Here is a 57125-nt window from a genome sequence, read left to right as displayed (position 1 = left end):
CACGACCGACACAAGCGGATGAGCGACCCGTTGTATCGACTTCAGTGGGACAAACAAGCGCAGGACGTTGCGCGCGTTCACCGCAGGACGCGCGGTGAAGGGACGCGCGTTTCGGTCATCGACTCGGGTGCGTTCGAAGACCATCCGGACCTGCAATCCGCGCTCAACACCGACCTCTCGAAGAACTTCACCGATGACGGCGGTGACTTCAATCCGGTCGAGAGCGACCACGGAACGCACTGCTCGGGTATCATCGCCGCCGACGACCGGAACGGCAAGGGTGTCACCGGAACCGCGCCTGGCACCGACCTCGTCGCCCTTCGCGTGTTCTCCGGGCCGACCGCCACCTTCGGCGATATCATCGCGGCGATGGTGTACAGCGGGGATATCGGATCGGATGCGGCGAACATGAGTCTCGGCGCGTATCCGATGCCGAAGGATTCCGACACCGCGGTCGTCCGCGATGCCATCGAGCGCGCGGCCTCGTACGCGAACGAACAGGGAACGCTCGTGGTCGCGGCAGCGGGGAACGATTCGGCCAACCTCGACGCCGACGGCGACGTGATCAGCCTCCCGAACGAGGCCGACAACGTGATGAGCATCAGCGCCACCGGTCCCATCGGCTATCGGTGGGACGACGAGGGGAGCGGAAGGGAAAAGCGCAACTACCACGCCGCGCTTCACCACCTTCGAAAACCGACGTACGAACCCGCCTTCTACACCAACTACGGCGCGGAAGCGGTGGACATCAGTGCTCCCGGCGGCAACGCGGATCAGGACGCCATCGGCACCGATTCCAAATGGTACTACGACCTCGTTCTGAGCACCGTCTTCACCGAATCGGACGGCGAGCGCGTCGCCGACTACGGTTGGAAGGCGGGGACGAGCATGGCGTCGCCGCAAGTGGCGGCGGTCGCCGCGCTCGTCAAGAGCGTCAACCCGGACGCGACGCCCGGCGAAGTGCGCGAACACCTCGAAGCCACGGCCCGCGACCTCGACGACCCGACCTACCACGGCGAGGGACACCTCGATACCGCCCGAGCGGTTTGGGAGGAAATAGGGGACGACGACCACGACCACGGTCGTGGCCACGGTCACGGTCACGATGATGACCACGACCGAGGTCACGGCGGCCACCGAGGTCACGATGATGACGACCACGACGGCACCCGCGGTCACGGCCACGACGACTGAACTCGTTGTCTCTGGCTTCACTCGTTTAAATGACATTAAATAAAAACACATCTTTAAAATTTTTAAACAATAATGGAGTATTAAGATTAATATATTTGTAATGGGATGTGCAACCGAATGTCACGAAAACCGACGCGCCGTTCTTTCCTGAAGGGCGCAGGGGCTGCACTTGGCGGACTGACACTGACGATGCCGACCGTTTCGGCGGAATCGCGCGAAGACAGATATGTCGTCGATTTGCGAGATGCCCCGTCGGACGTCCTCGACGGACTCGAAGTCGTTCATCATCTCGACCAGATAGACATCGCCGTGGTCAAGGCAGAGAAGAGCGACGTCAGCGGAACGCGCTACTCGAAAGACGTCGAGATGGAGCTCAACCAAGCCGAGACCGAACACCACGAACATCCGGATCACCATCCCCACGATACGCGCTACGACCTTCAATGGGACAAACAGGCACAAGACGTCCTACAGGTCCACCGCATGACGCGCGGCGAAGGGACGCGCGTCTCGGTTATCGACTCGGGTGCGCTCGAAACCCACCCGGACCTCCAACACGCGCTCAACACCGACCTCTCGAAGAACTTCACCGGCGACGGCGGCGATTTCAACCCGATACTCAGCGACCACGGAACGCACTGCTCGGGTATCATTGCCGCTGACGGGTCGAACGAGGATGGCGTTATCGGCACCGCGCCGGACACCGACCTCGTTGCCCTTCGCGTGTTCACGGGACCGTTCGCCACCTTTGGCGACATCGTTGCCGCGATGGTGTACAGTGCGGACATCGAGTCCGACGTGGCGAACATGAGCCTCGGCGCGTACCCGCTCCCGAACGATTCCGATACGGCACTGCTACAGGAGACTATCGAGCGTGCGTCGGGATACGCAAACGAGAACGGGACGCTCCTCGTCGCGGCGGCGGGGAACGATTCGGCCAACCTCGACGCCGACGGCGACGTGATCAGCCTCCCGAACGAGGCCGACAACGTGATGAGCATCAGCGCCACCGGTCCCATCGGCTTCCTCTGGGACGACGAACAGCGGAAGGAGAAACACGAGGAGAAACGCGGCCACGGCGGTTGGCACCACGACCGTCACCACTACAAGCGGGCGCTGCATCACCTCCGTAAACCGACGTACGAACCCGCCTTCTACACCAACTACGGCGCGGAAGCCATCGACATCAGCGCCCCGGGCGGAAACTTCGACCAGGACGCACCCGAGGACGCCAACGCTCAGTACGACTTGGTACTGAGCACGGTCTTCGAGTGGGGCGACGAGGACGACGACGCGGACATGGTCCCCGCGTACGGTTGGAAGGGAGGAACGAGCATGGCGTCACCGCAAGTGGCGGCGGTCGCCGCGCTCGTCAAGAGCGTCAACCCGGACGCGACGCCCGGCGAAGTGCGCGAACACCTCGAAGCCACGGCCCGCGACCTCGGCGACCCGACCTACCACGGCGAGGGACACCTCGATACGAAACACGCCGTGTGGCGGCGAATCCGTGACCACGATCACGGTCACGGCCATGGCGGCCACGGTCACGACCACGGACATGACCACGGCCACGGTCACGATGATGACGACCACGACGGCGACCACGGACACGGCCACGACGACTGATAGTTCGGACTCGCAGTGAACGCGACGGAACGACGGCAACCACGTTTTCTCTCCGCTTCAGATACGAGCACAAGCGACCGCCGCATCGGAAGTGTTCTCCGCTCTCTCGAAGCGTTCTCCGCTCACTCCGATTCGTACTCGGCCCAGATGTATCGGGTCGCAACCGAGCGGTAGGGCCGCCACCGCTCGCCGATTTCGCGCATCTCCTCGCGCGTCAGTTCCTCGCCGTCGCCGTACAACTGCTGAATTCCGCGCCGAACCGCGAGGTCTCCGAGCGGAAGGATGTCCTCCCGTTCCAGCACGAACAACAGGTACATCCGCGCGGTCCAGTCGCCGACGCCTTTGATTTCGGTCAGCGCGTCCACGACCTCCTCGTTCGAGTGCGCGGCCAGCCCTTCCGCGGTAAAATCGTTCCGCCGGAACGCGCGCGCCGCGTTCTTCAGGTACTCGACTTTCGTGCGCGAAAGCCCGGCGTCCCGAAGGTCTGCCTCGCCCGCGTCCAGCACCGTCTCCGGCGTCACCTCGCCGAGCAGGGCGAAGACGCGCTCTTTCACCGCCGCGGCGCTCGCCGTCGATAACTGCTGGTTGATGATGGAGATACAGAGCCGTTCGTACTCCGTCCAGTTCGATTCCGTGTACGGGTCGTGCTTGTCGAGCAGTTCCGCCATCACGGGGTCCTCGCGGAGGACGCGCTCGGCGCTCTCGGCATCCGCTTTTGCCCCGTCACGGGAAGGTTCCATACTGCCCAGCGGTACGAATCCGAGCGTAAAAAACGGCGTGCTTGGCGGCGTCGGGCCGACATCGCGTTCACATCGTCCTCGAACGCGGTCGATTACCCTTCCTGTTCCTCCTCTTCTTCCATCTCGGCCTCCTCCTCGCCGTCGACGCGCCGCCGAACGTCCACCTGATAGTGTTCGAGGATGTCGCGGCCGAGGAGGACCGGGTAGTCCATGTGACTTCGGTCCTCGATGCTCGCGGTGACGGTGTGGCGGTTGCCGCCGACGCCGATAACCACGTCGACGACGGGACGCGACTTGCTCGCCTTTCGGCTCCCGGATTTGACGCGCGTCATGCTCTTGATTGGACCGGCACCGATTTGCGCCGCGAGTTTGGTGTCGATGCTCGACCGGGTGGCCCCCGTGTCGGATTTGGCGACGACAGTCTCCGACCCGCTCGTTCCGCTCACCAGCACTTCCTCGGTGTAGCCGATGACGACGGGTTCGGTCGGCTCCGGGCTGCTGCTAACGGGTTTGCACGATGGAACCGAATCGTCGAGCGTGGCGGTCAGTTCCTCGACGCGGGTGTCGTCCACTTCGCCGCCGCCCGCTTCGATAGCGGCCTTTGCGATGTACGGTGCCGCGCTCCGCCCGGTCGCCTTGTACAGCCCTTTGAACCCGGCCGTCGGGTTCACTTCGAGGACGTACCAGCCGTCGTGTCCCTCGATGAGGTCGACACCGGCGTAGTCGAGACCGATGACGTCCGTCGCTCGACGAGCGATGTCCACCACGTCGTCGGGGAGGGCGTCGGTCATGTCCTCCACGTCGCCGCCGAGCGCGACGTTCGTTCGCCAGTCGTTCTCCGGCGCGTAGCGGTTCATCGCGCCGACGATTCGGTCGCCGACGACGTAGACGCGGAGGTCCCGGTGTCGTCCCTCGTCGCGTTCGATGAGTTCCTGGAGGAACGCCTGCCGCTCGCCGACGCGCGGATTGACCAACTCTTCCGCGCCGACCTTCCACGTCCCGCCGCCGTGGGTTCCGATAGCGGTCTTGTAGACCGCTTCCTCGCCGTACTTCGCCCGCCCGTCGTTCAGGCGGTCGGTGTCGAGCGCGAGCAGTGCATCCGGGACTTGGATGCCAGCGTCCGCGAGACTCGACGCGGTGGAGAACTTGTGAATCGCCGTCATCACCGCGTGTGGACGGTTGAGAATCGGAACGAGAGAGTCGTATATGTTCGCAAGTCCGAGGGCTTCGGAGGGTTGTTCCGTATTGGACAGCAACAGCCGGTTCGCAACGACGTCGATGTCGGGTTCGAGCGTGACGTCTCCGTCCTCGATTTCGACCGCCGTGTTCTCGTGGCGAAGCCACTCCGGTTCGTGACCGAGGTCTTCGATGGCGTTGCAGATCGCTTTCGTTTCTTTGCTGTTGTGTAGACTGAGTACTCCTACGCGAACGGGCGAACCGTCAGAATCCATGTAGGGTACATTTCGTCCGTTCGGCCTTAAATCGTTCTCACTCGTTTTGAAGCGTCAACGGCTCTCACAGAATGGTTTCGGAATCAGACAAGTGTAGTAGTATGTTTTTATGTAGTGGTCCCCGAGTGACGTACATGACCGGGGACGAGGCGGAGCCGTTCACGTATAATGGCGGTATCGTGAAGCCGGGCGAGACGCAGAACATCCGGTACGGAATCAGCGAGACGTATCTCGGTGATCCGGTACGGATACCCGTCACTATCATCAACGGCGAGCATCCGGGGCCGACCATCTTCCTTTCCGCGGCGGCCCACGGGGACGAACTCAACGGTATCGAGGTCGTGCGCGAAGTCGCCTACGATTGGAACCACGAGGAACTCCACGGAACCATCGTCTGCATGCCCGTGCTGAACGTTCCGGGCTTTCTCGCCCAACAGCGATACCTCCCCATCTACGACCGCGACCTGAACCGCTCGTTCCCCGGCCGCGAGGATTCCACGAGCGCGAAGCGGATGGCCGACCAGATATATCGCAACTTCCTCGAACCGTGCGACCTCGGCATCGACTTCCACACGTCAACCCGCGGTCGAACCAACATGCTCCACGTTCGGGCGGATATGCAAGACCCCGACGTCGCTCGACTCGCACGAGCGTTCGGGTCGAACGTCATCATCTCCTCCTCCGGCCCGTCCGGGGCGCTCCGACGCGAGGCGTCCGAGGGCGGTGCGCCGACGATAACCATCGAGATGGGCGAGGCCCACCGGTTCCAGCGCAACTTCATCGACCAAGCGCTCGAAGGCGTGATGAGCGTCTTCGCGGAGTACGACCTCCATCCGGACGACCCGGTGAAGTGGCCCGGTTGGCGGACCGTCATCGACGACGAGAAGGAAAAAACGTGGCTCCGCGCGGACGCCGGTGGCCTCGTGGAGATGCACTACGACCGTGGCTCGCTCGTCTACGAAGGGACGCCTATCTGCTCCATCACGAACCCGTTCAAGACGGAACGCGAAATCGTCGAGGCTCCCTTCACCGGCCTCCTCGTCGGTGTTCTGGAGAATCCCGTGGTGTATCCGGGGAACCCGCTCTGCCACATCGTCGAACTGAACGCGGACACCCGCCGGGCGCTGAAACGCGACCGGGCACACGCCGAAGCCGAGGGCGACGTCCAACCGCCGGGATACGTGGGGGCACCCGAACTCGGCGAGCAGTGACGAGGCGGTGTCGTCGGCTCGAAAAAAGCGGCAATCTGTGAGTCGGCGAATCGTTGACAGCTATTTTTGCCGCCGAACGCGAGCCGACCACGATGCGGGTCGAAATTTCGCACGTTAGAGAGTCTCTCACGCAGGGATGCGAAATCACCGCTCGCCTCCGCGAGAGCTATCAGCGCGGACGCAACTTCCCGGAAAGAACGCGGACAGGTAGTAACTTCTATTTGCTCCCAGTACCGACCATCCGATTGGAATGAGTCAATCGTACAACCGGGGCCTCATCGAGGACTTCGGCCGATGGCGCGAGTTTTCGGCCGGGATGTGGGCCTGGATTTTCCACAAATTTACTGGGTGGGTACTCATCGGCTACCTGTTCACGCACATCGCCGTGTTGAGTACCGCCACGGCGAATCCGGGTACCTACACCGCAACGATTCAAGGTCTCGAAGAACTGACCATCGTCCGAATCGGTGAAGTGGGCCTGCTCGCCGTGGCCGTTTTCCACATTCTCAACGGCGTCAGACTCCTCTTCGTCGATTTGGGTGTCGGATTGGAATCGCAGGACAAGAGCTTCTACGCCTCGCTCATCGTGACGGCAGTCATCGTGTTGGCGAGCGTTCCGACGTTCATGCAGGGGGCGTTCTAAATGGCGGAGCGCTACTCCTCCTTCCAGAGCGGAAGCATGTCGTGGTTCCTCCAGCGCGTCACGGCGGCGTTCCTCGTCGTGGTGCTGGCGTTCCACTTCTTCATGCTCCACTTCGTCCACCACGCGCCCGAAGTGACATTCGCGGGCACACAGGCCCGGATGTCCCAAATCGGGTACTTCCTCACGATGACGCTGTTCCTCATCACGGCGGCGTTCCACGGCGTCAACGGCGTCTACGCTGCCCTGATAAATCAGGGTCTCACGGGGAGTCGAAAGACCGCGGTCAAATGGGTTCTCGTCGTGGCTGGCGTCCTGCTTTCCGCGCAGGGAATCTACGTCGCACTCGTCATGAACGGGTTGATGTAAATGAGCACGCAACTAACCGAAGAATCAGAGAGCGAGACCGAAACCGAGCGCACCGAAACCCCCGGCGACCGCCGACGGGCGGAAAAGAAGGCCCGTCAAGGGCGGTCGTCAGAGGTGCAAGAGCCGACCGAGGCGGACGAGGAGACGGTTCATCTCAAGGTCTTCCGCTACGACCCCGAAGTCGAGGGCAAGATGGACCCCCGCTTCGACGACTTCTACGTCCCCTTCGAGAAGGGGATGACCGTCCTCGACGCGCTGATGTACGCACGTGATCGGTTCGACACGACGCTCACGTTCCGTCACTCCTGCCGACAGGCCATCTGTGGCAGCGACGCGCTGTTCATCAACGGCACGCAGCGACTCGGGTGCAAGACGCAAATTTCGGACTTGGACGGGCCGATTCGCGTCGAACCCCTCCCGCACGCAGAGGTCGTCAAGGACCTCGTTGTCGACATGGAGCACTTCTACGACCAGATGCACTCGGTCGAACCCTACTTCCAGACCAACGACGAGCCGAGCGACGAACTGGAAGAACAGCGCCAAACCCGCGAAAACCGCGAGAAAATCAAGATGTCCACGCGCTGTATCTGGTGCGGTGCGTGTATGTCCTCGTGCAACATCGCGGCGGGCGACAACCAGTATCTCGGCCCGGCGGCGCTGAACAAGGCGTTCCGGTTCGCCATGGACAAACGCGAAGGCGAGGACATGAAGGAACACCGTTTCGAAATCCTCGACCAGGAACACGGCGTCTGGCGCTGTCAGACCCAGTTCTCCTGTACGAACGTCTGTCCGAAAGATATCCCGCTGACCGAGCACATCCAGGAGCTCAAACGAGAAGCGGTGAAGAACAACCTCAAGTTCTGGTAAGGCTAATTCAGACACAATGTACGAACACGACGTAATCGTCGTCGGTGCTGGCGGTGCGGGGCTTCGTGCGGCCATCGCGGCCCACGAGGAGGGCGCAGATGTCGCCCTCGTCACGAAGCTTCACCCCGTGCGAAGTCACACCGGCGCGGCGGAAGGCGGTATCAACGCGGCACTGAGAGAGGGCGACGACTGGGAACTCCACGCCTACGACACGATGAAGGGGTCGGACTACCTCGGCGACGCCCCGGCAATCGAGACGCTCTGTCAGGACAGCCCGAAAGAGACCATCCAACTCGAACACTGGGGGATGGCGTTCTCCCGCGAGGACGACGGTCGCGTCTCCCAGCGCCCGTTCGGTGGACTCTCGTTCGCCCGAACGACCTACGCGGGTGCCGAGACGGGTCACCACCTGCTCCACACAATGTACGAGCAGGTCGTCAAACGCGGTATTCAGGTGTACGACGAGTGGTACGTGAGCCAACTCGCCGTCACGAACGAAGACGACCCCGAGGAACGCGACTGTCACGGCGTCATCGGCTACGACATCCAGACGGGCAACGTCGAGGGCTTCGTCGCCCGAGATGGCGTCATCCTGACCACCGGCGGTCTCGGACAGGTCTTCGACCACACGACGAACGCGGTTGCCAACACCGGCGACGGTGCGGCGATGGCGTACCGTGCGGGCGTCCCGTTGGAGGACATGGAGTTCATCCAGTTCCACCCGACGACGCTCCCCTCGACCGGGGTTCTCATCTCCGAGGGTGTGCGCGGTGAGGGTGGTATCCTCTACAACAGCGAGGGCGAACGGTTCATGTTCGAACACGGCTACGCGAACAACGAGGGCGAACTCGCGTCCCGTGACGTGGTTGCCCGCGCCGAACTGACCGAAGTGAACAACGGACGGGGAATCAACGACGAGTACGTCCACCTCGACATGCGCCACCTCGGCGAGGAGCGCATCATGGACCGTCTCGAAAACATCCTCCACCTCGCGGAGGACTTCGAGGGCGTCAACGCGCTCGAAGAACCGATGCCCGTCAAGCCCGGCCAGCACTACGCGATGGGCGGCATCGAAACCGACGAGAACGGCGAGACCTGCATCTCGGGACTGTACGCCGCGGGCGAGTGTGCCTGCGTGTCCGTCCACGGGTCGAACCGCCTCGGCGGCAACGCCCTGCCCGAACTCATCGTCTTCGGTGCCCGCGCGGGCCGCCACGCCGCTGGCAAGGACCTCGGCGAGGCCGAAATCTCCACCGGCAAGACCGACGACGCCGAGATGGGCGAGGTCGACACGCCCGTCGAACCAGGTGCGGTCGCGTCGGACGACGACAGCGCGGTCGCCGACGGCGGCGCGACGTTCGCCGACCCGACCCAGACCGTCGAAGCCACGCTGGAAGCAGAACGCAACCGCGTCGAATCCCTGCTCGAAAAGGACGACGGCATCCAGCAGGCCGAACTCCGTTCCAAGCTCCAGAAGTCGATGACGGCGAACGTCAACGTCTTCCGAAACGAGGACGGTCTGAAGCAGGCGCTCCGCGACATCCGCGAAGTCCGCGAGGAGTATCAGGACGTGTACGTCAACGACCCGTCGCGCACGTTCAACACCGACCTCATCCACACCATCGAGATGCAGAACCTCATCGACCTCGCGGAGGCCATCACGCTCGGTGCGCTGGCCCGCGACGAGTTCCGCGGTGCCCACTGGCGACAGGAGAACCAGGAGCGCCGTGACGACGTGTGGCTGAAGCACACGCTCCTCTCGTGGGAGGACGGCACGCCGCAACTCTGGTACAAGCCGACCATCCTCGAAGGGGAGAACAAGACGTACGAGCCGAAAGAGCGGTCGTACTAATTCACCTTTTACGACGGTCGCAAGCCAGCGGTCGGGTCGCTTCGACCCGACCGCTGGCAGTCTTCTTCACGGCGAAGCCGTGAAGGAACGAGGGAGCTTCGCTCCCTCGCATTTCCTGTGAAAGCTGGATCAAAAGCAGCAGAAGACGTTCCTGCTCGCTTCGCTCCGCGGGCTGCGACTTCCTGGCCTTCGTTCGCTCCGCTCACGAAGACACTCCTCCTTTATTTTCCCGAACGACTCGCCCAGCGAGTCGTTCGGCTCCATTCAGTCGGTAGCCCGGAAAATCTCCTATTTTCCGGTGTCTCACAATCGCGCCGCGGTCGTGATGACTCGAAAGACCGGGGGCCTTTCGGCGAATGATGGACTCCGCGGTTGCGTCTTCTGCTGATATCTGTTGATCGTGTCACCTGCCGATGTCCGGTGGTTGCGTCGCTCGTCGGTTTCGGCGTCGTCGAGTCGCGTAGGAGGAGTCGGTTCGTGCGCTTTCGTCGGTACGTTCGTCGGCCCGTCCAGTGCGTCAAGTCGTTCGTCTCATCCGGCGAATCCGAGCGTCGTGAGGAGCACGTTGACGCTCCATCCGGTCGCATCGACGAGTTTGTAGCCGAGGTAGATTCCGACGATTCCCATGATGCCCGGCAGTTCGGGCGGGGCGGGAATCGGCGCGCCGACGAACTTGAACAGTGCGCCGGTCAGCAGTCCGGTCAGTAGCGCGAGCGCGGTCAGTGTGTATTCCATCGGATGTGGACTGCGGAGACTGCAGTGAAAAGTAGTTCGGAGTTAGCGACACTGAGAGAGTGTTTGTGCCCCCGCCAGGGGCATAGAAATCCACGCCTCGTCCCGTGTAATGTCCGCGATGATGGCCAACTGGTTACCGTCGTCGTCCTCGTCGACGGCGAACATCACGTCGCCGTCGGGAGCCTGTTCGTCCGAGTCGTCGGTTGCGCGTGTCCAATTCAGAGTCGATCACCGTGGTTCGCCCGCCGTTACTGAGCGAGCACAGGGGGTACATCTCATTTCTCCTCCTTTGTTATGGACTTCCTTCGGCGTTACAAGAACCCCTTACCGGGCCGAAAACGTCAGTTTCGCCCGTTCGGACGGTTCGTAGGCGAGGCGAACCACGCCGGGTGGAGGGTACGCGCTGGATAACAAAGTACCAGCCGAGAATACGACCTTCACGGACTGATTTCCATGTCTCCCGGAGAACAACGGACGGACCAGCACCGCACGAAGACAACCCGTGGATTTCCACCGACATGAGCCACGAAACGAACGACTCGTTGTGGACCCGTCTCACGCGCCCGGTGTTGGAGTTCCCCGTCGATTTGGCCGTGCTCGGTATCGTCGTGATACTCCTGTCGCTTGCGCTCGTCCAACCGGTCGTGTACGGGACGCCGCTCGCCGTCGCGCTGGGCCTCCCGCTCGTGTTCTTCGCGCCGGGGTACGCTCTCGTCGCGTTGTTGTTCCCGCAAGCGGGGGCGTCGAAGTCGTCGAAGTGGGCGAGTCCGGGTCGGGTTCGCCAACACGGCGTCACGGCGGGCGAACGCTGTGCGCTCTCGTTCGGGGTCAGCGTCGCCTTGCTCACGCCACTCGGCGTGCTGTTCTCGCTCGCCCGCCTTCCCTTCATCCCGATGTACGTCATCGGCGCAATCGCTGGTTTCACGCTCCTCGTCTCGCTCTTCGCCGTGATTCGCCGGTTCAACGTTCCGAAGAAGGACCGGCTATCGGTGTCCGTTCGCGGCGGTGCGGCGCACCTGTACCGCACCATCTTTCACGAGGACTCGGCGGCCGACGTGGCGCTCAACCTCGCGCTCGTCCTGTCGGTCGTGGTCGCGCTGACGACCGTCGGCTTCGCCGTCGCCGCCCCGCAGGACGGCGAGCACTTCTCCGACCTGTCGCTGTACACGAAAGGGGAGAACGGAAACTACGTCACCGAGGGCTATCCCACGAACATCACCGCGGGCGACTCGAAACCCGTGTTCGTCGGCGTCCAGAACCACGAAGACCGGTCGGTCGAGTACACGGTCGTCGTCCAACTACAACGCGTGGAACAGCGTCCGAACGGGGGTGCCCGCGTCATCGAGCGGACGGAGTTGGGTCGCCTCGACCATCGAATCGATGCGGGCGACTCGTGGCGAACCCGGTACGACATCGAACCGAGCATGGCGGGTGAGGACCTCCGTCTCGTGTTCCTGTTGTACAAGGGCGACCCGCCGAGCGACCCCGCGACGAACAACGCCGCACAACGAACCCAGATTTGGATAAACGTATCCGGATAATGTGGCCGTGGGAACATCTCGCGTTCGGGTATCTCGCCTACTCCGGCTACACCCGGCTCCGAACGGGCCGCGCGCCGCGGAGCGATGCGGTGGTCGTCCTCGGCGTGGCGACCCAACTTCCAGACCTCGTGGACAAGCCGCTCGCGTGGTCGCTTTCGGTGCTTCCGAGCGGGCACTCGCTGGCCCACTCGCTCCTGACCGCGCTTCCGCTGTCGGTGGTCGCGCTCGTGTTGGCCCACCGCGCGAAGCGAACCGACATCGGCGTCGCGTTCGCGGTGGGCTACCTCTCGCACCTCGCGGGCGACATCATCTACCCCGCCGCAGTCGGCCAAACTCCGTCGTTCGACTTCCTACTCTGGCCCCTCGTCCCCGTTCCCACCGACCAGTCGGGCATGGGATTTCTGGCCCGATTCCACGAGTACTTCGGGGAGTACGTGACGTACCTCGGCGACCCGGCGATTCGGGGATACATCGCGCTCGAACTCGGCCTCCTGCTCGGGGTGTTCTTCCTCTGGCTCTTCGACGGAATGCCCGGAATACCCCGACGAATCGTCCGTTACGCGCCGGTAATCGGCCGATAACGTCCACCGGCTGACGTTTCTTATTCCTCGGACAGCACCGTTCCGCAGTGGTGACAGAGGTCGTTCTCGCGGTCGTTTCTCGCGCCGCACGACGGACAGTTCGTTTTCTCCGACGGGTCCTTGGATGTCCCGTTCGACTCCGACAGTCCGATGCCAACCAATGCTAATCCCGCGACGATTATACCGACTTGGCCGAAAAAGGAGCCGATTCCGAAGAATACCAGCGCGAGTCCGGCCGTGACGAGGGGATTCTCCATACTTCGACCACCGATGGTCGGATAAAAAATCTTGCCGGTCGAATTGACTATCTGAACCGCTTGTACACGTCCGTCAGCAGGTTCATCATCCGCGTCCCGCGCTCCAGACTGTGATAGCGGACGAGTTCCGGGTTGAACTTCGCCTTGTAGCCACAGAGTCGGCGCTCGTTCGCGCCCACGAGGTCGTAGCGCGGGATTCCCTCGTCCATCGCGTCGCGCATGATGGCCCAGTCCACGAGGTCGTTGATGGGCACGTCGAGGTCGTGTTTCGCCCCGCCCTGCCACCGGTACACCCGTTCATCGTCCGCCAGCGCTATCATTCCGCCCGCGAACTCGCCGTCCACGTCACAGACGTAGGGTCGGACCGCGCCGTCGGGCAGAAATCGGTAGAGGTCCACGACGAACTGCGGGGAGAGGCGGTACGGTTCGTCCTGCTCGTCGTGGCGGGCTTTCACCTGTCCGATGATTTTACGAATCGCTTCCGGCCCGCCGACGTGGATTTCGTACCGGTCGTCGTCGGTCCTGATGTTGCTGCGGGCGTCGCCGCTGAAGCTCGCCAGTACGTCCTCCTCGCCGGGCGTGAGGTCCACCTCGTAGGTGTGTCGCGGCTGGATTTCGAACTCGTTCCACTCGAAGGGGCGAACGTCGTCGTAGGTCCCGCCCGTCCGAACGTGGACGTACTTCGGCGCGTACTCGCGGTCGAGCCAATCGAGACAGCCGTCGATGAACCGGCGGTGTCGTCGCTCGGCCTTTCGTCGCTTCAGCTTGCCCATGTTCAGTAGGACGGGACCGAGGTGCGGGAGCCAGAGGTTCGGCGGCGGCGAAAACGCCGTCGTCACGCCGCCCTTCGAGATGGTGAAGGCGGGAAACAGGCCGACCGGTTCCTGTCCCTTGTAGCCCACGAGCGGATGGAAGGTCGCGCCCGTGTGGTCGGCCTGCACTTCGAGGGCCTCCAATCGATGGAAGAGTGCCCCCTGTGGTGATCGCTCCACGAGGTCGTTCCAGCGGTCCACGTCGTTCGTCCGTTCTACCCTGATGCCGTTCTTTTCGATGGTAATACTCATTCGAGATATCCGAGGTCGGCGAGTCGCGTTTCCACGCGCTCGTCGTCGGTTTCGACCGTTTCGCCCGCGTCGAACGCGGGGTAGCTCTGCTCGCCCGCCGACTCGACGACGGGGAGGACGCGACCGTCCATCCGGTCGCTCGCCGGGATGTCGAAGGTCGCCAGAATCGTCGGGGCCACGTCGAAGAGGTGGGACCCGGCGAGGTTCGCGTCGGGGTCGACGCCCTCGCCCGCCGCGGCGAAGATGCCGTTTCGCTTGTGGTTCCACGGTTCGCGGGGCTTTCCGAACTGCTGGCCGCGCAGTTGGGCCGAGAGGAACTGGTCGTACTCGTTGGGGACGCACGCGATGTCCACGGCGTCCTCGCTGTACGGACCGGTGAAGAACTCCTCGCGCGGGGCGACCGTCTCGAACACGGGGTCGCCGTCGGGGGTCCTGACGCCGCGGAGCTTTTCGATTATCTCCGCGCGAATCGACTCGTACTGGTCCGGCGAGACGACGCCGTTCGGGTCGCGGCCTTCGACGTTGAGTCGAACGCCGCACTCGATTCGGTCGCGCATGTAGGCGACGGAGTTGGGGAAATCGACCTGTTCGGTCGCCGCCCGGATGAAGTCCTCGGGAACGCGCTCCGCGACGAACGCGTCCAACCCGGCGCGTTCGAGGACGGCACCGATTCGTTGGCTCGTGATGCCGACTTTCGCGGCGAGGGCGAGCCCTCGTTCGGCGACACCCTGTTCGCGCGCGGAACTCTCTTCACCCTGCTGTAGTTGGTTGCCCGCGATGGTGGACCACGACGGCATGCCTTCGCCGCCGCGGGCCGTTTCGACGTAGCCCTCCTCGCGCAGGAAGTCGTTGACCCGGAATTCGTAGCCGCTGTACTCGCCGATACCGTGGTCGCTGGCGACGACGACCGTTTCGGGGTCACAGGCGTCGAGAATCTTCCCGACCTGCTCGTCCACCGCCTCGTAGACGGCGCGGACGATTTCGTCGTCGCCGGGGTGTTCGTGAAACAGCGTGTCGGTGCTCTGGAACTGAACGAAGCCGAAGTCGGGATCGAACCGGTCCGTGAGGTATCGGAATGCGTCACCGCGCATGCGCGTGAGGCGGCGATACCATTCGACCGACTCGTCGTCGGGAAGGTTTCGCGGGGGATACACGCGATAGCCGCCGATTTCGTCCCGAACGTCGTCCAGGAGTCCCTCCGGGTGACACGTCGGGTTCTCGGGTGCCGTGTATCCCGGCAGTATCGCGCCGTCGATTTCGCGCGGCGGGTGCGTGACGGGTGCGTTGACGACGACGCTCGACAGTCCGTGTTGGTCCAACAGTTCCCAAAGCGTGTACTCGCGGACGCGACTGGCGTTTATGACGTCCCAGTCGTAGCCGTCGAAGTGGAGGAAGCCGAACACGCCGTGTTTGCCGGGATTGACTCCGGTGTACAGCGACGGCCACGCGCTCGGCGTCCACGGCGGAAGTTGTGATTCCAGTGGCCCGGATGACCCCTCGTCGAAAATCGATGCGAGGTGCGGCAGCGCGTCCTCCTCGAACAGGGGTTCGAGGACGGACCGGCACCCCGCGTCGATGCCGATGAGAAGGGTCTGCATCTGACAGTCCATGCTGTTTCGGGAAACCGCACCTGCGTCCTTTGTTATGCGTGGGTTTCCGGCCGTATAGTCGGGTCGTACTCCCCGAATTCAGCATCAGAGGGCACCCAACAGTGAGTATGCGACTCAATACCACGTTTCTCTGATTCGACGACGATTACTCCGATTTCGGTATATAGTCGGACTGCACCGCCCCCGAAAATCTCCCCCGTCGGCGGTCCACTCGTCCCACCACACGAATCGGCCACTACATTTAAATTCGCAAGCAGGCATTGAGCTGGAATCGCAACGTACTTAAATCAGTAAGATAGCATTGAACCTGCAATGGCACGCGACCAAACGACACACGAGCGAACCGAAACCAGTGAGAAATTCGAGCGTAATCGGCGGTCCTTCCTGAAAGCTGCTGGCGCGACGGTAACGTCCGCTGTCGGTCTCAGCGTGGCGGGTGGCCGCGTCAGTGCGAGCGAGTATGAGACGATTACCGTCCCCGCTGGCCAGACGAAATCCATTACGGTCGGAGATGGGCAGACGTTCGAGAACAAGCTCATCGACCAAAGCGCTCCGGGCGCGGCGGCGACGATCCGCGCCTCCGGGAGCGGCTGGACGATTCGCAACGTCGGGTTTAAAGGCGGTTGTGGCGCGACGAACTTCGGCTTCTTCAGCATCATCCCGAGCGTCTCGTCGGGCGGCAAGGGAACCATCGAGAACGTGTACATGGGCGACGGTGCGGAGACGAACAGCGCCAACGAGGCCCAGCCCGGCGGACTGTGGGTCGACGCGAACACGCCCCACGAGGGCGAGTTGATGCTTCGTAACGTCAACATCCAGAAGTACGCGAACAACGGTCTGTACGGGAGTGGTCCCGGTGCGGCGCACGGGGCTGGGTCAGGCGGTCCCGTCAAAGTCGAAGGCTGCTACTGTGCGAACAACGACATCGCCAACGTCCGCCTCGGTACGCCGGGGTCGTACGTGAAGAACACCGTCATCGAGGACAACGGCGCACCGGTCCACCACCCGAACGGACCGAACAAGCGCGGAATCTGGGGCTGGTACGTCCCGATCACCGTGAAGAACTGCGACGTGAACGTCACCGAATACGACGCGGTGAACGGCGGATTCCACGGCGGCGAGGTCGAAGTGAAGAACTCGCGGGTCAAGGGCCCGACGAGCGGAAACGTTGCGACGAAGAACGTCGGCGGCAAGCCGAAGACGAAGGTTCCGAAGAAGGTCCCGCGAACTGCGAAGCAAGCTGCGAACGGCAACTGAGCGAACGATTCTAACGACGATTTGACGAATTTTGGCTGATTTGCTGGCCGTAGCCGCGTTTCTCGCCCGGTAACGTGCCGTTTCCGGGAAGAAACGACACCATTCTCCTCACGGATCCTCGACACCAATGACTTTTAAACACACGATTCTGCATTGAGACTGAATCGGAATCTATTTAAATTGGTAATGTGGCATTGAATCCATGGCACGCGACGAAGCGGTACGCGATACACCAGACGATAGTCTGTTAAACCGACGTTCGTATCTGAAATTCGCCGGAGCGACAGCTGCGGCGTTCGCGGCGGCGGGCGCGGCGAACGCGAAGCAGTATCGAACCATTACCGTCCCCGCGGGTGACACGAAGGTCATCACGGTCGGCGACGGCGAGACGTTCGAGAACGTCCTCATCGACATGACGGCGGACGGCGCATCCGCAATGGTTCAGACCAGCGGTTCGGGCTGGAAGATTCGCAACGTCGGGTTCAAAGGCACGCACCCCGGCGGACACTACCTCATGGTTCCCGGCGTCTCCGACGCGAACGGCACCGGACTGGTCGAGAACGTCTACATGGGTGACGGGCAGGTCGCCCGGACGAAAAGCGGCGGCATCTGGGTCAACGCGAACCTCCCCCACCGCGGCACGATCACCTTCCGCAACATCCACGTGGCGAAGATGATAGACAACGGCCTGTACGGGAGCGGTCCCGGTGCGCGCGGCTACGGCGGTAACCTCCACGTCGAGTCCTCGTACTTCAAGGCCAACACCATCGCCAACGTCCGCCTCAACGCGAAGGCGCGACCCTGCAACGTGACGAACACCGTCATCGATACGCGCGGGAACCAAGCCTGCGGCGTCGGCTGTTCCGCCCCCGGTTCGAAGAACACGCGAGGGGTCTGGTCGTGGTACGGCGAAACTCACCTCCGGAACTGCGATATCGTCGGCTCCATCTCGACCGCCCACGGCGGGTCGGTCACCAAGACGAACACGCGAATCGGCGGTAACGCGGACCCGACCCCGCCCAAGGGCGTCCCGATGACCGCGAAACAGGCCGCGAGCGGTGCGGGCGGTAGCTCCGGCAACCGTAAGCAGATGACCACGAAAAAGCAGGCCAAAGCACAGGGCCTTCCGAACGTCATCAGCATCTCCAGTTCGAACTCCGGTGCGCCCGCCTCCTACGAGTTCGAGGTCGCCGGAAAGGTCAAGAAGTCGACCGACCGCGGTGCGTCGAAGGACGGCGACGACAGTCTCAAGCACGGTATCGCAAAGGGGTCCGTCGCCGGCGGCACCGACAGCTACCGGTTCTCCGGCACGCTCGCCAGCTTCAGCCTCGACGGCAACGCGACCGTCTTCTTCAACGGCGAGCGAGTCACACCGGGTAAACTCGGCCTGCCGAAAACCATCGTCATCGACGGGAGCGTGAACAAGGGTTCCAACAGCTACTCGTTCGACGTCGGCGGAGACGTCACGAAATCCCGCGCCCTCGGGTCGGTAAACAAGCACGACACCGTTCACGGCACCCGCGTGAAGGGCAAAGTGTTCGGCGGTAAGGACGGCTACCGCTTCTCGGGCGACCTCAAGCGACTTCGCATCGATGGCAACGCGCGCATCTCCGTGGGGTCGGGAGGGAACTGATGAACCAGCAGCGATGGGAGCGAGTCCCCGCGGACCCCGACCTCGAAGGAGACCTCGGCTACGAAATGGACGAATGGGACGTCATCCGCGCGCGTCGGGACGGACGCGGCCGTCTCATGTTCCTTCCGAAGGACACGGAGATGCTCCGCGACGACGCGTTCATCCTCGCTGACCCGGACGCCGTTTGCAACGTCGAACACCGACAGTAGACGGCCTTTTTATTGGCCTTCCGCTCGCCGCAGTTCCGGCGGTAGTCCCTGCACGGTTCGGCGTCGGTAGTAGAGGTACTGCCCGATGGCCGAAACCCCGTACGCGATGAGAATTATCATGGCAGTGGCGATGCCCGAAACCAGCGTGAACGGGTAGATGTTGAACCACACGCCGAGAACGAGCAGGATGCTTCCGAGCGAGAGCGCGAGGTAGTACCGGTCCCACGGAATCGCGGGCCGGGAAACGTCGCCGAGGTACGTATCGAGTTCGCGGGCGCGACGCGAGAGCGAAATCGTCCCCGCATCGCGGTCGTACTCGACGATACCCGCGTCGTCCAACTTCGGAAGATGAGTCTGGTAGAGCGAGATGTAGACGCGCTTTCGCTGTTCGCTCGTCAGCCCCGACAGCGTGGTGTCGTTTTCCCACACGGCCACTTGGTCGGTCAGGTCGGAGAGGTCGACGACACCTCCTTCCCGCCGCAAGTAGTAGAGCGCGTAGCGCCGTCGTGGACTCTTGAGAACCTCGAACACTTGGTCCTGTGAGAGTCCGGAACTAGCCATTGTGTGAAGACAGCAGTCGCTCGCTCATCGAAACCAATACACCCCCATTCGAGTACGCGACCACCCTGTGGTCACGGATGCCACCACCGCATACACCGGCAATCACCGCTTCCCCACTTTGTTACCACGGTGCTGTTCGGGGGTAGCCTCCCCATACATTCCGTCTATTCGTTCATACCGCCCGTTCCCGGAGGCGTAACGCGGATTTCGGCGCGGTAACCGCCCGTGAACGGGCTAGTCCCGAACTACCCGCCGCCAAGGAGCGTATAACAAAGAGGACAGGTAGGGCATGGAGGATAACGCCTGTCCGTCGCGTACGCGGCGGAATCGGGCGATTCACGACTCAACCTATGAACTCACTACCATCCACTGACACGCCCTGTGAATCGTGTCTCCGCTGGGGTGGTCGTCCATGACCGAATCGCAGAGCCACGACCGGACCGTCCACCCGGACGCGACGGTCGGATACGCTTATTCGGACGATTCGACGTCGCCGGTAATCGGCGACGGTGCGACCATCCGGTCGGGAACGGTCATCTACGACGACGTAACTATCGGTGACGACTTCACGACCGGTCACGGCGCGCTCGTCCGGGAAGAGACGACCATCGGCGATGACGTTATCGTCGGCACGAACACGGTTATCGACGGCCAAACGACCATCGGATCGCACGTAAGTATGCAGACGAACGTGTACGTTCCGACGAACACTACCATCGGAAACCGCGTGTTCGTCGGCCCGGCGGCCACGTTCACGAACGACCCGTATCCGATTCGGCAGTCGGCCGACCTCGAAGGCCCGACGCTCGAAGACGACGTTAGCGTCGGGGCGAACGCGACCCTCCTTCCCGGCGTCACGGTCGGTGCCGGGTCGTTCGTCGCCGCCGGTGCCGTCGTGACGGACGACGTACCGCCGGAGACGCTCGCGGTCGGCGCACCAGCCGAAATCCGCCCGCTTCCCGAATCGCTCGCCGGGGGGAACGACCTGTGATTCCCATCGCCGACCCGGAGATGGGAAGCGAGGAGATAGAAGCGACCGTCGCGTGCATCGAGGAGGGCCAACTCGCCGACGGGCCGGAAGTCCGGCAGTTCGAGGACGAGTTCGCGGCCTTCTGTGGCACCGAGTTCGGCGTCGCCACGAGCAACGGGACGACCGCCCTCCACGCCGCTTTCGCGGCGCTCGGTATCGGACCGGGCGACCGGGTGGTCACGTCCCCCTTCTCGTTCGTCGCCAGCGCCAACGCCATTCGGTTGGCCGGTGCGGAGCCGGTTTTCGCCGACATCGACCCGGAGACGTACACGCTCGACCCGTACGCGACGGAGCAGGCGGTCCGGGAATACGAGGCCGACGCGATTCTCGCGGTGCACCTCTACGGGTTGCCAGCCGAGATGGACCACCTCCGGGACATCGCGGAAACCCACGACCTCGCGCTCGTCGAGGACGCCGCGCAAGCGCACGGCGCGGAGTACGACGGTCGCACCGTCGGGTCGTTCGGCGACGCGGCGTGTTTCTCCTTCTACCCGACCAAGAACATGACCACGGGAGAAGGGGGAATGGTGACGACCGACCGTCGGGACGTCGCGGAGCGCGCGGCGAGTTTCGTCAACCACGGCCGCACGGCGAACGGCGGCTACGACCACGTTCGCCTCGGTCACAACTTCCGGATGACGAGCATGGCCGCGGCCATCGGTCGCGTGCAGCTGTCGCGCCTGCCGAAGTACAACGAGGCGCGACGCGCCAACGCGGCGTATCTCACCGACCGCCTCCGCGACGCGGCCGTCAAACCGCCCATCGAACCGGACGACTGTCGTCACGTGTACCACCAGTACACGATTCGCGCGGACGACCGGGACGGCCTCCAAGAACACCTCGAATCGAAGGGCGTCGGGACGGGCGTCTACTACCCGACGCCGATTCACGAACAGCCAGCATACCAGCACGTCGACCACGATGCCCCGATTTCGGAGCAGATGGCGGGGAACGTTCTCTCGCTCCCCGTTCACCCCGGACTGTCGGGGGACGACGTGCGAACCATCGCATCCGCTATCAAAAGTTATGAGTGAACCAACGAACGCAGTCGTCATCGGCGTCGGAAGCATGGGCCGCCACCACGCTCGCGTCTACAGCGAACTCCCCGAGGTGAACCTCGTCGGGATTCACGACGTGGACGAGGCCAACGCGGCCGAAGTCGCTCGAAACCACGGGACGCAAGCGGTCGACATGCAGACCGCCATCCGCGCCGCGGACGTCGCCTCCATCGCCGTCCCGACCCCGTATCACTACGAAACGGCGAAGCAGTGCATCGACGGGGGGGTAGACGTCCTCGTCGAGAAGCCGTTCGTCGCCGACCCGGACGAAGGAGTCGAGTTGATTTCGCGGGCGGAGAACGCGGGCGTGACGATACAGGTCGGGCACATCGAGCGGTTCAACCCGGCGATTCGAACGCTCTCCGAAATCGTCTCCGAACTCGACATCATCGCCATCGACGCCCAGCGACTCGGCCCGCCGCCGGAAGGACGAGCGGTGGACGTGAGCGCCGTGATGGACCTGATGATACACGACATCGACGTCCTCCTGTCGCTCGTGGACGACGACATCTCCTCGGTCGCCGCGGTCGGGACGCGGGACAACCGCTATGCGAGCGCGAGCATCGAGTTCGACGGCGGCGTCGTCGCCGGACTCACGGCCAGTCGGGTGACACAGGAGAAGGTCAGAAAGCTCTCCATCACGGCGGCGGAGTGCCGGGTGAACGTCGATTACACGAACCAGTCGGTCGAGATTCACCGCCACTCCATGCCGGAGTACATCGAGGACAACGGCGACCTCCGCTACCGCCACGAGAGTATCATCGAGCGGCCGACCGTCGAGAACGGCGAACCGCTGAAGAACGAACTCCGGTCGTTCGTGCGGAGCGCGAAGAACGGTTCGACGCCGGTCGTCACGGGCGAAGACGGTCTCCGCGTCCTCGAAGTCGCGCGGGAGATAGACGGGTTGGCGTCCGGCCCCAAAGAACGGGAGGTGCATCTCGGGTGAGCCTCCGGGAGCAGACGACACTCTACGCGAGCGACTCGACGACCGAAGAACAGCGCGAGGCGTTCCTGTCCGGCGATATTCCGGTCGCCGTGTACGGCCTCGGAAAGATGGGCCTGCCGCTCGCGGCGGTGTACGCGGAAACCTGTGGGAACGTCGTCGGTGCGGACATCGACCCGGACGTGGTGTCGGCCGTCAATCGCGGCGACTGTCACGTCCAGCGCGAACCCGGATTGGACGAACTCGTCTCGGAAACGGTCGCGGCGGGGGCGCTCAGCGCGGTCGAATCGCCGACCGAGGCGGCGCGGGACGCGACGATTCACGTCGCCATCGTCCCGACGCCGATAACCGACGACGACGAACCCGACCTCGCCATCCTCCAGTCCGTGATGGAGAGCATCGCCGCGGGACTCACGCCCGGGGACCTCGTGGTCGTCGAGTGCACGGTGCCGCCGGGGACGACCCGGGACCTCCTGCTTCCGATGCTGGAGGCGGAGAGCGACCTGTCGCGCGAGGAGTTCGGCGTCGCGGTCTGTCCCGAACGAACGTCCAGCGGGCGCGCGCTGCAGGACATTCGGGGTGCCTACCCGAAGGTGGTCGGCGGCGTGGACGAGGAGAGCACGCGCGTCGCGGAACTCGTCTACGGCGAACTCACCGACAACGAGGTCATCGCCGTGCCGAACGAGACCACCGCGGAGGCCGTGAAGGTGTTCGAGGGCGTCTACCGCGACGTCAACATCGCGCTGGCGAACGAACTCGCCAAAATCGCCGACGCGGCGGACATCAGCGTCAACGAGGCCATCGAGACGGCGAACACCCAACCGTTCTGTGACATCCACAAACCGGGTCCGGGCGTCGGCGGTCACTGCATTCCGTACTATCCGTACTTCCTCATCCGGCAGTTCGACGAGGAGTTCCCGCTGCTGACCACCGCCCGCGAGGTGAACGATTCGATGCCCGCGTTCACGGTGGAGAAGGTCGCGGAGTTGCTATCCGAGGAAGAGAAGTCCGTGTCGGACTCACGGGTGCTCGTCCTCGGACTGACCTACCGCCCCGGCGTCGAAGAGACGCGAGCGGCCCCGGCCCGACCCATCTGTGCTGACCTGACCGAGCGCGGTGCGGACGTGTTCGCGGCCGATCCGGTGCTCCCGAACGCGGACGGCTTCGACGCGACGAAACTGCCGCTCGAAGCGCTCGCCGACTACGACTTCGACGCGGCGGTGCTGGTGACGGACCACGACGAGTTCGCGGGCATCGACTGGGCCGGGTTCGACCCGATGGTCGTCGTGGACGGCCGCAACTCCCTCGACCTCTCGTGGACCGACCATCGCGTCTACACCATCGGAGGTGACTGAATTGTACGAGGGAAACACCGTCGCCGTCGTCGTTCCGGCGTACAACGAAGAGGGACTCGTCGGACGGGTCATCGACACCGTTCCCGCGTTCGTCGATAGGGTGTACGCCGTCGACGACTGCTCGACGGACGGAACGTGGGAGGAGATACGGTCCCACGCCGAGCGGTCCGAAGCGGTCGCCGACGGCGGGTCGGCGGGCGACGGCCGGACGTCGTTCGACCAGCGCGTCGTGCCGATCCGCCACACGGAAAACCGCGGCGTCGGCGCGGCCATCAAGACGGGCTACTGTCGCGCTCACGAGGAGAACATCGACGTGACGGCGGTGATGGCCGGTGACGGCCAGATGCGCCCGGAGATGTTGGAGCGGATCATCCAACCCGTCGTCGATGGCCGGGCCGATTACACGAAGGGGAACCGCCTCTCGACGCCGGGGTTCCGCGAGGGGATGTCGGCGTGGCGAAGCTTCGGCAACTGGCTGTTGACCTTCCTCACGAAGGTCGCCAGCGGTTACTGGGGGATGGTCGACCCGCAGAACGGCTACACCGCGATTTCGGGGCGGGCGCTTTCCGAACTCGACATCGAGGACGTGTACGACGATTACGGCTTCGCCAACGCCCTGTTGGTTCGCCTGAACGTCCACGAGATGCGGGTCGCCGACGTGACGATGCCCGCGGTCTACGGCGACGAGCAGAGCACGATTCGCTACTCGACGTTCATCCCGAAGCTCTCCGCGTTGTTGTTGTGGAGCTTCCTCTGGCGACTGAAGGCGAAGTACCTCGTCCGGGATTTCCACCCGCTCGCGTTCCTGTACGGCCTCGGGGCGTTCGGAACCGCCACCGGGTTGCTCTCGATGGTTCGGCGGAAACGGAAGTCGAGCGACGGACTCGCCGCGACGCTCCTCGGCGGGCTCTGTATCGTACTGGCGATGGCGTTCGACAGGGAGGAGAACGCGGACTTGGAGGTGCACGAAGAATGAAGGTGTTGACCGTCGTCGGCGCGCGCCCGCAGTTCGTCAAGGCCGCCGCCGTCTCCCGCGTCCTCCGCGAGGACCACGAAGAGGTGTTGGTCCACACCGGCCAGCACTACGACGAGGACATGTCGGACGTGTTCTTCGAGGAACTGTCCATCCCGTTCCCGGACACCAACCTCGGCGTCGGGTCCGACACGCACGGCAGACAGACCGGCGCGATGCTTGCCGGACTGGAAGCGGAGATAGAGGACGAAGACCCCGACGCCGTGCTCGTCTACGGCGACACCAACTCCACGCTCGCGGCGGCCATCGCCACCTCGAAGATGGACCCGCCGCTGGCCCACGTCGAGGCCGGAATGCGGAGCGGGAGCGACATCCCGGAGGAGACGAACCGCGTCCTCACCGACCACGCCGCCGACCTGCTGTTCGTCCCCTCGCCGGACGCCGAGAACAACCTCGACGGCGAGGGAATCACCGACGGCGTTCACTTCTCCGGGGACGTGGGCTACGACGCCCTGCTCTGGGCGCGCGACCGGGCGGACACGGACGTCCTCTCCGAACTCGGCGTGGCAAACCGGGAGTTCGTCCTCTCAACCGTCCACCGGGACACGAACGCGGACGACCCCGATAAACTGGAAGCCATCGTGGACGCGCTGGTTTCGGATCCGCGTCCGGTCGTCCTGCCCGCCCACCCCCGGACGGTCGCCCGACTGGAGGAGTTCGGCCTGTACGGACGGGCGGAGCGCGGACTGACGCTCACCGAGCCGGTCGGCTACCGGCAGTTCGTCGCCCTGCTCGACGCCGCGACGGTCGTCGCCACCGATTCGGGCGGCGTCCAGAAGGAGGCGTTCTTCCTCGACACCCCGTGTGTCACGCTCCGCGAGCAGACCGAGTGGGTCGAGACGGTCGAGAGCGGGTGGAACACGTTGGTCGGCGCGGACGAGGGTGCGATTCGAACCGCGCTCTCCGACGCGACGACGCCGACCGAGAAGCCCACGCCCTACGGCGATGGGAACGCGGCCGAACGAATCGTGGAGGTGCTTTCCGATGTTACCCGGGTATGAATTCGAACTCTGTTTGACCCACGACGTGGATAGACCGTACAAGCGACTGCAGGCCCCGTACTACGCGCTGAAGGACCGCGACCCGAGCCACCTCTCGGCGCTGGCACCCGGCGTCAACCCGTGGTGGCAGTTCGAGGAGATAATGGAACTGGAGGAGTCGCTCGGCGTGCGCTCGGCGTTCTACTTCCTCCAAGAGGAGTCCATCTTCCAGAAGTCGCCGGACGACTGGCTCACGCCGCGCTACTGGATAGAGCATCTCGGTCGGTACGACCTGTTCGATACGGCCATCCTCGACGTGCTCCACGACCTCGACGACGGCGGGTGGGAGGTCGGACTTCACGGTTCGTACGACTCCTACGACGACCCGGAAGCCCTCCGTGACCAGAAGACGGCGCTGGAGGCCGCGCTCGGCCACCGGGTTCGCGGCGGTCGGCAACACCACCTGAACCGCGCCGACTCGACGTGGGAGCACCACCGCGACATCGGGTTGGAGTACGACGCGACCCTCGGGTCGAGCTCCGAGTACGGGTTCGACCACGGCTACGGCGTGAAACGCCCCTTCGACGACGATTTCGTCGTCTTCCCGCTCACGATGATGGACATCGCGGTGCCGGACCCCGGTGACGATTTCGAGGCGGCGTGGGAAGCGTGCGAGGACCTGCTGGACGAAGCGGCCGAGAACGACGCCGTGATGACGGTGCTGTGGCACCCGCGCATGTTCGCCGACGAGTTCCCCGGTCACCGACGCCTCTATCGTCGCCTCATCGAGTCCGCGATAGAGCGCGGTGCGTGGGTCGGTCCGCCGGGCGAACTCGCCGACCGCATCGGCACCGCTTCCAAGAGTCGAACCGGAACTGCGAGCGTCCACGGTCGATGAGTCGCGCGAGTATGAAGTCGATAGTTCTCTCCCGTTCGTCGTAGCGACGGCCTACCTGCCGTTCCGTGGTGCCTTCTCGTCGGCAGGTGGGGGATAACAAAGTGAAAACCGCCGTTATCGACTGGCGAGACGACGAATGAGAGTCGAACGTTTAGATATTACAGAATGGGACGATGCACTCCCCAGCGACGGGTTCGAGGTGTTTCACCGACCGGCCGCGCTGGCTGCAATCGAGCGCCACGCGCCGGGGGAACTCCACCTGTACGGGGGATTCAAGGGACAGCAGGCTATCGCCCTGCTCCCGGTCGTCGTTCGGAACGGGCCGCTCGGAACCGCCGCGATGTCGCCGCCGCCGGGCATGGCGATTCCGCGGCTGGGGCCGATACTGATGCCCACGAGTCCGAAGCGACGGAAACAGGAGAAAGTCAACCGCGAGTTCACCGAGACGGTGCTCGACCGGATTCGAACCGACTACACCGGACGGCTAGCGCGAGTCGGTTTCGATTCACCCATGGCACAGCGCGTGGGCGAACAGATGGAGTCCGGGCTGACCCTGTTTCGCATGATCTGTGGCACCGCCTACGGCGACCCCCGACCCTACTCGTGGGGCGACCTGAGCGTCGAACCCTATTTCACGTACGAATTGGACTTGGAATCGACCACGGCCGACGCCGTGAAGAAATCGTTCAGCAAGAGTCTCCGGCGGGAAATCCGCGACGCCGAGGACCTCGACGTGACCGTCACCCGCGAGGGTACCGACGGCGCGCGCGACGTGTTCGAACACACCGTCGAGCGGTACGACGAACAGGACGAAACCCTCGGCCTGTCGTGGAACTACGTCCGCGACCTCTGGGAAGGGCTGGGTGACGCCGCCCAGACCTACGTCGCCCGCGACGACGACGGGAACTATCTGACCGGCATCACCGCCCTCTACTCCAACGACGCCGCGTACTTCTGGCAAGGGGGTGCCCGCTCGGTGTACGAGGGCACCAGCGTGAACAGTCTCGTCCACTGGCGCATCATTCAGGATATCGTGGACGACCCGCCCGTCGAGTCTGTGACGACCTACGACCTGATGGGCGCGAACACGGAGCGGCTCTGTCGGTACAAGGCGAAGTTCGGTGCCGACCTCGTTCCCTACTACCTCGTCGAATCGAGCGGCACGACCATGGACGCCGCCAAACGGGCATACCAGTTCGTCCGAGGATGAGATACCTGTTCTTCACCAACACGCCCGCGCACGTCCACCTCTATCGGCACGCGATAGAGGACTTGCAAGAGCAAGGTCACGACGTGCTCGTCCTCGGGCGTGATTACGGCTGTACCCGCGCCCTGCTGGAGTACCACGACCTCCCGCACGAAATCTACGGCAAGTGCGAGACGACGAAGTACTCGCTGTTCCGCGAACTGCCACAGCACTACGTCCAGATATTCCGGCGGACCCGTCGATACGACCCCGACCTCATCTTCGGCGTCGGGTCCTACGCCGCCCACGCCGGTGCGATGTCGCGGACGCCGGTCGTCGTCGTCGCCGACTCGGAACCGACGACGTTCGACCACATCGCCGCCCGGCCGTTCGTGGACACGTTCCTCACGCCGCACACCTTCGGCAAGGACCTCGGTGCGAATCACTACGAGTTCCGCGGGTTCAAGGAACTCGCCTACCTCCACCCGGACGTGTACGAACCCGACCCGACGATTCGGGACCGCCTCGGGGTCAGCCCGGACGAAGAGTACGCCATCGTGCGGTTCAATGCCTTCGGGTCCCACCACGACGTCGGCCACTCCGGATTCTCGCCCGAAAAACGGCGGGAGCTCGTTTCGGCACTCTCGGAGCACGTCACGGTGTTCGTCTCCGACGAAGGGGGCAACCCGGCCCCCGGCGAATCGCACGAGTTCGACCTCCATCCCGCACTGCTCCACGACGCGCTGGCGGAGGCGTCCCTGCTGGTCGCCGACACCCAGACGATGGTGACGGAGGCGGCCCTGCTCGGCACGCCCGCGATTCGGTCGAACTCCTTCGTCGGCGAGTCGGATATGGGAAACTTCGTCGAGCTCGAACGCGAGGGACTCATCCACAACCTCCGTGATTTCGACGACGTTCTCTCACAGGCGCTCATCATTCTCGCGAACGATTCGGCGAAAGAGCGCCTCCGGAAACGCCGGGACGAGTATCTCTCGGACAAGGTGAACCTCACCGACGTCATCGTGGACGTCGCAACGACCGCCGTGGTTCCGAAGGAACGCATCGAACGGACGGTCGCGGTGACCCACCGGTAACGAAACCGACTCTTTTCGGTACGCCACTCCTGCAACCAGGAAAGCGGTGGATAACAAAGGCCGACTCGGCCATCGACTTCGGCAACGTGTCGAGAGGAACTTCACAGCCGAGGACTAGCACCCAGCAGGAGTCACTGCAGGTGCTGAACCTCGTGACGAATACAGACGCCCGCTTTTACAACGAACAACTGCGGGTTCTCGCGGAGCGCGGCGTCCACGGAGAGACACTCGCGCCGCCGGGAACCCACCGTGCCCGCGAATCGGTCACGCGCCGGACGCCGACGGATTACCTGCGATTCCTCCCGACGGTCCTCCGGAACTCCATCGGAGACTACGACCTGATACACGCGAACTACGGGTTGACCGCGCCGATGGCGCTGGCACAACTTCGACTGCCCGTCGTGCTCTCGCTGTGGGGGTCGGACCTGCTCGGCGAGTACGGTTGGTTGAGCAAACGCTGTGCACGTCACTGCGATGCGGTCATCGTCATGTCGGACGCGATGGCGGCGGAACTCGACGCCCCGTGTCACGTCATCCCCCACGGAATCAACCTCTCGCGGTTTTCACCCCAACCGAAGGACGAGGCGCGCGATGCAGTCGGGTGGAGTCGGGACGCCAAACACGTCCTCTTTCCCTACCCGCCGACACGCGAGGTAAAGGACTTCCCGCGGGCGGAGCGCGTGGTCACGGCCGCCGCGAAGCAGGTGGACGGCCTCGTCGAACTCCAGAGCGTGTACGGGGTACCCCACGACGAGATGTCCACCTACTACAACGCGGCGGACGTGCTCTTGCTCCCCTCCAAGAGCGAGGGGTCGCCGAACTCCGTCAAGGAGGCGATGGCCTGCAACGTGCCGGTCGTGACGACCGACGTCGGCGACGTGGCCGAACGCATCGCGGACGTCTCGCCGTCGCACGTCTGCCAGTCTGACGACGAACTCGTCGCCGGGCTGGTGGACGTGCTCTCCTCGCCGCGCCGCTCGAACGGCCGCGAGAACGTCCGCGACATCAGCCTCGAACGCATGGGAGAACGAATTCACGCGGTTTACGAATCCGTCGTCTGATGCGAATCATCATCACCATCCAGCATCCGGCCCACGTCCACTTCTATCGGGGAATCATCTCCGCGCTGCAGCAACGCGGCCACGAGGTGTTCGTCTTCGCCCGCGACAAGGACATCGCGCTGTCGCTCCTCGAACAGTACGACATCGACCACACCGTCCTCGCGGGAACCGCCGATTCGATAACCGAACTCGCGCGGGTGCAAGCGACCTACGAGGCCCGGCTATTCCGGGAGGCGCTCCGCATCCGACCCGACGTGATGACGGCCATCGGCGGCGTGGCCGTCTCGCACGTCGCGCCGCTGGTCGGGGCGCGAAGCGTCGTCTGGATAGACAACGAAGGCGTCCAGTCCCATCGCATCATGACGCCGCTCGCCCACATCGTCTGTACGCCCCAGCGGTTCCGGGACGACTTCGGCGACGGGCACGTGCGCTACGACGGGTTCCACGAACTCGCGTACCTCCACCCGAACCGGTTTTCGCCCGACCCGGACCGTCTTCGGGAGTACGGCATCGAGCCGACCGACCCGTACTTCTTCGTTCGGTTCCGGGAGTGGTCGGCCCTTCACGACGTGGGCGAGGCGGGGTTCTCTCACGAGGCCAAGCGTGACCTCGTGTCGTTCCTCGCGGACCACGGCGACCTGTACGTCTCCAGCGAATCCGACTTGCCCGAGGAGTTCGCGTCGTACCAGCTTCCCGTCCCGCCCCATCTGGTCCACGACCTGCTCGCGTTCGCCGACCTCTACGTCGGCGATTCGGCGACGATGGCGACCGAGGCGGCCGTCCTCGGCACGCCGTCCGTGCGCGCCCAGTCGTTCGCCGGGCGGGACGACATGACGAACTTCCTCGAACTCGCGGAGTACGGGTTGCTTTATTCGACGGCGGACGACCGGCAGGCGGTCGAGAAGGCGAAGTCGCTCGTCCGAACGGCGAACCACGACACGTTCCGTCGCCGCCGCGAACGCTTGCTCGCGGACAAAATCGACGTCGCCGAGTTCGCCACCGGCCTCCTCATTCGGGCCGGTACCAATCAGGCGGTCTATAACAAAGGGTGAATCCGGCGACGCTGGTGACGACTAAATGGCACGTACGTTCGCACACCGACCGGAAAAGGCGGCGCTCGTTCTCGGGTTCTGCGCGCTCGCCGTCGGCGTTTTCATCGCACACGATTCGCCAGCGCGAGCCTACGAACTCTCGATCTACCGAGCGACGCCGCTCCTCTTTTGGGTCGGCTCGGGTATCGCACTCTTCCTCGGGGTCGGAGTCGCGGTGTCCACGCCCGACTGGTACCGCTCGCTCGGACTCGTCCTCGGCGGGACGACTGTCCTCTCCGTCGCGTCGCTTCCGCTCATCAGGGGCTATCACTTCTACGGGCCGGGGGACTCGCTGACGCACCTCGGCTGGACGAAGGACATCCTTTCGGGCGCGATGCCCACCTACGACCTGCTCTACCCCGGGACGCACACGATAGCCATCGTCGTTCACGAAGCGACGGGGGTTCCGCTCGCGCGAGCCATGCTCGTGATGGTCTCCGCGTTCGTCCTCGTCTACCTGCTGTTCGTTCCCTTGGGCGTGAGCGTCGTGGTGGACGACGACCGGTCGGTCACCTACGCGGCGCTCGCCGGGTTCCTGTTGCTCCCGATAAACGCCATCAGCGTCTTCGTCATGCCCCACCCGACCTCGCAAGCGATACTGTTCCTCCCGCTGGTCATCTACCTCGTGGCGAAGTACGTCACCGCGACGAACCCGCGGGGAGTCCCGCTGTTCGGAACCGGGGCCGGAGCGCTCCTCGCGCTGTCCTCGCTCGCCATCGTTTTCGTCCATCCACAGCAGGCCGCCAACCTCATCCTGCTGTTCGGCGGGGTCGTCTTCGTGCAGTTCCTGTACCGACTGTTCCACGACGAACACGCCATCGCTCGACATCGCCCGCTGTACGCACAGACGTTCTTCCTCACGGCGATGTTCCTCGCGTGGTCCCCGTTCCATCAGCGCTCGGGCGGGGCGGTGAAGGCGCTCATCAGCAGCCTCCTCTCGGACCCGACCGCGGGTGCCGACTCCGCCCACGCGGCCGCGAGCCTCTCGCAACTCGGCGGCAGCATCAAACTGCTGTTCCTGAAGCTCTTTCTCGTTAGCTTCGTCTTCCTCGTCATCGCCGGGTTCTTCATGCTCGGCGGGTTGTTCAACCGCGTCCGCGGGACCGACGCCAGCGCGTTCAGCAAGTACATCGCCGTCGGTACCTTCCCGCTGGGCATCCTCTTCGTGGCCTTCTTGGCCGCCAGTTACGGCCAGTTCCACTTCCGCGTCCTCGGGTTCATCATGGTTCCAATCACCATGCTCGGCGGCGTCGCGTTCGCCCGCGGCGTGGGCGCGCTCGGGACCAAACTTCCGGTGCGCCCCGACGGGGCGCTCGGCGCGGTCGCGGCGGTGCTGTTCGCGGTCATGCTCGTCCTCTCGTTGCTGACCGTCTTCCACTCGCCGTACATGTACCAGCCGTCCGGGCAGGTATCGGACGGCGAGATGACGGGCTTTTCGGCGGCGATATCCCACCGCGGAGACGCGACGTTCACGGGGCTTCGAGCGCCGGGTGAACGGTACTCCGACGCGATCCTCGGGTTCGAGCGGAGTCGGGACGCCGAGTTCCGTGGGGAGGGGATATACGGCAACTACAACGCCACCGAGGAGAACTTCACCGCCGCTCGCCTGAAGCGGGTCTTCGACGGCCCGCGCTATCTGCCGGTGACGCAGGCCGCACGGGAGCGCGAACTGGCCGTCTATCGCGGACTTCGGTTCCCGAAGAAGGGGTTCCGAACGTTGGAGAGTCGCCCCGGCGTGAACCGGGTGCAGTCAGGCGGCGGGTTCGACCTCTACTACATCCGATGACGAACCGACGACACCAGACGCACGGACGACACCACGGAGGCAGCCGATAATGGACGCAAAATCATTCGCACGCGGTTTCAAAGCGACGCTGGGCGCTCGAACGGTTCACATCGCCTCGAACGGATTGCTGGTGCTAGTCCTCACCCGATTCCTGCTCACCCCCACCGAGTACGGTATCCTCGGCAGCGCGCTCGCGGTGTTCGGGGTCGCGGGGCTGTTCGCCGACCTCGGCACCTCGAAGTCGGCGGCCCGGTACGTTACCGAATACCGCGAGAACGACCCGGGACAGGTGCCCTACGTCCTTCGCGCCGCGCTTCGATACCGACTCGCCGCCGTCGTCGTCGTGGCCGCGGCGTTCACCCTCTTTTCCGGGACCATCGCCCATCTCGTCAACCAACCCGACCTCGCGCCGCTGATGACCTTCGGCGGGGCGTACATCGCGTTCTATTCCCTCTCGACGTTCGCCGTCGTCGTGTTCCAAGGGTTCAACAAGGTGACGTGGAGCGCCGTGACGCGGGCGACCGGAAGCGCGAGCCTCATCGTCTTCGTCGTCGTCGGCGTCCTCGTCTTCGGCGGCGCTGGCGGGGCGCTCCTCGGCTACGTCGTGAGCTACGGACTGGCGACGGTCGTCGGACTCGGGGTCCTCTATTGGAAGTTTTACGCAACCATCGACAGCGCTGACGCGCCCGATGACGGACTCTCGCGGCGCGTCCTCCGATACAGCGTTCCGCTCACGGCGACCCAAGGCGCGAACGTCCTCGACAAGCGCATCGACACCATCCTCGTCGGAGCCATCGTCGGACCGGTCGCGGTCAGCTACTACTACCTCGCCAAGAACATCGCCACGTTCATTCAGGCACCCGCGGCCTCCCTCGGGTTCACCATCTCGCCGACTTACGGCGAGCAGAAGGCGGAGGACGCACGGAGCGCCGCCGCGCGCCTCTACGAGACGACGTTCCGGCACACGCTCCTCCTCTACGTCCCCGCCGCCGCCGGACTGGTGCTCGTCGCCGGACCCGCGGTGACGCTGGTGTTCGGCGATAAGTACGCCGGGGCGGTCCCCGTCGTGCAGGTGTTCTCCGGCTACGTCGTCCTCGAAGCGGTGACCCTGATCACCAGCGACGCGCTGGACTACCTCGGGAGGGCGCGAGAGAGGGCGTGGGCCAAGGGCGCGACCTCGGCGGCGAACTTCGCGCTCAACCTCGTCCTCATCCCCTCGCTCGGCGCGGTCGGCGCGGCGTGGGCCACCGTCGCCACCCACTCGGTGTACGTGCTGGTCAACCTCTACGTCGTGCACCACGAACTCGACCTGTCGGTTTCGCGCCTGCTCCGCCACGTCGCGTTCGTCTTCGGCATCACGCTCGCCATGTCCGCCGTCGTCTTCGCCGCCCTCCCGTTCGTCTCCGGCCCGCTCTCGCTCGTCGCCGTCGTGCTGCTCGGCGGAGCGGTCTGGGCCGGACTCGCAACCGTGAGCGGCCTGCTCGACCTCCGTCGCGTCGTCGCCGTGTTGTCGTGAGCGACCGTCACAGCTGACTCTTTTCGTCCCGTTCGATCGGTCGCCCGTCCGTTTCGACGAAGGCTCGACCGCTCGACGACGGAGCAACTGGCCAGCTTTCCTTCCGCTGTGACTTCCTATCGAAGCCGATGGCGTCCCCGCGAACGAAGTGAGCGGGAGTCGGGAATGTGGGTGTCGGCACCGACAGCACTGGCTGAGGAACGGGAATCGGAGAAACGGAGGGTGAAACCGGACGGCGGTGAACGACGGTGACGCGCAGCGTCACCGGAGCGGTCGCCTACAGCGGTCGTCGCCGCGTCGAGTTGGTCGCCGCCGTGCTCCCGTTTCGTTCGACCGAGCGGTTTCGCCCCCGGGACGCCGCGCAAAACAGGAAATAGTACTATTTAGTACTTTTTAGTAGCAATCAGTGTCTCACATTGGCATTTAGTAGAATTTGAGACGAAAACAGTATTTCACAGTGTACCCATCACGTCGAGGTCGGTGTTGAGGCTGTGATTCGTTTACTTCGAATCCCCGCGGTCGCTTTTTCTCCTCACGTCCGTTCCTCGCAAAAGCGGAAGGGGCGGGATTCGAACCACGCGAAGCCTATCAAGCTCCCACCGACGAGTCGGTGGTGCTCTACCACTGAGCCACCCTTCCACACTCCTTACGAGGAGCGAGAGTAACTTTGTTATGGCGTCCCTGAACCGATCGAAAGGCGTCGATCAGACCGTCGGTTCTTCGACCAGTTCGGCGAGGCCGTCTGACAACGAGACGGTCGGTTCGTAGCCGAGCGCGGTTCTCGCCTTCGTTATGTCCGCCCTGCTGTGGTCGATGTCGCCCGGTCTGGGGTCGGTGTGAACGATATCCGAGGAGGAGTCGGTGACCGAACGAATCGTCTCGGCGAGCTCTCGAATCGTAACGCTTTCGCCGGTACCGACGTTGAACGCTTCGCCGGTCCGGTCGGTCGTGGCGGCGCGGCAGTTCGCCTGCACCACGTCGTCCACGTGGACGAAATCGCGGGTTTGGGTGCCGTCGCCTTGGATGGTGATGTCCTCGCCTCGGCGCGCTTGGTCGAGGAAGGTTCGGACGACCGCGCTGTACTCCGGGTTCTGGCGCGGGCCGTAGACGTTGAAGTAGCGGAGCGTGACCGTCTCAATCCCGTAGAGGTCCGAAAATCGGCGGGCGTACTGGTCGGCGGTCAGCTTGTCGATGCCGTACGGCGAGGTGGGTCGCTTGTGCTCGGATTCGACGACCGGAACGGCGTCGGGGTGGCCGTACACCGCGGCGCTGGAGGCGAGGACGACGCGTGCATCCTCGCGCCGGGCGCGGTCGAGGACGACCAGGGAACCGTTTCCGGTGACGGCGTGGCTTCGAAGCGGGTGTTCGACCGACCGGGAGACGCTGACCATCGCGGCCTCGTGAAAGACGATATCGACGTCGGCCATCGCTTCGGCGACGGCTTCCGGGTCGCGGACGTCGCCCTCGATGAGCGTGGCGTCCGCCGGGACGTTGCCGCGCTTTCCGGTGGAGAAATCGTCGAGGATTCGAACGTCGTTGTCGCGTGCGAAGGACTCGGCGAGGTGACTGCCGACGAAGCCCGCACCGCCCGTAATGAGAATCGTTCGGTCGCGTGGTGCCGTTCGAGGTGTTGAAGCGGAACCCTCGGTCATTCCATATACCCCAGTCCGCGGAGTCTGTCCTCCACGTCGTCGAAGTCCGCTTCGACGGCATCGGAGGACTCGGAATCACCGTAATCACGCTGTGAAACGGCGCGGCGACCGGGTTTCGACCGCGAGTGGAATATCTCCTTCAGGACGCGGCCGTCGGCGTCCGACGGAACCGCTTCGTCGAGGGAGTGAAGAAGCGTCGGCGCCACGTCCGCGACGGTCGCGTCGGTGGGCGTCGATTCGGCCTCGACGCTCGCTCCCCACGCGAAGAAGATTCCCTCGGGACGGTGGCTGGCGACTTTGCTGCCACTGTCGGAGAACACCGAGCGCGTCAGCGACACCGCCGTCTCGTACTCCTCGTCGCCCTTCACCACGAGGTCTGGCGAGTAGGGGTCAGTCGGGAACAGTTCGTCGCCGTCGTAGACGTTCAACGCCTCCTCGTCCGTTTCGGGGTCGGTCAACCCCTCGAACAACGAACGGAGGTCCTCCTTGAGCGCGGGTACGTCAGATGGCGAGACGACGCCGGGGTCGAATCGCATGGTGTCGTTGACGTAGACGTTACCCGACCCGTGAGCGAACGCGACCGTCTCGCTGAAATCGACGTCGTAGAGGTTGTGGTCTCCGGGAACGTGGCCGGCGACCGAATCGACCAGTTGCCGCGGTAGGTGTTCGATGAGCGTCTTCTCGTTGATGCCGAGGCGAGAGATCAACCCCTCGATGCGGTCCTTCGTCAACCCGACTTTGGCGAGCGTCCCCCGTGTTCCGTCGCCGCTCTTCCGCGTCAGCAGGTTCTCGCGTTCGAGGAGCGTGTTGAGGAAGACGAACCGCGAAATCGGGCCGAAGCCGTGGTCGGAGACGACGAACAACACCGCATCGCGGGATTCGAGGTACTCCATCACCTCGCCGAGGATGGCGTCGAGTTCACGGTAGTGTTCGAGGAGCACGTCGTCCTCCCAAATGAGGTGCTGGAGGCGGTCCGGCGCGGTGTAGACGAAAAAGAACAGGCGCCAGTCTTCCTCCATCAGCCGTCGCATCAGGGTCCGCCGCGTGTCGAGCAGTTTCGACAGTTCCTCGCGGAACTCGTCGGGGCGGTCGCGGTACTCGTCCCACGACAGTCCGATTCGATAGTCGGAGATGGTGTCTTTGATTTCGTCCGCGAGTTCGGGCGGGTGGGTAAATCCGTCGTCCATCTCCGGCGTCATCATCCCCGTGACGAGCGACCCGTCGATGTCGCTCGCCGGGTAGGTCATCGGAACGTTGCCGACGACGGCGGGCGAGATGATGTCCCAGAGCTCCGGCCGACGAACGTCCGCGCTGGTGTTCATTCGGTGGGTGTACCCCTTCTCCAGATGCTGAAAGCCGTACAGCCCGTGCTTGTCGGGCCATACACCCGTGGCGATCGTCGGCCACGCGAGCGGCGTCGCGTCCGGTGTCGTGCTCGTGAGCGGTCCGGCGGCCCCCTCTTCGAGCAACCGAGCGAAGTTCGGTAGCTTTCCTTCCCCTGTCCATCGGCGAATCAAATCCCATGGGACGCCGTCCAGTCCGAGGACGAACGCCCGCTCCGGGCTCGCAGTTTCCATCGACATAGGTTATCGTTGCCGGGGCAGATGCCTGCCCGTGGCTCTCTCGGATTCACCACCGGGATTCGCTTTGTTATGGGCTGATTTCAGGCGTTCCGGCTCGGTCTACTCGAAATTTTCCTCGTCGATTCGTCGGGATGGGTGTGCGTGACCGGCCGCCGGATGCGAACAACGAACGACGCTCGAAGTCATCGCACCGGGGACGGCGAGCGAAGCGAGCCGCGACCGTACTCGCCCCCGAAAAGTGGCCGGTGTCGATAGCGTCAGCCACATCCGCGCGGTTCCGACCGACGCGCCGCTGGGACGCCGTGAAAACACATCCGCAAAAAGCGAAACCGCCGACGGTCCCTCGAAAACGAACCCACCGAACGGTTACCGCGGACCGATGGGCGTCCGCGTCGTCGCGGGGTCGACACCGCGAATCTCACCGGCGACGTCCCCCATCGTCCGGACTTGCAGTCTGGCCTCGTCGCGCCGGGCGGCGAGGTGTTCGAGGATGGTTCGCAACCGCTCGAAATCCCGCTCCTCCGTGAAGTTGTTCGGGTGCATCCAGAGGTGGAAAATACCGTCCTCGGCGTCGGCGGCGCGGTCGATGCCCCGTTTGGCCGACCGGACGAGCGGGTCGTCCCAGAGCCGTTCCGTGACGGTCCGAACCCGTCCCTCGTAGCCGAACAGGAACATCGACGCGGGGATGTTCACCAGTCCGTACTCGTCCACCTCGGGGTCGACCAGCGGCGGGTTCGTCTTGCTCACGGTCAGGTCGATGAGCTTACCCAGCGAGTCGAAGCGCGACCCGTCGTACCAGAGTTCCGGTCGTTCGCCGCGGTAGCAGGTGAAGCCGTAGGCGGCGAGCACGTCCCGGTGGCCGATGTTGTTCCGCGGAAAGACGAACGATTCGAGGGTGTGTCCCGCGTCGTCCGCCACCTCCAACCCCGTCCGTGCTTCCGCGACGGCCACCTCGCGGTCGGTGTCATCGTCACCGAACTCGACGTGGGAGAACGTATGGCAGCCGATTTCGTGGTTCGCGTCGGCATCGACGATGGAATCGACGAGTCCGTCGCCGAACCAGAGCGGGTGTTGTGCCGCAACGCCGCCGGGGTCTCGGTCGAACCAGTCGCCGGTCGACGTCGGATGCCCCGCATGTGTGCCGTCACACGAGTCGAGAAAGAGATGGCCAACGACGGCCCACGTGGCCGGGACGTTGAACTCGTCGAACAGTGCGAGGAGCCGCGACCACGATGTGCGAGCGCTCTCGACGTGTTCGGGTACCTCTTCGAAGTCGTGATACCCCCATGCGAGTTCGGCGTCGAGAGAGAGGACGACGGCGTTCATATGTGTCGAAAATGCGGTCGGACTGCGATTAAACCGCGCCGACCGTTCAGTTTCGTTCTGGTGGGTAAGCGAGGATTACCCGACCGCCTCATTCGACAGTCACGCTCTTCGCTAGGTTGCGTGGTTTGTCGATGGGTCTGTCGAGCAGGGCAGCAGCGTGGTACGAGAGCAGTTGCAATTGCACGTTGGCGAGGACCCCCGCCACGTCGGGATGCGTGTCCGGAATCGTTAACACGTCATCCACGTGCTGGGAAACCGTCTCGTTTGCATCGCTCGTGACCGCGATAACCGGTGCGCCACGGGCCTCTACTTCCTTGACGTTGCTGAGCGTCTTTTCGTCGTTCTGGCCGTCGAACACCGCGAATACCGGGGTCGTCGGCGTCACCAACGCCAACGGTCCGTGTTTCAACTCGCCCGCCGCGAAGCCCTCCGCGTGTTCGTACGATATCTCCTTGAATTTGAGCGCCCCTTCCAACGCGACCGGGAAAGCCGTCCCGCGGCCGATGAAGAAGTAGGCATCGCTGTCGTGATACCGTTTCGCGATACGATGGGCCTTCGTGAAGTCGAGGATTTGTTGAACGTGGTCGGGAAGGTCGGCGAATGCGGACAACACCGCTTCGATGTCCTCGCTCCGATGGCCGACGACGTCCCGGACGATTCGTTCGCCGAGGAGGGACACCGACGCGACCTGTGAGGAGAACGTCTTCGTGGCCGCCACGCCGATCTCCGGACCGGCGCGGATGAACAGTGCATCGTCGCACTCGCGGGCGGCGGTCGAACCGATGACGTTCGTCAGTGCGAGCGTCCGTGCGCCGCTCGCGTTCGCACGTCGCAACGCCGAAAGGGTATCAGCGGTTTCGCCGCTCTGCGTGACGCCGATAACGAGCGTTTCGTCGTCGACCGGTGGCGTCGAGACGGCGTACTCGCTGGCGAGGAACGTCTGCGACGGGACGCCGCGACTCTCGATGAAGTGGCTTCCGGCGAGCCCGGCATGGTAGGACGTCCCGCAGGCGACGAACTGGACGCGCCGAATTCCGTCGAACGTCCCCTCCGGGAAGTCCTCAAGGGAGATGTCGCCAGTGACGTGTTCGATACGTCCTCGAAGCGTCTGACGAAGCGCCGTCGGTTGCTCGTGAATCTCCTTGAGCATGTAGTGCTCGTAGCCACCCTTCCCGGCGTCTTGGGGGTCCCAATCGACGGTCTGGACTGCTCGTTCGACCGGCGTGCCGTCGAGTTTCGTTATCTCGTGGCCGCCCGGTTCGATAACGACGACATCCCCGTCGTCGAGGAATATCACGTCGTCGGTGAAATCCAGAAACGCGGGGACGTCACTTGCGAGGAAGTACGTGCCGTCCTGGACGCCGAGGACGAGCGGCGACCCCGAGCGAGTCGCGTACACCGCGTCGCTTCCCTCGACCAACATCGCGACGGCGTAGCTTCCCGAGAGCCGACGGATAGTCCGTCGGAACGCCTGTTCCGGCGTCGCCCCTCGGTCGAGGTGCTCCTCGACGAGATGGGGAATCACTTCGGTGTCGGTGTCGCTCTCGAACGTATGACCGCGGTCCGAAAGCTCCGCCCGGAGCGATTCGTAGTTCTCGATGATGCCGTTGTGAACGACGGCGACCTGCCCGGCGCAACCGGTGTGCGGGTGTGCGTTTTCGTCGGTCGGCGGACCGTGCGTACTCCACCGTGTGTGACCGATACCGAGTCCGCCCGCAGGCACCTCGTCTATCAGCATGTCCTTGAGGTGGGAAATCTGTCCTTCGCGTTTGAAGACCGCGGGACCACTGCCGTTTTTCACGGCCAGCCCGGCCGAATCGTAGCCCCGATATTCGAGGTTTTCGAGACCGACGAGCAGTTCGTCCACAGCGTCTTTCGTTTCGCCAACTCGGGCGATGATACCACACATTAGCCGAATACCTCCGAGAAGTTGTTGTCACTCATTGCCGACGAAGCGATAGCTGGTGTTTGTTCCGATGGACGGTGCGACTTCGATAGACTGTTCGTCTAGCGTTCTGGAATCTCATAGGTAACTCGCCTCTGCTGTGTTCAGCTCCCCCCGGTGTCCGGCATCGGGGGTTGAACGGTAATTACGAATACCCGTTTTGCCTCTTTGTTATACGCATACTGACCACGACGAAGGACGGTCTTAGGACCCGCCAAGATGGTCGTACCCGCGATTCTCGCCACCGGGCCGAACACCGGTCGTACCAGCGATAGACTTCGGAAAACGTTCGGTGCTCACGATTACGGTTTCACTACTTTCGAGTCGCTGACCCGGGAAGCAATTCGTCGAGCGGACGGACCTACCGATATCGGGTACCGCCCATCTACGAAAAGTCGCGCTCGATGCGGAAACCGGCGGCAAATGGGCACGGTAGAACGGGATGAGACGAGACCCTCGAGTTCGTTGCGACCTGTCAATCTCAGACGTTGATTGCGGAGGGCTTTACCCAGATGATGAACTCGCCGTCCTGTCGAATGACGCCGTGAACCGACTGGCTCTCGACCGACTCGTCCACCTCTACATCGTCCAGACTGATGACCTGATTCACCTCGTCGATGACCCACCCGATGCTCCGTTCGTCCTCCGTCTCGAAGACGATAACGCGGTTCCCGGTCCCCGAGCCGGACAATCCGAGCACCGTCTTCGGATTGACGATAGTCGTCGTCGTGCCACGGAGGTCCATGACGCCTTCGACGTGCGGCTTCGAATCGGGAAGCTTAGTCAATTCGTGTCTATCGACAATTTCGTCGATATGTGCTATATCGATACAGTACCGTTTATCTTCAAGTCGGAAGACCAACACCTGCAACGCAGAAACAGTTTTTGACATGACTGGTTCTCCTGTTGGAGTCCACTTTACTGTTCCGCCGACAGCTGTCGGGGTAGATTCGCTTTTCCGTCGAGTGCAGCTCTCTACAATTCAAATTTTTTCATGATATGTTTCTAGAGGAACGGTGACGGTATCTTTTTATGGTCTGGTTATCAAAGTCGATAACCGATGGGGTCTGTGGAACTGCTGAGAGTTCTCGGCAACAAATATAATGCCGAAATACTCGACGCAACACACGAGCCGAAATCCGCACAGGAGCTAAGCGACGAACTCGGTATCCCGATAGCGACGAGCTACCGACGAATCGAAGAACTCACGGAAGCGAACCTACTCGAACTGACCGGACGGGAATTCTCGAACGAGGGACGTCGAACGAAGGTGTACCGGCGTGACATCGATGCCGTTGCGATTTCGTTTCAGCGTGACGGTATCGACGTGTCCATCGAGAATCGGCCCGAGGTCGAAAACGCGCTGGTCGACGTGTGGCGTGACTTGAAGGAGCGCTAACATGCAGACGATAGAGCTTCTCTATGGTGTTTTTAGCGTCACACTTGCTATCGCGGGACTATCGATGGTCGCATTCGCGGTTCGCGCGTACCGACGAACCGGTCGCCGGACGCTGTTCCATCTCTCGATCGGCTTTACCCTCGTCGTCGCGGCGGCCCTCGCGACGACCGTCAGTGCGTTCATCTACGATTTCGAAGGCATCCGATTCTTGTTGTCGGTTAACTATTTGTTCTCGACCATCGGGTTTCTTTTCATAATATTTTCAATCATGTCTAGGTGACATATTCTCACAAGCAGCTATTTTTACCCGACAATATTGGCCGTATTCTTTGGTTTGGGGCCGTCTAAATTCGATATCATGCCTGATAATTGGATACGTAGTTTTAATACGGTCCTTTGATTCGTTCCGCATAGCGTCCGAACCGTGATACATATCGGGTCGGACATGAAGTGAGAAATCATGAAAGACGCAATTCAAGAGCGCCTCAACAACAGAGGTCAGGTCGGTATCGGGACGCTCATCGTGTTCATCGCGATGGTATTGGTCGCCGCAATCGCGGCGGGCGTGCTCATCAACACGGCGGGCTTCCTCCAGTCGAAATCCGAGCAGACGGGTCAAGACAGTACAGCACAGGTGTCCAACCGCGTGGAAGTCGTTTCCGGCTTCGGGAACGTAACAAATAACGAACAGGTTGACTACATCAACCTGACGGTCATGCGCGGTTCCGGTTCGGACGACATCAACCTCTCGACGGCCACCATCGAGTGGATCGGTCCGAACAAGGCGAAGACGTTGGTCGCCGGGAATATGTCCCAGGCTGACGCAACTAGCGCCGGAACTGGTACGCCCGGAAGTAGCAACTACTTCAACGTCTCTGACATCAAGGACGAGGATGCATCCGCGCCGGTCCTCAACAGTCAGGACGACCGCTTCACTATCTCGATGAACGCGACGGCGATCAGCGCCCAGTCGCTGCAGGAAGGTCAGACGGTCGAACTCAAGCTCACCACGCAGTACGGTGCAGTCACCCTCTACCGCGCGAACATCCCGCAGTCGCTCTCGCAGGAAAGCGCGGTGACGGTCTAAGGTAATTAGAATGAAAGACGCAATCCAACAACGCCTCAACAATCGAGGTCAGGTCGGCATCGGGACGCTCATCGTGTTCATCGCGATGGTATTGGTCGCCGCAATCGCGGCGGGCGTGCTCATCAACACGGCGGGCTTCCTCCAGTCGAAATCCGAACAGACGGGCCAAGACAGTACGGCACAGGTGTCCAACCGCGTCGAAGTCGTCTCCGGCTTCGGGAACGTGACGCTCCTCAATAGCTCGGGTGACTACGATGCTACGAATGGCGTCGAAACCGTTGACGAAATCAACCTGACGGTCATGCGCGGTTCCGGTTCGGACGACATCAACCTCTCGACGGCCACTATCGAGTGGATCGGCCCGAACACGGCCACGACGCTGACGAAAAGCGATACCGCCGATGCCGGTAACTTCAGCGTCTCATCCATCAAGGACACGGACGACTCCGTGCCGGTCCTTAACAGTCAGGACGACCGCTTCACCATCACAATGAACGCAACCGCAATCTCGGGGTCCGGCGTCTACGGACTCAGTGAAGGTCAGACGGTTGAACTCCGACTCACCACGCAGTACGGTGCAGTCACCCTCTACCGCGCAAGCATCCCGCAGTCGCTCTCGCAAGAGAGCGCGGTGACGGTCTAAACGATTTTTCCCTTTCTTTTATCGACGCCATATTGCCTAGCGGAGCGTATCGACTCCTTGTCGGAAAGGTAGGTTTTTCATTCAGTACGGTAATTCCAACCCGTGACATCGCTGTTCACTCTCGAAAAAGAGGCAGACGCCGAACGCCTCGTCACGTTGCTTAGCGAGAGCAACAACGATACCGTCCGACAGCGAGCCGCGGAAATCCTTGGCGACCTCGACGTTCCGGACGATGAAGTTGTTGATTCACTGACCACGGCCGCACAGGACGATTCGAACGGTGCGGTTCGAGCGGCCGCTATCGACGCTCTCGACCAGCGCGAAGCGGTCGAACAACTCATCAGCGCAATCGTTGGCGAGGAGATCAGCGGTAGCAAAGCGGAGTGGGCACGAGCGGAGGAACTTACGGATGCGCTCACGTCCGATCAACCGGAGCTTAGAATGGCCGCCGCAAACGTCCTCGGACGAATCGGCAGCCGGTCGGCGACGGAGGACCTGATTCGTCGACTCCCCGACCCGGACCCTCGGGTTCGTGCACGCGTTGCGCGTGCGCTGGGGCGACTCGAGGATAAGCGGGCCGTGTCGCATCTCGCCGAGCGGCGGACCGACGAGGAGGTCGACGTCCGGCGCGAAACGGCCGAAGCGTTGGGTCGAATAGAGGGCGACGAAGCGCTCTCTGCACTGCTCGGGATGCTCAACGACCCCGCGGAAGCGGTTCGACGAATCACCGCCGGGTCGCTCGGTAACTTCGGCAGCGTGAAACCGCTCGACGCGCTCGTCGGTCTGCTGGGCGACAAATCGGAAGCGGTTCGGAAGGCCGCCGTGTTCTCGTTGATCGAACTGCTTTCTAACGTACCGCCGGAGCAGAGTCACGAACTCCGCGAGACGATGGTCCAGAAGTTGAGCACGAGCGACCACCGTGTCGTCGTCAGTTCGCTCGTCGATATCATCGAGGAAGGCTCCCAAGCGCACCAACGCCGGAACGCCACGTGGTTGCTCGGACGAGTTACGGGCACGCAACATCGGTGGGAGGCCATCGAAACGTTAGTCGGCGTCTTGGACGCCGACGATGGCATGACTGCCCAATTCGCGGTCACCAGCCTCGCGACGATCGGTGGTGAGTCCGTCGAAACCGCGCTTTTGGAAGTCCTCTCCGACTCGGAAGCGACGACGGATGCACAAGCGATGGCCGCGTTCGGTCTCGGAAAAGTCGGCGGAGAGCGCTCACGTGAACGACTCGATACGCTGGTCGACACCACCGACGACGAAGAGGTGAGAAAGCGTGCGTTCTCCGCACTCTCCAAGCTCGGCGGACGGGCATAGTATCACCGTTTTGTCAACGTTTTCGACGCCCTCGTTATCTCTTTTGAGATTTTACTAAAGTTTTATATTCGTCTAGTGTCTTGATTCGCCAACAATGGTTACGGACTCGCTCATCCGGGTTTTAAAGGACACTATTCTGGGTTCCGACATGTCTGGTGAGTCTCAAAAACGTATAAAATTCGATGGAGGGACACAAAACGAGTCGGTTACTGTCTCCGATCAGAACAGCATATCGACTGATTCTATCACGGACGTGTACGGCGGGACGAACGCCGGTGACGATTTGCAGCGAGCGCAAATCGAGCATCTGAACGGGTTGTTCTCGAACACCGAGGCAGCTATCGCGGAGGCTCCCCAACTCGGTCGCAAGCACGCGGACGCCGCGGTTCCGGGGGCGGCGTTCGCCGCGACGTACGGTGCGGCATTCGAGGCGATGATCGAAGCGACGTTCGACCGACTCGACCACCGACTCGGGGAGGGAAACGATGCGGTTTCCGACGAACTCGTGCGAGCCGAGTCCGAACTCGTGGATGGGGTCTGGGCTGGTGTTTCGGGCATGCAGGCCGGTTTGGAAGCACACGAAACATCACTGCTGGGGGACGAAGACGAGGATGAGGACGAGCTCAACGTCGATGACGAGGCGCTTCTGGATGGCATCGGCGTTCCGGTGTTCATGCTCGATGCCAACCACCGAGTCGTTGCGTGGAACAGTTCTATCGAGGAACTGACCAGCACGCCGCGAGCGGAAGCCATCGGGACGGAGCAAGCGAGTACCGCGTTCTATCCCGACGGCCGCCGTGCCAAGACGCTTGCCGATAAAATCCTCGAAGTGCCGGAGAACGCACACCTCGAATTCGATATCGAACAAGACGAGGACGACCATCAACTCTACCGCGACGAAAGCCACATGATGACGAAAGACGGGGAGGAACGTGAAATCGTCTTCTCCGCCAAACCGCTCTATCAGAACGGTGAACTCATCGCGGTGGTCGAGACGGTTAACGACCGGACCGAAGACGCTCGTCGCCACGAGAGCGTGACTGGATTGGTCGAAGAACTCGGAAGCACGCTGACCGCCATGCGGAGCGGCAACCTGTCCGCCCGTGCCGACTTCACGGACGAATACGGCGTGGTCGACGACCGGCTCATCTCCGTGGTCGATCAAGTGAACGACATGGGGAAACGGTTCGAACTCCTCGCAAGCCGGGTCGACGAACAGGCGTCCGAACTCGCCGAGTCGGTAGACCAAGCTTCCGGGTCCGCACACACCATCGAAGAACGCGTGGACGAACAGACGTCGCTTCTCTCGACCGTCGCAACCGAGATGGAGAACTTCAGCGCGAGCATGCAGGAAGTCGCGGCGAGTTCCGATCAAGTCGCGTCCGCGGCAGAGCAGGCGAAGGCGGCCGCCGACAGCGGTCTCGGCTCCAGTGAAGGCGCGCGTGAAGCGACGGACGACGTGATCGAGATGAGCGACGACCTCGTGGAAACCGTCACAGAACTCGAATCCCAGATGTCAGAAATAGAGGGCGTCATCGAGGTTATTGCGGAAGTCGCCGACCAGACCAACCTCCTCGCACTGAACGCGAACATCGAGGCCGCCCGTGCGGGCGATGCCGGAAGCGGGTTCGAAGTCGTCGCTGACGAGGTAAAAGAACTCGCGAACCAGACCCGCGAGCACACCGAAGAGATTGCCGGTCGCATCGAAGATATCCAGTCACAGGCCAACGAAACCGTCGTCGCCGTCGAAGAATCGAACCAGCAGGTCCGCTATGCGGGTGAGGAGATCGAAGACGCCCTCATCGCCCTCGAGGAAATCGCGGACGCGGTGGACGAGGCCGCAACTGGCGTGACGGAAGTCGCGGAGGCGAACGACGAGCAAGCCGCCAACGTCGAACAGGTCATGGCGACCGTCGAAGACGTGCGCGATACGACCGAGGAGGTCGAATCCGCCACCGAAGACATCGTTGGTGCCACCATGGAACAGACGGCCGCAATCAGTGAACTCGCGGACCGTGTTGGCGACCTCACCGACGGGTCGAACTAACGGGTACGATTTCCATCTCTCTCACTCATGAGTGAAGGCGAATACAAAATCACGGATACGAGGGGGAAGTTCCTCCAAGCGATGAAAGGCGGCCACAAGCTGAAGGACGCCGCTTGGACGAGCGGCCGCGTTCTGCTTTCGAACCGGCGGCTCATCCTCGCCGGAAACGGCGGGAAACGAACCATTCCCCTCTCCAAGATCAGCGGCATGAGCGGCCGATACGACGTGAACCAGTCGGTCGCCAGCGTCTCCGATTACGTCAGTTTGGAGTACGACGGCGACGTGTTTCTCGTCTCCTCACAGTTAGATATCGAGGAGTTCGAGGCCAAGCTGTACGGCGCGATGTTGAACCAGTCGATGATTCTCGTCAAGCACCCCGCCGTCAAAGGAGGTGTGGTGCAGAATACGGACTGGGAGCGCGCTCGGGTTAAAATCGAAGTCGGCGAGGTCGGTATCGCGGTCGCCAGTGGCGTCTTCATCCAGCTCGAACTCGACGACATCGGGCAGGTCGACACCGCAAAGCGAACCGTGGAAGGAGAGACTCGAACCGTCCTCGAAGTCGAGCACTCGGAGGGAAGCACCAGCATCCAGACGTACATATCCGGGAAAGCGCGGCGCTGTTCCCTCCTCGGGTCGCTCTTTCAGAAGGGCGAACAGCAGAGCGAGTCGGGTGCCGACCTCTCGGAGACGGAAAAGGAGGTGTTGATGGCGCTATACACCGGCGTCTCCGCGTTCGAAATCCCGGACTTCCTCGGGATGGACGTGGACAAAGTAGAGGAGATATTCGAACGACTCATCGAACTCGACGTGTTGGAGGAGGTCAGAAAGCGTCGCGAGGTGAGTCTGAAGACGCGGGGACGAAATATCGCCAGTGGCTCGATCAGCGAAAAGTAATCCGAGCGAGTTGGCGTCCGTTCTCTTTTACGCTTCGTGCCGAGTTACGTCGAGGTCCCCATCGACGACTTCGACGGTCAGCATCGTCGCCTCGGTGTCCGGTCCGACCCCCGTTGCCGACCCCGGATTCAACAGTCGAACGCCGTCGTGCATCGTGTCTTCGACCTCGTGAGTGTGTCCGCCGATTCCAACCACCGGTTCGTCGCCCCTCGCACGCGCCGTGTCGGCGATAGCGTCCACCCAATCGTCGCGGTTCATGACGACGCCCTCCGAACTGGAAACCGCCCGTTCGACGGGATTGACGATTCCGTGGACGACGACGAACGTCACGCCCGCGATGTCCACCGACGCGACACTCGGAAGGTCGATGTCGTTGGGATCCGCGTTTCCGTAAACGCCGTCAGATCCGATGCGAGCGCCTGCACGTCGACGAGAGCGTCCTCCGAGCCGAAGTCGCCAGCGTGGATAACGTGATCGACCGTCCGAATGTGCTCACGAAACGCGTCGGGAATCCGCTCCGCTTGGCCGGGCACGTGCATGTCGGAAACGATTGCGACTTCCATACGGCCACAAATAGTTCAGCCTATTAACATTATCTGCATCGAATATAATATCTGTGATAGAATCGGTCGCCAAATGAACCGAACTTCGCGCCGCGCTACGTGTTCACTTTCTCGATGCGGTCGCTGACGAGCATCTTTCCGGGTGCCGTCAACGACAGTCCGTCGTCGGAGGGGTCCACCAGTTCTTTCTTTTCGATTTCGGTGAGAACCATCGCGGCGCTGCCAGCGTCGATACCGAGCGCTCCCGCGAGGTTGCCGCTGTTCGCGCCGGAGTAGATGGCGACGAGGGCCTCCATCTCCTGTTCGGTGACGTCGATACGTTCCGCACGCTGGGATATCTCGGCGTATTCGAGGCGGAGATAGCGACCGAGAAGGTTCAGTTTTCGCTCGGCACCGACGGCGAATTCGGAGGTGACTGTCTGTCCGTTGTCGTTGTGTCGAATCGCAACGACGGTTCGGGTTTGTCCGCCGACGTCGCGGTCCTGTTTCTGGAAATAGCTCACGCCGGAGAGGTCAACCGCGAACGGTTCGGGAATCGAGAGGAACTCGACTTTTCCGGGTTGGATACGCAGTTTTCCGGTTTCGAACGTCTCGCCGGTGACGCGCCCGCCGACTCGCGCCGGGTGTTTCACCGTCACGGGCGTGCCGCTCAGGATGGCCTTGAAGAGAAAGACTTTGAACTTCCCGACGTTATCGTTTTTCGCTTCGATGACCGCCGAATGGCCTGCACCGTCTCGCTCGAACGCGACGGTGATGGTGTCCTGGAAGAACCCTTCGAGTTCGGAGGGAACGTGTCCGACCGAGATGTCGAATACCGACGTGAGCGGAATCGTCGTTTTCGACTCGCTCGTCGCCAAAACGAGCCGTTTTTGGCTCAGAATGATTCGACCCCGCACCGGCTCTGGCGACGGTTGGGTATCGAGACTGTAGCGTGCGACGAAATCGGCGATGACTTTTTCAGACATGACGTTGCTCCACGATGCGGTTTCGTTTTCGTGTTCTGTGTGCTAAACTCATAAGTAACTATCTCATACGTTCAAGAACGTTCCGACGACGATACGAGTGATCCACGCGACGACCCCGCTGACCCACGTCAGCAGGACGAAATGCATGTAGGCGTTCACCTTGTGACCGCCATCGACGATTCGTATCATGAGCGAGGAGAGTACCGAGTTTAGGAGGATGATGATGACGAGGAGGTACTCTATCATGATGTTGTTGTACACACCGGTGTGAATCAGCGTCCCGAAGTTGAACTGCGGCGTGTTCAGCCCGATGGACATCCCCGAGAGGATATTGACGATTTCGAGCCCGATGAAGAACGCGAACGTCGAGGCGGCGGTGATACCGTAGAGGACGCCGATGAGCGTCATCGTGGACTGTTCGCGCTGCTCGCGCAACTGCATGACCTCGTTCATGTTTCCGCTGATGAGTTCGCCGAGGTGCTTCGGTTCGCCACCCATCTGCCTGCCGATGAGATACATCTCGCTGAACTTCTGGATGAGATACGAGCGGGCGTCGGCGGTGAAATGTCGCCACGCGAGTTTCGATTCGATTCGCATGCTAAGCCGCTTGTACAGGTCGTCGATGTCGTCGGACAGCGCGCCGAAATCCTTCGTTCGAAGGGTTTTGAGCACGCGCGAGGTAGTGCTCTGTTTCGCCGTCTCGCTCGCGCCGAGCGCGCGGATGAAGTTCGTGAACTCGTCGTCCCGCTCTTTCACCTTGCCCTCTTCCCGGCGGACCACCAGTCCGGGTAGCACGAGCGGCGTCGTAGGTAGTGCCGCGAAGATGGGAAGCGGTATCGAACTGGGATCGACGGAGGTGCGGCCGAGCAGGACGAGCAGGCAGATGACGATAGCGATCACGGTCAACACGATGCCGACGATGACGCTGATTCGAACTTTTCGTTCGGAGTCCGTCCGTCCCTTCTCCTCCGGGTGATACCAGACCGGGTCGTACGGTGCCGTCGTCTGTATCATGAACAGAAACCCCATCTGGACGAACGCGAACATGACGACGACCGCACCGACCGTCATCGTCGGATTCGTCCCCGTGAGGATGGGGAGCACCGTCGCGAACACGAGCGCGAAGGTGACGGAGAGAATCATCGACAGATAGAGGTCCTTCATCACTTCGAGATTCCGCAACGAGCCCTCGTAGATGGTGACGTAGTTCTGAATCACCACGTCCTGTTCGGAGAGGAGGAAGTCCTGAATCTCACCGCCGGAACCGATGGTGTACGCGAGGCGGTCGAAGAAGTCGGAAAGCGGCTTGCTCGGCACTTTCTTCGCCCGAATCTGCAGGGCGTCGTCCAAGCTCTGGTTCCACGTATCGACGAGTTGGACGATACGTTGCATCTCCAACGCGAGTTCCTTGTACTCCGCCTCCTCCGAGAGGATTCGAAACACCTGCACGCGGTCCATGTTCGCCGTCGAGAGGACGGTCATGTGCGTGATGAACAGGTGCAACCGATCTTCTATCTGCTTGCGACGGCGGTCCCGGAGTAGCTTCGGGTAGATAATCGCCGTCGTCAGGGCGAGCGCTCCGAGCAGCGGCACCGGCAATGCGACGAGGAACGGCAAATCGACCGAAAAGACGACGACGAGGCTGATGAAGAAGAACAGTATCGACGGAACGATGACCAGCCCAACGTACCGCACCATCGGCATCTCCATCTGGTGGTACGCTTCGATGGTCGAGGAAGCGGCAGCGCTCAGGAGCTGTTTCGCATCCGTTTGCTGTGCTTCTGCCTCTGCCATATCAGATCGACCGATGAACGTTGAACGGAAGCCCATCGACGCCATCGCGCTGGAAGGCCTCGATGACTTCGTTCACCTCGTGGTAGCCGAGGATGTTTTCTTCTATCATCCGCTCCATAATCTGCGCCCGGAAATCGAGGTCTTGGTAGATGTCGCGGGTGTTCTTGTAACCGAGGAGCGTCGCTATCTGTTCTTCCAGTACGTAGGAGTTGTTCATCCCCTGGAAGACGATTTCGTCCTCAACGGGGTCCCAGTAGAACGCTTGGCGCGTCACCACGCCGCCCATGTCCTTCGAATACCCCTCGATTTCCTGCACGCTCGTCACGCGGCGCAGGACCTTATCGCCCTGCTTGACCCGGTTCTGGAACAGCGCCACGTCGGCGTTGTCCATGAATGTCTCCGGGACGTTGATGGGGTCGCCGGTAAACCGCTGAATCATGGAAACGATGTCGCTCGCGTGGAAGGTGAGCATCACCGGGTGACCGGTCTGTGCCGCCTGAAACGCCATGCGTCCCTCGGCACCACGAACCTCCCCGACGATGATGTAGTCGGGGCGAGAACGAAGCGCGGCCGCTACGAGGTCGAACATGTCCACGTCGGCACTGGCTTCGCTTTTCCCCTCGCGCGTGAGGAGTTGCTGCCACGTGTTGTGTGGCGGCAGGACTTCGGCGGTGTCCTCCGCGGTGTATATCTTACTGTCGCGGGGGATAAACGACAGGACGCAGTTGAGCGTCGTCGTCTTTCCCGACGCCGTTTCCCCGACGACGAACACCGTCTGTTCGTTCTCCAGACAGAGCCAGAGATACGCGGCGAGTTGCGGCGACAGCGTGCCCCACTTCGTAATCTGTGCGACCGAGAGGGGCGTCCCTTCGCTCTGACGGATGGTGAGGCTCGGCCCCTTGATACTCACGTCGTCGCTGTAGATGATGTTGATACGCGACCCGTCGGGGAGCGTCGAGTCGACGATGGGGTCGGAGTCGGACACGGGGTCACCGATTCGCTCGCCCATGTTTCGGAGCCAGTTGTCGAACCGGTCGTTCGTTCCGAAGTCCACGGTGGTCCCGAGCATGCCGTAGGTGCCGTGGTCCACGTACGTCTCGTGCGGGCCGATGACGTGAATGTCCTCGTTCGACGGGTCGCGCATGATGGGTTCCAACGGTCCGAACCCAACGATATCCCGATTCAGCCGATAGCGGATGTTCTCGTACGTTTGATCCGAAACCTGGTACCTCCCGACGCCGGAGAAGCTCATTAGCTCCTCTACGACGTCGTTTTCGCGCAGCAACTGGATGCCCGCCCGTACGTCCCCGTAGGAGATGCTACTGACTCGCCGTGCGAGGTCTTGGGGGGAGACGCTTTGAATCCGTTTCTGAAGGCTCTTCGGCGAGAAGTTCCCGATGCGCGCCGAGATGCTGTCGTTTCCCTCGCCGATTCGAACCGTATCCTGCAGGAGTTCCTCGATTCTGTCGTCGTACTCGGACTCGCTCTCGGGGGCGGGTTTGGTGACGCTCTTTTCCAAAATTTTGCTCCGAACGTTCCAGAACAACTCCTGTTCGGTGTCGCTCAGGTCCGGTTCGATGGCGTAGTATTTCGTATCCCGACCGATGTCGCCGTAGATGTGGCAGTAGATGGGACCGCCCGCCGAGTAGATGACGTTCGGTTTATCCGCCTCCCACTCTCCCGACGGCTCTTCGATGAGTTTCGGGAACTCACCCGTAAACTGCTTGAAGCGCTTCAAGTAGTCGCGGAGGTGTGGGCGGCGCATGGCGACCTCGCGGAGTTCGCCTTCGATTTGGGTGGTCCCGTGTTCGGTCATTTTTAGGCGACGCTACGGCTCTCGATGACGATACCAGCGTCGGCGCGAACCGAGTACCCGATGCTGTCACCCACCTGTTCACCCATTCCGGCGAACCGCTTCACGGAGATGTTCCGACGGACGTCGTTTCCGACTTCGACCATCTGCAGCTCCATGAACACGTCCGCGATGGCACGGAACGGGCCGATGGCATCCTCGTCGACCGTCGATGGGTCGACCGTCAGGACGACAACTTTCCCTTGCGTCACGAGGTCTCGGAAGAACGAGATGATTTCGAGCGCCGCCTGTCGTTCCTCGTTCTGGCGAACCAACGCCTCGAAGGTCGGGTCGTTGCGGAGAATCGCATCGAACGTGTCGATGATGACGACATCGGCCTTCCACATCGCCTCCGCCTGCATCAGACGATTTAGGAGTTCCTTTCGCTGGCCGTCGTCAGCGTCGTCCGTGGGTGCGGTGATCTGACGAGTGCCGGAGTCCACGTCGGCGTGGAGGAACAACAGCCGCTCGTTCAGCAGGTGTTCTTCGACGCCGTAGGAAAGCGAGTGCATCTGGTCGATAAACCCACGAATCGTTAGCTCCGTCGAGAGCAGCGTTACGCTGTGGTCCGTCTCACATAATCCGTAGCTGAACCGCTGGCTCATGGCGCTCTTTCCGGCACCGTAGTCGCCTTCGATGAGCACGATAGAGCCGCGTGGGATTCCACCGCCGAGTTCGTTGTTCAGACGGTCGTGGTCTTGCAGGCCGAGCGAGTAGAGATTATTTGAACTCATGTTCTAAACTCCAACACCTCCGAGTCGCCGTTGACGACCATCTTCACACGATGGTCCTCGTTGGGCGCCATTGGCGCGTCGTTTCCGATTGTAACTCGTAGCACATTTCCAACGTCCCAGTCGCTTCCATCTACGACTTGGACCGAGACATTCGATTGATACTTCCCGTCCAGTAGTATATCAATTTGGTCGCTTGACCCTTTTAAATTCTCTGCCCCTGTATTCTTCACTAGAACGGTAATATTTTCATTTCCGCTGGCATTATAAACTGCGCCGCTTCCAGGGTCGCTGATTATTTCGATGTCCGTCCGAACGTCGTGACTGACGTCGTAGCTTCTGTCGCCCAACGCTCCCGACAGTCGCTGAATTCCCGTCGTGAAGGTTCCCGCGACGCTCGCCGCGATGATGAGGCTCGCGATGAACAGGATGAGGTGGGACGTGGAGACACTCGCCACTCAGACCGCCTCCGTATCGGCGAGCCCTGGTCCAGTTACGACTTTCACTCGGGTTGGACCCGTCGAAACGTTGATTCGGTAGTGGAGGGTCTCACCGGGAAGCCACAGTTCCGTATCGTTGACACCGTTAACGTCGCGTGCCACGATGGCCCCCGAATCGGGGTAGACGCCATCGACCAACACGTCAGTGTCGTTGATATCCAGCGTGGTCGAACCGGTATTGTTCACAGTAATGTTCAGGTATCCTGCCGAATAGTTCACTGTTGTGATATTCAGTGCGGTGTTCTGTTGGTCGAGCACGTTCTCAGAGTGGTCTGTTCGAGCATCGTTGATCCGCTCGAACCCGTTGTAGGCGGCCGAGTAGATCATTCCGAAGCTGATGAACATTGCCAGGAAAATGATGGCCGTGGAACCACTAACGCTGAAGCCCATGGCCCTCTCCCCGTATCTGTGCACAGTGGTCGACGACTTTCTGCTCGATTGCGTCTCCGGTGAGTTGGCTCATGAAGGTGAGACTCCGGATGTGGTCGTCCACGCCGAGAGTGGCAGGAGTCGCGTCGGTATCGACATCCGTCACGTCAGCAATCCCGCGAACGAACGCGAGTAGTTGCTCTTTAACAGGTTCGCTTATCCAGTCGATGTCCTCGTAGTAGGCGATGGTTCGAACGGCGTCTTCGGACCCGAACTCCTCGACGAGGAACTCCAACCACTCCATCACGACGAGATCGACGATGTACCCCGCGGGAAGGGTGGCGAGATACGGCTTTTGCATGCCGTTTCGCATCTCCACGGTCGTCTCCGCCGCTTGGGATTCGTTGGTCTGAGCGGGTTCTTCGAACTCGAAGTCGCCCGTCTCGGGTTCCGGCGCCGTCTCCAGTGCCGCTTCCTCTTCCGGCGCCGGTTCGGGTTCGACGTCGAACTCGATGTCCGATTCCGCTGCGTCGTCGGGTTCGGCATCGGCTTCCTCCGCCCAGTCCGCCTCGCCGGATTCGTACTCCTCTTTGAGTTCTTGGAACGTCGAACCACCCGCTTGTCCGTCGCCTTCTTCTTCCTCCATCCCCATATCGTCCATTTCCATGTCATCCATGCCGATGTCGTCCATCTCCTCGTCTTCGATGTCGTCGAAGCTGTCGTCGAAGAAACTGTCCGCGTCGGCATCGGCGATGTCATCGTCCAGATCATCGTCCTCTTCTTCTTCCTCTTCGTCGAACAGACCGAAGCCGCCGGACTCACCGCCGCCGAACGCGTCACCGCCGAGGCCGCCGTTCGGCACGTCGTCCACGAAGGGATTGACACCGCGCGTGACCATCTCGTAGATTTCGAGCAGTTTGCGGACGTTCTCCTCCACGTCGTCCACTTTCTCGCTTATCTGTTCGTTTTCGCTCCGGACGGTGCTGACGGTGGACGCGATGTCGCCGACCTCGTTTTCGAGATCCTGGAGACGATTTTCGAGTTCTTGGGTCGACCCGCCACCGCCCATGTCTCCGAACCCGTCGTCACCGTCACCACCCCAATCGTCCATACCGCCGTCCATGCCGTCATCTAAGTCGCCGAAGTCGTCGCCACCGAGGTCATCATCGAACAGGTCATCACCGCCCGACTCCGACTCGGCACTCTCGTCGTCCTCCATGAAGTCCATGATTCCCATGGCACCCATGGCAACCGACCCGCTCAGGAGCGGAGCGAAGTGGGGAGCAAGAGTTATAAGTTTCATTATGGACACCACCGAACGTCACCACATTAATCTTCTGCCTGAGTTATCACATTTGATACTATGAAGAAAATCACACATTTAAAAGACCGAGTTCGTCGTATTCGTCCCATGACCCGGTATAAAATCGTCTTAAGTGTCTTTAGTTGTCGGTTCGGGACTATAATTTCTGATATATTCTGAGACGTTTGTCCACGGGTTCATATTCTTCTTTCAATACTTCCGGTAGTGTCTCCGTCTTTCCGATGACGAGGTAGCCGCCGGTTCGAAGCGAGTTCGTGATGGTTCGGAGCATCGGCAGTTTGTGCTCGGCGTTGATGTAGATGAACAGGTTCCGACAGGACACGAAATCGAAATCCGACTTCGAGCTGCCGTGGATCAGGTCGTGACGCTCGAAATCGACCAGTCGTTTTACGCGACTCGACACGCGAAACTCGTTCCCGTCCCGTTCGACGTACTGCTCGTACCCGTCCAGCGGTTCGAGCTGTTCGGCGATGTCGGTCGTCCGAGTGCTCCGATATACCCCGTTCCGTGCCTTCGCCAGCACCTCTCGGTCGATGTCGGTCGCCGTTATTCGCACTTTCGTCGCATCGATATCGGAATCCACGAGCGCGAGCAGCGCCAACGAGTACGGTTCCCGTCCGTCGGAACACGCCGCGCTCCAGAGTTTCACCTGCCGATGTGAGTCCGCGAGCGAACGCAAGACGTCGCGGATTTCCTCCC

The 57125-nt window shown here is 62.3% G+C and carries 54 protein-coding genes, 1 tRNA gene and 1 pseudogene (2 of these 56 running past the window's edge); 33 read left to right on the top strand and 23 right to left on the bottom strand.

The annotated features are described in order from the left end of the window. Positions 1-1194: the 3' portion of a S8 family serine peptidase gene (locus OPC11_RS02250; RefSeq protein WP_264780880.1), read on the top strand. It extends 291 nt beyond the left edge of the window; 1194 of the gene's 1485 nt are visible here — the last part of the coding sequence; its start codon lies off the left edge, out of view; the stop codon is at positions 1192-1194. 117 nt (positions 1195-1311) lie between these two features. Further along, on the top strand, positions 1312-2820 hold the full coding sequence (locus tag OPC11_RS22075) for a S8 family serine peptidase (protein WP_303648912.1): 1509 nt from the start codon (positions 1312-1314) through the stop codon (positions 2818-2820). Positions 2821-2942: 122 nt separating this feature from the next. Here the strand turns inward: OPC11_RS22075 and OPC11_RS02240 are convergent, their stop codons facing one another. Together OPC11_RS02240 and OPC11_RS02235 are read right to left on the bottom strand one after the other, a co-directional pair. Further along, complete coding sequence (locus tag OPC11_RS02240; RefSeq protein WP_007977575.1) at positions 2943-3560, bottom strand: DNA-3-methyladenine glycosylase; 618 nt, start codon at positions 3558-3560, stop codon at positions 2943-2945. A gap of 92 nt (positions 3561-3652) precedes the next feature. Then, entirely contained in the window at positions 3653-5011 is a 1359-nt protein-coding gene (locus OPC11_RS02235; protein WP_007977574.1) for a RimK family alpha-L-glutamate ligase, read from the bottom strand. Between the two features lie 134 nt (positions 5012-5145). On the opposite strand from OPC11_RS02235, the gene OPC11_RS02230 reads away from it, so the two are divergent. The 5 genes from OPC11_RS02230 (at position 5146) to OPC11_RS02210 (ending at position 9950) form a co-directional block, all read left to right on the top strand. Next, complete coding sequence (locus OPC11_RS02230; protein WP_264780879.1) at positions 5146-6222, top strand: succinylglutamate desuccinylase/aspartoacylase family protein; 1077 nt, start codon at positions 5146-5148, stop codon at positions 6220-6222. Between the two features lie 250 nt (positions 6223-6472). Continuing rightward, on the top strand, positions 6473-6865 hold the full coding sequence (gene sdhC, locus OPC11_RS02225; protein WP_007977571.1) for a succinate dehydrogenase, cytochrome b556 subunit: 393 nt from the start codon (positions 6473-6475) through the stop codon (positions 6863-6865). Then, positions 6866-7231 (top strand): succinate dehydrogenase hydrophobic membrane anchor subunit, encoded by a 366-nt coding sequence (locus OPC11_RS02220; RefSeq protein ID WP_007977568.1) that lies wholly within the window; start codon positions 6866-6868, stop codon positions 7229-7231. Continuing rightward, a complete protein-coding gene (locus OPC11_RS02215; RefSeq protein WP_007977566.1) occupies positions 7232-8098 on the top strand; it encodes a succinate dehydrogenase/fumarate reductase iron-sulfur subunit in 867 nt (288 codons plus the stop codon). It abuts the gene before it with no gap. A 16-nt stretch (positions 8099-8114) separates the two neighbouring features. Beyond that, positions 8115-9950, top strand: a complete 1836-nt coding sequence (locus tag OPC11_RS02210) for an FAD-binding protein (protein ID WP_007977564.1) — start codon at positions 8115-8117, stop codon at positions 9948-9950. A 531-nt stretch (positions 9951-10481) separates the two neighbouring features. Here the strand turns inward: OPC11_RS02210 and OPC11_RS02205 are convergent. Together OPC11_RS02205 and OPC11_RS02200 are read right to left on the bottom strand one after the other, a co-directional pair. Continuing rightward, positions 10482-10685, bottom strand: coding sequence for a DUF1427 family protein (locus tag OPC11_RS02205; RefSeq protein ID WP_264780878.1), 204 nt, complete (start codon positions 10683-10685; stop codon positions 10482-10484). Between the two features lie 42 nt (positions 10686-10727). Continuing rightward, complete coding sequence (locus tag OPC11_RS02200; protein ID WP_007977558.1) at positions 10728-10850, bottom strand: hypothetical protein; 123 nt, start codon at positions 10848-10850, stop codon at positions 10728-10730. Between the two features lie 353 nt (positions 10851-11203). On the opposite strand from OPC11_RS02200, the gene OPC11_RS02195 reads away from it, so the two are divergent. After that, positions 11204-12226, top strand: coding sequence for a DUF1616 domain-containing protein (locus OPC11_RS02195; RefSeq protein ID WP_264780877.1), 1023 nt, complete (start codon positions 11204-11206; stop codon positions 12224-12226). Continuing rightward, a complete protein-coding gene (locus OPC11_RS02190; protein WP_007977554.1) occupies positions 12226-12807 on the top strand; it encodes a metal-dependent hydrolase in 582 nt (193 codons plus the stop codon). Before OPC11_RS02195 ends, OPC11_RS02190 begins: the two co-directional genes overlap by 1 nt. A gap of 20 nt (positions 12808-12827) precedes the next feature. Here the strand turns inward: OPC11_RS02190 and OPC11_RS02185 are convergent, their stop codons facing one another. The 3 genes from OPC11_RS02185 to OPC11_RS02175 are packed head-to-tail and all read right to left on the bottom strand — an operon-like array spanning position 12828 to position 15738. Continuing rightward, positions 12828-13064, bottom strand: a complete 237-nt coding sequence (locus OPC11_RS02185) for a zinc ribbon domain-containing protein (protein ID WP_264780876.1) — start codon at positions 13062-13064, stop codon at positions 12828-12830. 47 nt (positions 13065-13111) lie between these two features. Further along, positions 13112-14128 carry a GNAT family N-acetyltransferase gene (locus OPC11_RS02180; protein WP_069450551.1) on the bottom strand — a complete coding sequence of 339 codons (1017 nt, stop codon included), beginning with the start codon at positions 14126-14128 and terminating at the stop codon, positions 13112-13114. Further along, entirely contained in the window at positions 14125-15738 is a 1614-nt protein-coding gene (locus OPC11_RS02175; RefSeq protein WP_007977538.1) for an alkaline phosphatase family protein, read from the bottom strand. The genes OPC11_RS02180 and OPC11_RS02175 overlap by 4 nt, the downstream gene beginning before the upstream one ends. Before the next feature lie 312 nt (positions 15739-16050). Here OPC11_RS02175 and OPC11_RS02170 point away from each other — a divergent pair, with 312 nt between their 5' ends. The 3 genes from OPC11_RS02170 (at position 16051) to OPC11_RS02160 (ending at position 18837) form a co-directional block, all read left to right on the top strand. Further along, a complete protein-coding gene (locus OPC11_RS02170; RefSeq protein WP_264780875.1) occupies positions 16051-16995 on the top strand; it encodes a hypothetical protein in 945 nt (314 codons plus the stop codon). Between the two features lie 202 nt (positions 16996-17197). Further along, positions 17198-18628: a hypothetical protein gene (locus OPC11_RS02165; RefSeq protein ID WP_264780874.1), complete on the top strand. Its 1431-nt coding sequence runs from the start codon at positions 17198-17200 to the stop codon at positions 18626-18628. Continuing rightward, positions 18628-18837, top strand: a complete 210-nt coding sequence (locus OPC11_RS02160; RefSeq protein WP_007977535.1) for a hypothetical protein — start codon at positions 18628-18630, stop codon at positions 18835-18837. The genes OPC11_RS02165 and OPC11_RS02160 overlap by 1 nt, the downstream gene beginning before the upstream one ends. A gap of 9 nt (positions 18838-18846) precedes the next feature. Here the strand turns inward: OPC11_RS02160 and OPC11_RS02155 are convergent, their stop codons facing one another. Continuing rightward, the gene (locus OPC11_RS02155; RefSeq protein ID WP_007977534.1) at positions 18847-19398 is read right to left on the bottom strand and encodes a hypothetical protein; all 552 of its coding nucleotides are present in this window, start codon (positions 19396-19398) and stop codon (positions 18847-18849) included. 412 nt (positions 19399-19810) lie between these two features. On the opposite strand from OPC11_RS02155, the gene OPC11_RS02150 reads away from it, so the two are divergent. The 14 genes from OPC11_RS02150 to OPC11_RS02085 all read left to right on the top strand — a co-directional run bounded on the left by OPC11_RS02150 (position 19811) and on the right by OPC11_RS02085 (position 34806). Beyond that, on the top strand, positions 19811-20389 hold the full coding sequence (locus OPC11_RS02150) for an acyltransferase (RefSeq protein WP_007977533.1): 579 nt from the start codon (positions 19811-19813) through the stop codon (positions 20387-20389). After that, positions 20386-21462 carry a DegT/DnrJ/EryC1/StrS family aminotransferase gene (locus tag OPC11_RS02145; protein ID WP_264780873.1) on the top strand — a complete coding sequence of 359 codons (1077 nt, stop codon included), beginning with the start codon at positions 20386-20388 and terminating at the stop codon, positions 21460-21462. The genes OPC11_RS02150 and OPC11_RS02145 overlap by 4 nt, the downstream gene beginning before the upstream one ends. After that, positions 21455-22432, top strand: coding sequence for a Gfo/Idh/MocA family oxidoreductase (locus OPC11_RS02140; protein WP_007977528.1), 978 nt, complete (start codon positions 21455-21457; stop codon positions 22430-22432). Before OPC11_RS02145 ends, OPC11_RS02140 begins: the two co-directional genes overlap by 8 nt. Next, positions 22429-23784 (top strand): nucleotide sugar dehydrogenase, encoded by a 1356-nt coding sequence (locus OPC11_RS02135; RefSeq protein WP_264780872.1) that lies wholly within the window; start codon positions 22429-22431, stop codon positions 23782-23784. The genes OPC11_RS02140 and OPC11_RS02135 overlap by 4 nt, the downstream gene beginning before the upstream one ends. Next, positions 23777-24760 (top strand): glycosyltransferase family 2 protein, encoded by a 984-nt coding sequence (locus tag OPC11_RS02130; protein ID WP_264780871.1) that lies wholly within the window; start codon positions 23777-23779, stop codon positions 24758-24760. Before OPC11_RS02135 ends, OPC11_RS02130 begins: the two co-directional genes overlap by 8 nt. Beyond that, a complete protein-coding gene (wecB, locus tag OPC11_RS02125; RefSeq protein ID WP_007977520.1) occupies positions 24757-25818 on the top strand; it encodes a UDP-N-acetylglucosamine 2-epimerase (non-hydrolyzing) in 1062 nt (353 codons plus the stop codon). The genes OPC11_RS02130 and wecB overlap by 4 nt, the downstream gene beginning before the upstream one ends. Continuing rightward, positions 25802-26695 carry a polysaccharide deacetylase family protein gene (locus tag OPC11_RS02120; RefSeq protein WP_007977518.1) on the top strand — a complete coding sequence of 298 codons (894 nt, stop codon included), beginning with the start codon at positions 25802-25804 and terminating at the stop codon, positions 26693-26695. Before wecB ends, OPC11_RS02120 begins: the two co-directional genes overlap by 17 nt. A gap of 136 nt (positions 26696-26831) precedes the next feature. After that, positions 26832-27905 carry a GNAT family N-acetyltransferase gene (locus OPC11_RS02115; protein ID WP_264780870.1) on the top strand — a complete coding sequence of 358 codons (1074 nt, stop codon included), beginning with the start codon at positions 26832-26834 and terminating at the stop codon, positions 27903-27905. After that, the gene (locus OPC11_RS02110; RefSeq protein ID WP_264780869.1) at positions 27902-28975 is read left to right on the top strand and encodes a DUF354 domain-containing protein; all 1074 of its coding nucleotides are present in this window, start codon (positions 27902-27904) and stop codon (positions 28973-28975) included. Before OPC11_RS02115 ends, OPC11_RS02110 begins: the two co-directional genes overlap by 4 nt. Before the next feature lie 152 nt (positions 28976-29127). Continuing rightward, positions 29128-30036, top strand: a complete 909-nt coding sequence (locus OPC11_RS02105) for a glycosyltransferase (protein WP_232423726.1) — start codon at positions 29128-29130, stop codon at positions 30034-30036. After that, on the top strand, positions 30036-31088 hold the full coding sequence (locus OPC11_RS02100; RefSeq protein ID WP_264780868.1) for a DUF354 domain-containing protein: 1053 nt from the start codon (positions 30036-30038) through the stop codon (positions 31086-31088). Before OPC11_RS02105 ends, OPC11_RS02100 begins: the two co-directional genes overlap by 1 nt. Positions 31089-31113: 25 nt before the next feature. Then, entirely contained in the window at positions 31114-32913 is a 1800-nt protein-coding gene (locus OPC11_RS02095; RefSeq protein WP_264780867.1) for a hypothetical protein, read from the top strand. Between the two features lie 49 nt (positions 32914-32962). Continuing rightward, entirely contained in the window at positions 32963-34429 is a 1467-nt protein-coding gene (locus OPC11_RS02090) for an oligosaccharide flippase family protein (protein ID WP_264780866.1), read from the top strand. 248 nt (positions 34430-34677) lie between these two features. Further along, the gene (locus OPC11_RS02085; protein ID WP_264780865.1) at positions 34678-34806 is read left to right on the top strand and encodes a hypothetical protein; all 129 of its coding nucleotides are present in this window, start codon (positions 34678-34680) and stop codon (positions 34804-34806) included. Between the two features lie 177 nt (positions 34807-34983). On the opposite strand, the gene OPC11_RS02080 is transcribed toward OPC11_RS02085, so the two are convergent. The 6 genes from OPC11_RS02080 to OPC11_RS02055 all read right to left on the bottom strand — a co-directional run bounded on the left by OPC11_RS02080 (position 34984) and on the right by OPC11_RS02055 (position 41827). Then, positions 34984-35068: transfer RNA gene (locus OPC11_RS02080), tRNA-OTHER, on the bottom strand. Between the two features lie 65 nt (positions 35069-35133). Next, positions 35134-36081, bottom strand: a complete 948-nt coding sequence (locus OPC11_RS02075; RefSeq protein WP_264780864.1) for an NAD-dependent epimerase/dehydratase family protein — start codon at positions 36079-36081, stop codon at positions 35134-35136. Beyond that, positions 36078-37658 carry an alkaline phosphatase family protein gene (locus OPC11_RS02070; RefSeq protein ID WP_264780863.1) on the bottom strand — a complete coding sequence of 527 codons (1581 nt, stop codon included), beginning with the start codon at positions 37656-37658 and terminating at the stop codon, positions 36078-36080. Before OPC11_RS02070 ends, OPC11_RS02075 begins: the two co-directional genes overlap by 4 nt. Positions 37659-38030: 372 nt before the next feature. After that, positions 38031-38990, bottom strand: coding sequence for a polysaccharide deacetylase family protein (locus OPC11_RS02065; RefSeq protein WP_264780862.1), 960 nt, complete (start codon positions 38988-38990; stop codon positions 38031-38033). 88 nt (positions 38991-39078) lie between these two features. Beyond that, entirely contained in the window at positions 39079-40899 is a 1821-nt protein-coding gene (glmS, locus tag OPC11_RS02060; protein WP_007977500.1) for a glutamine--fructose-6-phosphate transaminase (isomerizing), read from the bottom strand. 517 nt (positions 40900-41416) lie between these two features. Next, complete coding sequence (locus OPC11_RS02055; RefSeq protein WP_264780861.1) at positions 41417-41827, bottom strand: chemotaxis protein CheW; 411 nt, start codon at positions 41825-41827, stop codon at positions 41417-41419. A 168-nt stretch (positions 41828-41995) separates the two neighbouring features. Here OPC11_RS02055 and OPC11_RS02050 point away from each other — a divergent pair, with 168 nt between their 5' ends. The 7 genes from OPC11_RS02050 (at position 41996) to OPC11_RS02020 (ending at position 48328) form a co-directional block, all read left to right on the top strand. Continuing rightward, positions 41996-42334, top strand: a complete 339-nt coding sequence (locus OPC11_RS02050) for a helix-turn-helix domain-containing protein (RefSeq protein WP_026177744.1) — start codon at positions 41996-41998, stop codon at positions 42332-42334. 1 nt (position 42335) lies between these two features. Beyond that, positions 42336-42614, top strand: a complete 279-nt coding sequence (locus OPC11_RS02045) for a hypothetical protein (protein WP_264780860.1) — start codon at positions 42336-42338, stop codon at positions 42612-42614. A 180-nt stretch (positions 42615-42794) separates the two neighbouring features. After that, on the top strand, positions 42795-43421 hold the full coding sequence (locus OPC11_RS02040) for an archaellin/type IV pilin N-terminal domain-containing protein (protein WP_007977494.1): 627 nt from the start codon (positions 42795-42797) through the stop codon (positions 43419-43421). Between the two features lie 10 nt (positions 43422-43431). Beyond that, positions 43432-44064 (top strand): archaellin/type IV pilin N-terminal domain-containing protein, encoded by a 633-nt coding sequence (locus OPC11_RS02035; RefSeq protein WP_007977493.1) that lies wholly within the window; start codon positions 43432-43434, stop codon positions 44062-44064. Between the two features lie 102 nt (positions 44065-44166). Further along, positions 44167-45387 (top strand): HEAT repeat domain-containing protein, encoded by a 1221-nt coding sequence (locus OPC11_RS02030; RefSeq protein ID WP_264780859.1) that lies wholly within the window; start codon positions 44167-44169, stop codon positions 45385-45387. Between the two features lie 253 nt (positions 45388-45640). Beyond that, on the top strand, positions 45641-47434 hold the full coding sequence (locus OPC11_RS02025; RefSeq protein ID WP_264780858.1) for a methyl-accepting chemotaxis protein: 1794 nt from the start codon (positions 45641-45643) through the stop codon (positions 47432-47434). Between the two features lie 27 nt (positions 47435-47461). After that, positions 47462-48328 (top strand): CheF family chemotaxis protein, encoded by an 867-nt coding sequence (locus OPC11_RS02020; RefSeq protein WP_007977486.1) that lies wholly within the window; start codon positions 47462-47464, stop codon positions 48326-48328. Between the two features lie 27 nt (positions 48329-48355). On the opposite strand, the pseudogene OPC11_RS02015 reads toward OPC11_RS02020, so the two are convergent. The 9 genes and pseudogenes from OPC11_RS02015 to OPC11_RS01975 all read right to left on the bottom strand — a co-directional run. Beyond that, positions 48356-48891, bottom strand: a pseudogene (locus tag OPC11_RS02015) (metallophosphoesterase family protein). Positions 48892-48986: 95 nt separating this feature from the next. Further along, positions 48987-49856, bottom strand: a complete 870-nt coding sequence (locus tag OPC11_RS02010) for a CheF family chemotaxis protein (RefSeq protein ID WP_264780857.1) — start codon at positions 49854-49856, stop codon at positions 48987-48989. Between the two features lie 63 nt (positions 49857-49919). Continuing rightward, entirely contained in the window at positions 49920-51650 is a 1731-nt protein-coding gene (gene flaJ, locus OPC11_RS02005; RefSeq protein WP_264780856.1) for an archaellar assembly protein FlaJ, read from the bottom strand. A gap of 1 nt (position 51651) precedes the next feature. Further along, positions 51652-53466, bottom strand: a complete 1815-nt coding sequence (locus OPC11_RS02000; protein WP_007977480.1) for a type II/IV secretion system ATPase subunit — start codon at positions 53464-53466, stop codon at positions 51652-51654. Between the two features lie 2 nt (positions 53467-53468). Next, positions 53469-54236: an ATPase domain-containing protein gene (locus OPC11_RS01995; protein WP_007977479.1), complete on the bottom strand. Its 768-nt coding sequence runs from the start codon at positions 54234-54236 to the stop codon at positions 53469-53471. Continuing rightward, positions 54233-54691: a fla cluster protein flaG gene (locus tag OPC11_RS01990; RefSeq protein WP_007977478.1), complete on the bottom strand. Its 459-nt coding sequence runs from the start codon at positions 54689-54691 to the stop codon at positions 54233-54235. Before OPC11_RS01990 ends, OPC11_RS01995 begins: the two co-directional genes overlap by 4 nt. Next, entirely contained in the window at positions 54692-55123 is a 432-nt protein-coding gene (locus OPC11_RS01985) for a fla cluster protein flaF (RefSeq protein WP_007977476.1), read from the bottom strand. After that, positions 55107-56405: a FlaD/FlaE family flagellar protein gene (locus tag OPC11_RS01980; protein ID WP_264780855.1), complete on the bottom strand. Its 1299-nt coding sequence runs from the start codon at positions 56403-56405 to the stop codon at positions 55107-55109. Before OPC11_RS01980 ends, OPC11_RS01985 begins: the two co-directional genes overlap by 17 nt. A gap of 157 nt (positions 56406-56562) precedes the next feature. Continuing rightward, positions 56563-57125, bottom strand: partial view of a protein-glutamate O-methyltransferase CheR gene (locus OPC11_RS01975; protein WP_264780854.1) — the 3' portion only. Its footprint extends 232 nt past the window's final position; the window shows 563 of its 795 coding nt (coding positions 233-795); its start codon lies beyond the right edge, outside the window; it ends in the stop codon at positions 56563-56565.

The sequence above is a fragment of the Haladaptatus sp. T7 genome, assembly GCF_026008575.1.
GTDB classification, from domain to species: domain Archaea; phylum Halobacteriota; class Halobacteria; order Halobacteriales; family Haladaptataceae; genus Haladaptatus; species Haladaptatus paucihalophilus.
This window is presented reverse-complemented; position numbering and strand designations above follow the sequence as displayed.

What these genes read in the sequence shown, in the direction of transcription:
- OPC11_RS22075 (WP_303648912.1), top strand. Translation starts at nt 1,312, where the DNA reads ATGTCACGAAAACCGACGCGCCGTTCTTTCCTGAAGGGCGCAGGGGCT.
- OPC11_RS02240 (WP_007977575.1), bottom strand. Translation starts at nt 3,560, where the DNA reads ATGGAACCTTCCCGTGACGGGGCAAAAGCGGATGCCGAGAGCGCCGAG.
- OPC11_RS02235 (WP_007977574.1), bottom strand. Translation starts at nt 5,011, where the DNA reads ATGGATTCTGACGGTTCGCCCGTTCGCGTAGGAGTACTCAGTCTACAC.
- OPC11_RS02230 (WP_264780879.1), top strand. Translation starts at nt 5,146, where the DNA reads ATGACCGGGGACGAGGCGGAGCCGTTCACGTATAATGGCGGTATCGTG.
- sdhC (WP_007977571.1), top strand. Translation starts at nt 6,473, where the DNA reads ATGAGTCAATCGTACAACCGGGGCCTCATCGAGGACTTCGGCCGATGG.
- OPC11_RS02220 (WP_007977568.1), top strand. Translation starts at nt 6,866, where the DNA reads ATGGCGGAGCGCTACTCCTCCTTCCAGAGCGGAAGCATGTCGTGGTTC.
- OPC11_RS02215 (WP_007977566.1), top strand. Translation starts at nt 7,232, where the DNA reads ATGAGCACGCAACTAACCGAAGAATCAGAGAGCGAGACCGAAACCGAG.
- OPC11_RS02210 (WP_007977564.1), top strand. Translation starts at nt 8,115, where the DNA reads ATGTACGAACACGACGTAATCGTCGTCGGTGCTGGCGGTGCGGGGCTT.
- OPC11_RS02205 (WP_264780878.1), bottom strand. Translation starts at nt 10,685, where the DNA reads ATGGAATACACACTGACCGCGCTCGCGCTACTGACCGGACTGCTGACC.
- OPC11_RS02200 (WP_007977558.1), bottom strand. Translation starts at nt 10,850, where the DNA reads ATGTTCGCCGTCGACGAGGACGACGACGGTAACCAGTTGGCCATCATC.
- OPC11_RS02195 (WP_264780877.1), top strand. Translation starts at nt 11,204, where the DNA reads ATGAGCCACGAAACGAACGACTCGTTGTGGACCCGTCTCACGCGCCCG.
- OPC11_RS02190 (WP_007977554.1), top strand. Translation starts at nt 12,226, where the DNA reads ATGTGGCCGTGGGAACATCTCGCGTTCGGGTATCTCGCCTACTCCGGC.
- OPC11_RS02185 (WP_264780876.1), bottom strand. Translation starts at nt 13,064, where the DNA reads ATGGAGAATCCCCTCGTCACGGCCGGACTCGCGCTGGTATTCTTCGGA.
- OPC11_RS02180 (WP_069450551.1), bottom strand. Translation starts at nt 14,128, where the DNA reads ATGAGTATTACCATCGAAAAGAACGGCATCAGGGTAGAACGGACGAAC.
- OPC11_RS02175 (WP_007977538.1), bottom strand. Translation starts at nt 15,738, where the DNA reads ATGGACTGTCAGATGCAGACCCTTCTCATCGGCATCGACGCGGGGTGC.
- OPC11_RS02170 (WP_264780875.1), top strand. Translation starts at nt 16,051, where the DNA reads ATGGCACGCGACCAAACGACACACGAGCGAACCGAAACCAGTGAGAAA.
- OPC11_RS02165 (WP_264780874.1), top strand. Translation starts at nt 17,198, where the DNA reads ATGGCACGCGACGAAGCGGTACGCGATACACCAGACGATAGTCTGTTA.
- OPC11_RS02160 (WP_007977535.1), top strand. Translation starts at nt 18,628, where the DNA reads ATGAACCAGCAGCGATGGGAGCGAGTCCCCGCGGACCCCGACCTCGAA.
- OPC11_RS02155 (WP_007977534.1), bottom strand. Translation starts at nt 19,398, where the DNA reads ATGGCTAGTTCCGGACTCTCACAGGACCAAGTGTTCGAGGTTCTCAAG.
- OPC11_RS02150 (WP_007977533.1), top strand. Translation starts at nt 19,811, where the DNA reads ATGACCGAATCGCAGAGCCACGACCGGACCGTCCACCCGGACGCGACG.
- OPC11_RS02140 (WP_007977528.1), top strand. Translation starts at nt 21,455, where the DNA reads ATGAGTGAACCAACGAACGCAGTCGTCATCGGCGTCGGAAGCATGGGC.
- wecB (WP_007977520.1), top strand. Translation starts at nt 24,757, where the DNA reads ATGAAGGTGTTGACCGTCGTCGGCGCGCGCCCGCAGTTCGTCAAGGCC.
- OPC11_RS02120 (WP_007977518.1), top strand. Translation starts at nt 25,802, where the DNA reads ATGTTACCCGGGTATGAATTCGAACTCTGTTTGACCCACGACGTGGAT.
- OPC11_RS02115 (WP_264780870.1), top strand. Translation starts at nt 26,832, where the DNA reads ATGAGAGTCGAACGTTTAGATATTACAGAATGGGACGATGCACTCCCC.
- OPC11_RS02110 (WP_264780869.1), top strand. Translation starts at nt 27,902, where the DNA reads ATGAGATACCTGTTCTTCACCAACACGCCCGCGCACGTCCACCTCTAT.
- OPC11_RS02100 (WP_264780868.1), top strand. Translation starts at nt 30,036, where the DNA reads ATGCGAATCATCATCACCATCCAGCATCCGGCCCACGTCCACTTCTAT.
- OPC11_RS02095 (WP_264780867.1), top strand. Translation starts at nt 31,114, where the DNA reads ATGGCACGTACGTTCGCACACCGACCGGAAAAGGCGGCGCTCGTTCTC.
- OPC11_RS02090 (WP_264780866.1), top strand. Translation starts at nt 32,963, where the DNA reads ATGGACGCAAAATCATTCGCACGCGGTTTCAAAGCGACGCTGGGCGCT.
- OPC11_RS02075 (WP_264780864.1), bottom strand. Translation starts at nt 36,081, where the DNA reads ATGACCGAGGGTTCCGCTTCAACACCTCGAACGGCACCACGCGACCGA.
- OPC11_RS02070 (WP_264780863.1), bottom strand. Translation starts at nt 37,658, where the DNA reads ATGGAAACTGCGAGCCCGGAGCGGGCGTTCGTCCTCGGACTGGACGGC.
- OPC11_RS02065 (WP_264780862.1), bottom strand. Translation starts at nt 38,990, where the DNA reads ATGAACGCCGTCGTCCTCTCTCTCGACGCCGAACTCGCATGGGGGTAT.
- glmS (WP_007977500.1), bottom strand. Translation starts at nt 40,899, where the DNA reads ATGTGTGGTATCATCGCCCGAGTTGGCGAAACGAAAGACGCTGTGGAC.
- OPC11_RS02055 (WP_264780861.1), bottom strand. Translation starts at nt 41,827, where the DNA reads ATGTCAAAAACTGTTTCTGCGTTGCAGGTGTTGGTCTTCCGACTTGAA.
- OPC11_RS02050 (WP_026177744.1), top strand. Translation starts at nt 41,996, where the DNA reads ATGGGGTCTGTGGAACTGCTGAGAGTTCTCGGCAACAAATATAATGCC.
- OPC11_RS02045 (WP_264780860.1), top strand. Translation starts at nt 42,336, where the DNA reads ATGCAGACGATAGAGCTTCTCTATGGTGTTTTTAGCGTCACACTTGCT.
- OPC11_RS02040 (WP_007977494.1), top strand. Translation starts at nt 42,795, where the DNA reads ATGAAAGACGCAATTCAAGAGCGCCTCAACAACAGAGGTCAGGTCGGT.
- OPC11_RS02035 (WP_007977493.1), top strand. Translation starts at nt 43,432, where the DNA reads ATGAAAGACGCAATCCAACAACGCCTCAACAATCGAGGTCAGGTCGGC.
- OPC11_RS02020 (WP_007977486.1), top strand. Translation starts at nt 47,462, where the DNA reads ATGAGTGAAGGCGAATACAAAATCACGGATACGAGGGGGAAGTTCCTC.
- OPC11_RS02010 (WP_264780857.1), bottom strand. Translation starts at nt 49,856, where the DNA reads ATGTCTGAAAAAGTCATCGCCGATTTCGTCGCACGCTACAGTCTCGAT.
- flaJ (WP_264780856.1), bottom strand. Translation starts at nt 51,650, where the DNA reads ATGGCAGAGGCAGAAGCACAGCAAACGGATGCGAAACAGCTCCTGAGC.
- OPC11_RS02000 (WP_007977480.1), bottom strand. Translation starts at nt 53,466, where the DNA reads ATGACCGAACACGGGACCACCCAAATCGAAGGCGAACTCCGCGAGGTC.
- OPC11_RS01995 (WP_007977479.1), bottom strand. Translation starts at nt 54,236, where the DNA reads ATGAGTTCAAATAATCTCTACTCGCTCGGCCTGCAAGACCACGACCGT.
- OPC11_RS01985 (WP_007977476.1), bottom strand. Translation starts at nt 55,123, where the DNA reads ATGGGCTTCAGCGTTAGTGGTTCCACGGCCATCATTTTCCTGGCAATG.
- OPC11_RS01980 (WP_264780855.1), bottom strand. Translation starts at nt 56,405, where the DNA reads ATGAAACTTATAACTCTTGCTCCCCACTTCGCTCCGCTCCTGAGCGGG.